Source organism: Streptomyces sp. PTY087I2, from assembly GCF_001687325.1.
GTDB lineage: Bacteria > Actinomycetota > Actinomycetes > Streptomycetales > Streptomycetaceae > Streptomyces.
On sequence record NZ_LZRD01000023.1, the window covers coordinates 57388 to 113794 of the forward strand.

52 protein-coding genes, 2 pseudogenes, 1 CRISPR repeat array and 1 riboswitch (2 of these 56 running past the window's edge) are annotated in these 56407 nt (G+C 70.5%); of the genes and pseudogenes, 23 read left to right on the plus strand and 31 right to left on the minus strand.

The genetic code is table 11. From position 1 onward, the window contains the following. The 3 genes from murQ to A3Q37_RS24855 all read left to right on the plus strand — a co-directional run. A protein-coding gene (gene murQ, locus A3Q37_RS24845; RefSeq protein ID WP_079137972.1) for an N-acetylmuramic acid 6-phosphate etherase crosses the window boundary here: on the plus strand, nt 1-376 show its 3' portion. Its footprint begins 623 nt before the window's first position; 376 of the gene's 999 nt are visible here — the last part of the coding sequence; its start codon lies beyond the left edge, outside the window; it ends in the stop codon at nt 374-376. 48 nt (nt 377-424) lie between these two features. After that, the gene (locus tag A3Q37_RS24850; protein WP_065487855.1) at nt 425-1978 is read left to right on the plus strand and encodes a PTS transporter subunit EIIC; all 1554 of its coding nucleotides are present in this window, start codon (nt 425-427) and stop codon (nt 1976-1978) included. A gap of 262 nt (nt 1979-2240) precedes the next feature. Beyond that, nucleotides 2241-2861, plus strand: coding sequence for an NADPH-dependent F420 reductase (locus A3Q37_RS24855; protein ID WP_065487856.1), 621 nt, complete (start codon nt 2241-2243; stop codon nt 2859-2861). A 12-nt stretch (nt 2862-2873) separates the two neighbouring features. Here A3Q37_RS24855 and A3Q37_RS24860 read toward each other — a convergent pair whose 3' ends face one another. Further along, on the minus strand, nt 2874-3485 hold the full coding sequence (locus A3Q37_RS24860; protein WP_065487857.1) for a Uma2 family endonuclease: 612 nt from the start codon (nt 3483-3485) through the stop codon (nt 2874-2876). A 214-nt stretch (nt 3486-3699) separates the two neighbouring features. Here A3Q37_RS24860 and A3Q37_RS24865 point away from each other — a divergent pair, with 214 nt between their 5' ends. Together A3Q37_RS24865 and A3Q37_RS24870 are read left to right on the plus strand one after the other, a co-directional pair. Beyond that, on the plus strand, nt 3700-3870 hold the full coding sequence (locus A3Q37_RS24865) for a DUF5670 family protein (protein ID WP_065487990.1): 171 nt from the start codon (nt 3700-3702) through the stop codon (nt 3868-3870). Nucleotides 3871-3971: 101 nt separating this feature from the next. Next, entirely contained in the window at nt 3972-4325 is a 354-nt protein-coding gene (locus A3Q37_RS24870; protein ID WP_065487858.1) for a PRC-barrel domain-containing protein, read from the plus strand. A gap of 80 nt (nt 4326-4405) precedes the next feature. Here the strand turns inward: A3Q37_RS24870 and A3Q37_RS24875 are convergent, their stop codons facing one another. Next, entirely contained in the window at nt 4406-5032 is a 627-nt protein-coding gene (locus A3Q37_RS24875) for a hypothetical protein (RefSeq protein ID WP_065487859.1), read from the minus strand. A 175-nt stretch (nt 5033-5207) separates the two neighbouring features. Between A3Q37_RS24875 and A3Q37_RS24880 the strand changes: the two genes are divergently transcribed. Continuing rightward, on the plus strand, nt 5208-6251 hold the full coding sequence (locus A3Q37_RS24880; protein WP_065487860.1) for a LacI family DNA-binding transcriptional regulator: 1044 nt from the start codon (nt 5208-5210) through the stop codon (nt 6249-6251). A 149-nt stretch (nt 6252-6400) separates the two neighbouring features. Here A3Q37_RS24880 and A3Q37_RS24885 read toward each other — a convergent pair whose 3' ends face one another. Next, nucleotides 6401-9235 carry a glycosyl hydrolase gene (locus A3Q37_RS24885; protein ID WP_065487861.1) on the minus strand — a complete coding sequence of 945 codons (2835 nt, stop codon included), beginning with the start codon at nt 9233-9235 and terminating at the stop codon, nt 6401-6403. 235 nt (nt 9236-9470) lie between these two features. Between A3Q37_RS24885 and A3Q37_RS24890 the strand changes: the two genes are divergently transcribed. The 5 genes from A3Q37_RS24890 to A3Q37_RS24910 all read left to right on the plus strand — a co-directional run bounded on the left by A3Q37_RS24890 (nt 9471) and on the right by A3Q37_RS24910 (nt 15478). Continuing rightward, nucleotides 9471-10775, plus strand: coding sequence for an ABC transporter substrate-binding protein (locus A3Q37_RS24890; RefSeq protein WP_065487862.1), 1305 nt, complete (start codon nt 9471-9473; stop codon nt 10773-10775). A 140-nt stretch (nt 10776-10915) separates the two neighbouring features. Next, nucleotides 10916-11896 (plus strand): carbohydrate ABC transporter permease, encoded by a 981-nt coding sequence (locus A3Q37_RS24895; protein ID WP_065487863.1) that lies wholly within the window; start codon nt 10916-10918, stop codon nt 11894-11896. Next, nucleotides 11893-12807, plus strand: a complete 915-nt coding sequence (locus A3Q37_RS24900; RefSeq protein ID WP_065487864.1) for a carbohydrate ABC transporter permease — start codon at nt 11893-11895, stop codon at nt 12805-12807. The genes A3Q37_RS24895 and A3Q37_RS24900 overlap by 4 nt, the downstream gene beginning before the upstream one ends. A gap of 57 nt (nt 12808-12864) precedes the next feature. Then, on the plus strand, nt 12865-14295 hold the full coding sequence (locus A3Q37_RS24905) for a GH1 family beta-glucosidase (protein ID WP_065487865.1): 1431 nt from the start codon (nt 12865-12867) through the stop codon (nt 14293-14295). A 604-nt stretch (nt 14296-14899) separates the two neighbouring features. After that, nucleotides 14900-15478 carry a DUF417 family protein gene (locus A3Q37_RS24910; protein WP_079137974.1) on the plus strand — a complete coding sequence of 193 codons (579 nt, stop codon included), beginning with the start codon at nt 14900-14902 and terminating at the stop codon, nt 15476-15478. A 40-nt stretch (nt 15479-15518) separates the two neighbouring features. Here the strand turns inward: A3Q37_RS24910 and A3Q37_RS24915 are convergent, their stop codons facing one another. Next, nucleotides 15519-16097 (minus strand): hypothetical protein, encoded by a 579-nt coding sequence (locus tag A3Q37_RS24915; protein ID WP_065487866.1) that lies wholly within the window; start codon nt 16095-16097, stop codon nt 15519-15521. Nucleotides 16098-16565: 468 nt separating this feature from the next. On the opposite strand from A3Q37_RS24915, the gene A3Q37_RS24920 reads away from it, so the two are divergent. Next, the gene (locus A3Q37_RS24920; RefSeq protein WP_255311934.1) at nt 16566-16913 is read left to right on the plus strand and encodes a hypothetical protein; all 348 of its coding nucleotides are present in this window, start codon (nt 16566-16568) and stop codon (nt 16911-16913) included. A gap of 5 nt (nt 16914-16918) precedes the next feature. Here the strand turns inward: A3Q37_RS24920 and A3Q37_RS24925 are convergent, their stop codons facing one another. Then, nucleotides 16919-17506 carry a class IV adenylate cyclase gene (locus A3Q37_RS24925; RefSeq protein WP_065487867.1) on the minus strand — a complete coding sequence of 196 codons (588 nt, stop codon included), beginning with the start codon at nt 17504-17506 and terminating at the stop codon, nt 16919-16921. Here A3Q37_RS24925 and A3Q37_RS38000 point away from each other — a divergent pair. Beyond that, nucleotides 17505-17639, plus strand: coding sequence for a hypothetical protein (locus A3Q37_RS38000; RefSeq protein ID WP_255311935.1), 135 nt, complete (start codon nt 17505-17507; stop codon nt 17637-17639). The genes A3Q37_RS24925 and A3Q37_RS38000 overlap by 2 nt on opposite strands. Nucleotides 17640-17693: 54 nt before the next feature. Here the strand turns inward: A3Q37_RS38000 and A3Q37_RS24930 are convergent, their stop codons facing one another. Then, entirely contained in the window at nt 17694-18821 is a 1128-nt protein-coding gene (locus A3Q37_RS24930; protein WP_065487868.1) for a methyltransferase domain-containing protein, read from the minus strand. A 700-nt stretch (nt 18822-19521) separates the two neighbouring features. Here A3Q37_RS24930 and A3Q37_RS24940 point away from each other — a divergent pair. The 3 genes from A3Q37_RS24940 to A3Q37_RS24950 are packed head-to-tail and all read left to right on the plus strand — an operon-like array spanning nt 19522 to nt 21131. Then, a complete protein-coding gene (locus A3Q37_RS24940) occupies nt 19522-19776 on the plus strand; it encodes a hypothetical protein (protein ID WP_065487870.1) in 255 nt (84 codons plus the stop codon). Then, nucleotides 19748-20263, plus strand: a complete 516-nt coding sequence (locus tag A3Q37_RS24945) for a DUF6879 family protein (RefSeq protein WP_065487871.1) — start codon at nt 19748-19750, stop codon at nt 20261-20263. The genes A3Q37_RS24940 and A3Q37_RS24945 overlap by 29 nt, the downstream gene beginning before the upstream one ends. 16 nt (nt 20264-20279) lie before the next feature. Next, nucleotides 20280-21131, plus strand: a complete 852-nt coding sequence (locus A3Q37_RS24950) for a helix-turn-helix transcriptional regulator (protein ID WP_065487992.1) — start codon at nt 20280-20282, stop codon at nt 21129-21131. A gap of 74 nt (nt 21132-21205) precedes the next feature. Here A3Q37_RS24950 and A3Q37_RS24955 read toward each other — a convergent pair. Continuing rightward, nucleotides 21206-21403: pseudogene (locus A3Q37_RS24955) on the minus strand (HAD family hydrolase); the annotation flags it as partial. 560 nt (nt 21404-21963) lie between these two features. Between A3Q37_RS24955 and A3Q37_RS24960 the strand changes: the two are divergent. Continuing rightward, nucleotides 21964-23037: pseudogene (locus A3Q37_RS24960) on the plus strand (MarR family transcriptional regulator). Nucleotides 23038-23301: 264 nt separating this feature from the next. After that, nucleotides 23302-23880: direct repeats of the CRISPR family, unit length 28 nt; unit sequence GTGGTCCCCGCACCCGCGGGGGTGTTCC. Nucleotides 23881-23899: 19 nt separating this feature from the next. Here the strand turns inward: A3Q37_RS24960 and A3Q37_RS24965 are convergent. Next, a complete protein-coding gene (locus tag A3Q37_RS24965) occupies nt 23900-24964 on the minus strand; it encodes a bifunctional NAD(P)H-dependent oxidoreductase/GNAT family N-acetyltransferase (RefSeq protein ID WP_065487873.1) in 1065 nt (354 codons plus the stop codon). A gap of 30 nt (nt 24965-24994) precedes the next feature. Here A3Q37_RS24965 and A3Q37_RS24970 point away from each other — a divergent pair, with 30 nt between their 5' ends. Continuing rightward, a complete protein-coding gene (locus A3Q37_RS24970) occupies nt 24995-25459 on the plus strand; it encodes a MarR family winged helix-turn-helix transcriptional regulator (RefSeq protein ID WP_065487874.1) in 465 nt (154 codons plus the stop codon). Between the two features lie 34 nt (nt 25460-25493). On the opposite strand, the gene A3Q37_RS24975 is transcribed toward A3Q37_RS24970, so the two are convergent. Further along, nucleotides 25494-25940, minus strand: coding sequence for a DUF1772 domain-containing protein (locus A3Q37_RS24975; protein ID WP_065487875.1), 447 nt, complete (start codon nt 25938-25940; stop codon nt 25494-25496). A gap of 92 nt (nt 25941-26032) precedes the next feature. On the opposite strand from A3Q37_RS24975, the gene A3Q37_RS24980 reads away from it, so the two are divergent. After that, complete coding sequence (locus A3Q37_RS24980) at nt 26033-26611, plus strand: TetR/AcrR family transcriptional regulator (protein WP_065487876.1); 579 nt, start codon at nt 26033-26035, stop codon at nt 26609-26611. Nucleotides 26612-26662: 51 nt separating this feature from the next. Here the strand turns inward: A3Q37_RS24980 and A3Q37_RS24985 are convergent, their stop codons facing one another. The 4 genes from A3Q37_RS24985 to A3Q37_RS25000 all read right to left on the minus strand — a co-directional run bounded on the left by A3Q37_RS24985 (nt 26663) and on the right by A3Q37_RS25000 (nt 29724). Then, on the minus strand, nt 26663-27898 hold the full coding sequence (locus A3Q37_RS24985; protein WP_176711506.1) for a mannosyltransferase family protein: 1236 nt from the start codon (nt 27896-27898) through the stop codon (nt 26663-26665). 119 nt (nt 27899-28017) lie between these two features. Further along, entirely contained in the window at nt 28018-28518 is a 501-nt protein-coding gene (locus A3Q37_RS24990) for a hypothetical protein (RefSeq protein ID WP_065487878.1), read from the minus strand. Further along, nucleotides 28511-29011, minus strand: a complete 501-nt coding sequence (locus tag A3Q37_RS24995) for a SigE family RNA polymerase sigma factor (RefSeq protein WP_065487879.1) — start codon at nt 29009-29011, stop codon at nt 28511-28513. The genes A3Q37_RS24990 and A3Q37_RS24995 overlap by 8 nt, the downstream gene beginning before the upstream one ends. A 158-nt stretch (nt 29012-29169) precedes the next feature. Continuing rightward, nucleotides 29170-29724 carry a GNAT family N-acetyltransferase gene (locus A3Q37_RS25000; protein ID WP_065487880.1) on the minus strand — a complete coding sequence of 185 codons (555 nt, stop codon included), beginning with the start codon at nt 29722-29724 and terminating at the stop codon, nt 29170-29172. A 212-nt stretch (nt 29725-29936) separates the two neighbouring features. Here A3Q37_RS25000 and A3Q37_RS25005 point away from each other — a divergent pair, with 212 nt between their 5' ends. Further along, nucleotides 29937-30524: a Uma2 family endonuclease gene (locus A3Q37_RS25005; RefSeq protein WP_065487881.1), complete on the plus strand. Its 588-nt coding sequence runs from the start codon at nt 29937-29939 to the stop codon at nt 30522-30524. Here A3Q37_RS25005 and A3Q37_RS38005 read toward each other — a convergent pair. The 11 genes from A3Q37_RS38005 to thrC form a co-directional block, all read right to left on the minus strand. After that, the gene (locus A3Q37_RS38005; RefSeq protein WP_255311936.1) at nt 30512-32335 is read right to left on the minus strand and encodes a hypothetical protein; all 1824 of its coding nucleotides are present in this window, start codon (nt 32333-32335) and stop codon (nt 30512-30514) included. The genes A3Q37_RS25005 and A3Q37_RS38005 overlap by 13 nt on opposite strands. Before the next feature lie 101 nt (nt 32336-32436). Continuing rightward, a complete protein-coding gene (locus tag A3Q37_RS25015) occupies nt 32437-34212 on the minus strand; it encodes an ABC transporter ATP-binding protein (RefSeq protein WP_255311937.1) in 1776 nt (591 codons plus the stop codon). Between the two features lie 13 nt (nt 34213-34225). Then, the gene (locus A3Q37_RS25020; protein WP_065487883.1) at nt 34226-34735 is read right to left on the minus strand and encodes a lasso peptide biosynthesis B2 protein; all 510 of its coding nucleotides are present in this window, start codon (nt 34733-34735) and stop codon (nt 34226-34228) included. Beyond that, nucleotides 34732-34983 (minus strand): lasso peptide biosynthesis PqqD family chaperone, encoded by a 252-nt coding sequence (locus A3Q37_RS25025; protein ID WP_065487884.1) that lies wholly within the window; start codon nt 34981-34983, stop codon nt 34732-34734. The genes A3Q37_RS25020 and A3Q37_RS25025 overlap by 4 nt, the downstream gene beginning before the upstream one ends. Before the next feature lie 45 nt (nt 34984-35028). Further along, the gene (locus A3Q37_RS25030; RefSeq protein WP_065487885.1) at nt 35029-37065 is read right to left on the minus strand and encodes an asparagine synthase-related protein; all 2037 of its coding nucleotides are present in this window, start codon (nt 37063-37065) and stop codon (nt 35029-35031) included. Between the two features lie 63 nt (nt 37066-37128). Continuing rightward, entirely contained in the window at nt 37129-37260 is a 132-nt protein-coding gene (locus tag A3Q37_RS36590) for a keywimysin-related RiPP (RefSeq protein WP_107471588.1), read from the minus strand. Between the two features lie 523 nt (nt 37261-37783). Beyond that, nucleotides 37784-38290 (minus strand): hypothetical protein, encoded by a 507-nt coding sequence (locus A3Q37_RS25035; protein ID WP_065487886.1) that lies wholly within the window; start codon nt 38288-38290, stop codon nt 37784-37786. Nucleotides 38291-38465: 175 nt separating this feature from the next. Further along, nucleotides 38466-40088 (minus strand): chaperonin GroEL, encoded by a 1623-nt coding sequence (groL, locus tag A3Q37_RS25040; RefSeq protein ID WP_003967345.1) that lies wholly within the window; start codon nt 40086-40088, stop codon nt 38466-38468. Between the two features lie 343 nt (nt 40089-40431). After that, entirely contained in the window at nt 40432-40638 is a 207-nt protein-coding gene (locus tag A3Q37_RS25045) for a cold-shock protein (RefSeq protein WP_003967346.1), read from the minus strand. Nucleotides 40639-41056: 418 nt separating this feature from the next. Continuing rightward, on the minus strand, nt 41057-41335 hold the full coding sequence (locus A3Q37_RS25050) for a MoaD/ThiS family protein (RefSeq protein ID WP_006126483.1): 279 nt from the start codon (nt 41333-41335) through the stop codon (nt 41057-41059). A gap of 35 nt (nt 41336-41370) precedes the next feature. Next, on the minus strand, nt 41371-42666 hold the full coding sequence (gene thrC / locus A3Q37_RS25055; RefSeq protein WP_079137977.1) for a threonine synthase: 1296 nt from the start codon (nt 42664-42666) through the stop codon (nt 41371-41373). 18 nt (nt 42667-42684) lie between these two features. Then, a riboswitch (SAM riboswitch) is annotated at nt 42685-42812 on the minus strand. Nucleotides 42813-42965: 153 nt separating this feature from the next. Between thrC and A3Q37_RS25060 the strand changes: the two genes are divergently transcribed. Further along, nucleotides 42966-43916, plus strand: coding sequence for a glucosyl-3-phosphoglycerate synthase (locus tag A3Q37_RS25060; RefSeq protein WP_065487993.1), 951 nt, complete (start codon nt 42966-42968; stop codon nt 43914-43916). Between the two features lie 92 nt (nt 43917-44008). Beyond that, on the plus strand, nt 44009-45400 hold the full coding sequence (locus A3Q37_RS25065; protein ID WP_065487888.1) for a trehalose-6-phosphate synthase: 1392 nt from the start codon (nt 44009-44011) through the stop codon (nt 45398-45400). Nucleotides 45401-45452: 52 nt separating this feature from the next. Here the strand turns inward: A3Q37_RS25065 and otsB are convergent, their stop codons facing one another. The 4 genes from otsB to A3Q37_RS25085 form a co-directional block, all read right to left on the minus strand. Then, the gene (gene otsB / locus A3Q37_RS25070; RefSeq protein ID WP_065487889.1) at nt 45453-46304 is read right to left on the minus strand and encodes a trehalose-phosphatase; all 852 of its coding nucleotides are present in this window, start codon (nt 46302-46304) and stop codon (nt 45453-45455) included. 95 nt (nt 46305-46399) lie between these two features. Continuing rightward, nucleotides 46400-47659, minus strand: coding sequence for an MFS transporter (locus A3Q37_RS25075; RefSeq protein ID WP_065487890.1), 1260 nt, complete (start codon nt 47657-47659; stop codon nt 46400-46402). Nucleotides 47660-47768: 109 nt separating this feature from the next. After that, nucleotides 47769-47975 (minus strand): hypothetical protein, encoded by a 207-nt coding sequence (locus A3Q37_RS25080; protein ID WP_065487891.1) that lies wholly within the window; start codon nt 47973-47975, stop codon nt 47769-47771. 147 nt (nt 47976-48122) lie between these two features. Continuing rightward, a complete protein-coding gene (locus A3Q37_RS25085; protein WP_065487892.1) occupies nt 48123-48449 on the minus strand; it encodes a hypothetical protein in 327 nt (108 codons plus the stop codon). A gap of 176 nt (nt 48450-48625) precedes the next feature. Between A3Q37_RS25085 and A3Q37_RS25090 the strand changes: the two genes are divergently transcribed. Beyond that, entirely contained in the window at nt 48626-49630 is a 1005-nt protein-coding gene (locus tag A3Q37_RS25090) for a LuxR family transcriptional regulator (protein ID WP_065487893.1), read from the plus strand. 55 nt (nt 49631-49685) lie between these two features. Here the strand turns inward: A3Q37_RS25090 and A3Q37_RS25095 are convergent, their stop codons facing one another. The 3 genes in view from A3Q37_RS25095 to A3Q37_RS25105 are tightly spaced (at most 55 nt apart) and all read right to left on the minus strand, a layout consistent with a single transcriptional unit that may run on beyond the window. Then, on the minus strand, nt 49686-50429 hold the full coding sequence (locus tag A3Q37_RS25095; protein ID WP_255311938.1) for a 4'-phosphopantetheinyl transferase superfamily protein: 744 nt from the start codon (nt 50427-50429) through the stop codon (nt 49686-49688). A gap of 55 nt (nt 50430-50484) precedes the next feature. Then, a complete protein-coding gene (locus tag A3Q37_RS25100) occupies nt 50485-51468 on the minus strand; it encodes a threonine/serine dehydratase (RefSeq protein WP_065487894.1) in 984 nt (327 codons plus the stop codon). Continuing rightward, a protein-coding gene (locus tag A3Q37_RS25105) for an amino acid adenylation domain-containing protein (RefSeq protein ID WP_369691471.1) crosses the window boundary here: on the minus strand, nt 51465-56407 show its 3' portion. It continues 1027 nt past the right edge of the window; 4943 of the gene's 5970 nt are visible here — the last part of the coding sequence; the start codon falls outside the window, past its right edge — the gene reads right to left on this strand; its stop codon occupies nt 51465-51467. The genes A3Q37_RS25100 and A3Q37_RS25105 overlap by 4 nt, the downstream gene beginning before the upstream one ends.

The following is a 56407-nucleotide window of genomic DNA, read 5'->3' on the forward strand; positions in this document are numbered from 1 at the left end:
ACACGGCCTGGAGATCGTCACCGGCCCCGAGCTGCTCACCGGCTCGACCCGGCTGAAGGCGGGCACGGCGCAGAAGCTGGTCCTCAACATGATCTCGACGCTCACGATGATCCGGCTCGGCAAGACGTACGGGAATCTCATGGTCGACGTCCGCGCTTCCAACGAGAAGCTGCGGGCCCGCTCCCGGCACATCGTCTCCCTGGCCACCGGCGCGTCCGACGCGACGATCGAGGCCGCGCTCGCCGCCACCGACGGCGAGGTCAAGAACGCGATCCTGGTCGTCCTCGGCCAGGTCGACGGCCCCACCGCCGCCCGGCTCCTCACCGAGTCCGACGGCCACCTCCGCGCCGCGCTCGCGGCCGTACGCACCACCTGACCCACCCCCTGGGCCCCCCACGCCCCGCACAGCAAGGCACCGAGCACCATGGCCACTGAACACAAGAACCGCGCCACCGCGGCCGCGATCCTGCCGCTCGTCGGCGGGGCCGCGAACGTCGCGTCCATCGCCCACTGCATGACCCGGCTCCGCCTCGGGCTGCACGACCGGTCCCTCGTCGACGACGAGGCGCTGAAGGCCCTGCCCGCCGTGATGGGCGTCGTCGAGGACGACACGTACCAGATCGTGCTGGGTCCGGGCACGGTCGCCCGGGTCACCCCGGAGTTCGAGCAGCTGGTCGAGGAGGAGCGCGAGACCGCACCCGCGCAGGCCGCCGTCTCCGCCGACGATCTGGCGGCGCAGGGCGCGGCGATCAAGGCCCAGCAGAAGGCGAAGAACGCGACCCCGTTCAAGCTGTTCCTGCGCAAGATCGCCAACATCTTCGTGCCGCTGATCCCGGCGCTGATCGGCTGCGGGATCATCGCGGGCCTCAACGGTCTGCTGGTGAACCTGGGGTGGCTGCCCGGCGTGACGCCCGCGCTGGCGGCGATGGCGTCGGGCTTCATGGCGCTGATCGCGGTGTTCGTGGGCTACAACACGGCGAAGGAGTTCGGCGGCACGCCGATCCTGGGCGGGGCGGTGGCGGCGATCATCGTCTTCCCGGGCGTCGCGAACATCGACGCCTTCGGCCAGACGCTGTCGCCGGGCCAGGGCGGTGTGCTCGGCGCGCTGGGCGCGGCGGTTCTCGCGGTGTACGTGGAGAAGTGGTGCCGCCGGTGGGTGCCGGAGGCGCTGGACGTCCTGGTCACCCCGACCCTGACGGTGCTGATCTCCGGCCTGGTGACGATCTTCGGCCTGATGTACGTGGCCGGGGAGATCTCCTCCGCGATCGGTACGTTCGCCGACTGGCTGCTCTCCAACGGCGGCGCGGGCGCGGGCTTCGTCCTCGGCGGCCTGTTCCTGCCGCTGGTCATGCTGGGCCTGCACCAGGCGCTGATCCCGATCCACACGACGCTCATCGAGCAGCAGGGCTACACGGTCCTGCTGCCGATCCTGGCGATGGCCGGGGCGGGCCAGGTCGGCGCGGCGATGGCGGTCTACTTCCGCCTCCCCCGCAACGAGTCGATCCGCCGCACCATCAAGTCGGCGCTCCCGGCGGGTCTGCTGGGCGTCGGCGAACCGCTGATCTACGGCGTCTCGCTCCCGCTGGGCCGCCCGTTCATCACGGCGTGCGTGGGCGGGGCGTTCGGCGGCGGCTTCGTCGGCCTGTTCAACCAGCTCGGCGACACGGTCGGCTCGACGGCCATCGGCCCGTCCGGCTGGGCCCTGTTCCCGCTCCTGGACGGCAACCACGGCCTGGGCTCGACGATCGCGATCTACGCGGGCGGCCTGCTGGTGGGGTACGTCGCCGGCTTCCTGGCCACGTATTTCTTCGGCTTCAGCAGGGACCTGCTGACCGAGTTCAACGTCTCCCAGGAACCGACCCCGTCGACGGTCGCGGCGACGGGCGGCCCGCATCCCGCTACGGCACCGAACGCGGACGGCCCGGACTCCGGCGGCACGGACCCGGACTCCCCGGCGAAGACCCCGGCGGGGGTCTGACCTCAGGACTTCAGGCCCGAGCCCGGTTTGCGCGCCCCCGGTCCGCCGCCCCACCCCGGTGGGCGGCGGCCCGGGGGCGTCCTGCGGACTACGCCTGTGGGCGGCGGACCGGGGGCGTCCTGCGGACTACGCCTGCGGGCGGCCCCACGAACCACGCCCTCCGTCCTACGAGCCACGTCCTGCGGACTACGCCTCAAGGGCCGCCCCACCCCGGTCTCCAGCCCGATCCGCCCCCGGTACCCCGCCACCTAGCGTCGTCCTCATGCGAATCGGACTGCTCGGCACCGGAAATGTCGCCCGCGCCCTGGCCACCGGCTGGCGCGCCGCAGGGCACGACGTCCTCCTCGGATCGCGTCATCCGAAGGAACGGACCGACCTCGGCCTGCCCGTCGCGGGCCTGGACGAGACGGCCGCCCACGCGGAGGTCCTGGTCAACGCGACGCCCGGCGGCGTCTCGGTGGACCTGCTCCGCTCGATCGGGGCCCCGGCGCTGGCCGGCACCCTGCTGATCGACGTAGGGGTCGGCCTCTCCGACGACTTCAGCGCCCTCACCCACCCCAACAGCAGCCTGGGCGAACTGATCCAGGAGGCCTTCCCCCTGACCCCCGTCGTCAAGACGCTCTGCACGATGGACTCGACGACCATGGTCGCCCCGGGCGAACTCACCGAGCCGGGCACGGTCTTCCTCTCCGGCGACGACCCCGAAGCCAAGGCCACCACCGGCCGGCTGCTCACCGACCTCGGCTGGCCGGCCTCCGCCCAGCTCGACATCGGCGGCATCACGACCGCGCGCGGCCAGGAGCACTTCGCGTTCCTGTTCATGGGGATCGCGGGCGGGGTGAACTCCCACACCTTCAACATCAAGGTGGTCACCCGGCCGTAGTCGCCCGACAGCTCACGAAGCGCCCGGGAACTCCTCCGTCGGCAGCTGTACGTCGAACGGGGACGGGACCGTCAGCGGCTTGCCGAACGGCACCGCGTCCGTGTGCTTGTAGGTGCCGTCCTCGTTCGGCTCGGTGAACAGCGTCACCATCGGCCCCCGGGTGTCGAACCGGTCGATCAGGAGATACATCGGGACGCCCGCCCGGGCATACGCGCGGTACTTCTTGGTGCGGTCCTCCCGCGCGTTGCCGCGCGAGGTGATCTCGACGACGAGCAGCGCCTCCGAGGCGTCCATCGGGTCGCTGGTATCCGGATCGGCGTCTGAGATCAATACCCTCGGCATGACCACCAGATCGGGGACGTACAGCTTGCCCAGCGGGGCAATGTGCACGCCGAGGGTCTGGTAGATCCCCAGCCCATCGGGCAGGCCCCTGTAGAGACGGCTCTGTACCGCTTCGGCGATCCCGTTGTGGTGTGCGTGCGGCGGCGGTACCAAAACGATCTGCCCCTCGTCGATCTCGGCGCGCCAGCCCTCGGGCACGTCCAGCTCACGCCACGTCCGCAGCAGGTAGTCCCACGCGCGCCCATCCGCTGCCTGGCCGTTCTCGACAAACGCTGCGGTCATCGCGGGTCCCTTCTTCCGTGGCCTTGCCGAGCAGGCTAGATCGGGGTTTCACGGCCGACGGCCGTTCCCTCACAGCGTCCCACGAACGAGTGGCCGCGCGCAGGCAGCACGCCATCCCGCCCGGCGCCGCCCCGCCCACGGACAAAATCCCCCGGGAATCCCCGTGCATACGAAAAGCATCAGCGGGAACCTGAATTTCCGGAGGTTGATAATCATGGTTCCCCTTCTTCTCGTTCTTCTGCTCGCCCTGGTTCTCTTCGGCGCCGGATTCGCGGTCAAGGCTCTCTGGTGGATAGCCGTGATCGTCCTGGTGCTCTGGCTCATAGGGTTCTTCGTCCGCCCCGCCGCCGGTGGCGGCCGACGCGGCCGGTGGTACCGCTGGTAGGCGCACCGGGTGTAGGCCACCTCTCCCCGGGCACACGAAGTCCGATCACCGGGAAAACACCGAAAACAACGGCCCGGGCGACCTTCGCGAAAGGAGCCACAATGAGCGACTCCCTGTGGGGCTACCAGCCGTCGAGCGGTCATATCGCGGGAATCGATCTGACCGGCTATTCGGTCGAGGCGACCGACGGCGGTATCGGAAAGGTCGACAAGCATTCCGACGAGGTGGGCTCCGCCTATCTGCTCGTCGACACCGGGGTCTGGATCTTCGGCAAGGACGTCCTGCTGCCCGCGGGCACGGTGAAGCGCATCGACACGGAGGACCGGAAGGTCTACGTCGACCTCACCAAGGAACAGGTCAAGGACTCCCCGGAGTTCGACCGCCACCAGCAGACCGAGGACCCGGCCTACCACGAGCAACTGTCCGCGTACTACCTGGCGTTCCGCATCATGTGACGGAGACCGGCGTACGCCTTCGAACGGCGGCGGGCCCGACCCCGGGGAGGGGCCGGCCCCGCCGTCTCGCGCGTGAGCCCTCAGACCGCCAGGTCCGACCAGAACGGCACCCGGGCCCCGGCGGCCGGCTCCGGCCACCCCTCCTCCGGGTCCAGGTCCCCGAACTCCCGCTCCACCCACTCCGCCAGGTCCCGGCCGTAGTGGATGACGTCCGCACCGACGACGGAGAGCACCGGCCGCCCATGAGCCGCCCCAGCCGCCAGGTACCGGTGCGAGTAGAGCGGGATCAGCGTCGGTACGGAACCGAGCGCGGCCCGGGCCGCCGCCACCGCCTCCGCCGGGTCCGCCGGGCGCGCCCCCCACCGCCCGCCGGGCAGCCACCAGCCGTGCTCCACCGAGAACAGCAGTTCCTCCACCGGCCGCCCCAGCCGCTCCCGGATCAGCTCCGGGTCGCCGTCCCGCCAGTCGGGCCACGGGTTACGCCGGGACTCGCCCTCCCCCGGGGGCGCCGCCCGGTCCACCGGCAGCCCGGCCGCCAGGAAGGCCCGGTGGTCGGGGGCGAACTCGATGCCGTACTCCGCCTCGATCCGGTCGAACTCCGCATCGTTCAGACCGGGTTCCAGCTCGCACACCCCCAGCTCCGCCAGACGGCGAGCCGCCCGTTCCCCTGCCCGTACTCCCTCGCGTACCGCCTCGTCACCGGTCATCGCAGCAGCGTAACCACCACCGCCTCTGGGAGCGCTCTCAACGCTGTCGGCGCCCGGCGCTAGGCTGTAGACGATCCGGCGGCGACACCGAGCACGCACCACGCGCACGTACGCGCAGACGCAGACGCACGCACCAGCCCGCGTATCGCCGCCCCGTCGACAAGGAGCGACCGCCTTGCCCGAGCAGTCCCCCGGGTCCCGCCCCACCCTGGAAGCCGTCGCGGCACGCGCGGGCGTGTCGCGGGCCACCGCCTCGCGGGTCGTCAACGGGGGCGACGGCGTCCGCAAGCCGCTCGTGGACAAGGTGCTCAAGGCCGTCGACGAGCTGGGCTACATCCCGAACCACGCGGCCCGGACCCTCGTCACCCGGCGCACCGGAGCGGTCGCCGTGGTCATCGCGGAGCCGGAGACCCGGTTCTTCTCGGACCCCTTCTTCTCCCAGCAGATCCGGGGCATAAGCAAGGAGCTCACCGCTCACGACACCCAGCTCGTCCTACTGCTGGTGGAGGGGCCCGGGGACTTCGACCGGATCGCCCGGTATCTGGCCGGCGGCCATGTCGACGGGGCGCTCGCGTTCTCGCTGCACACCGACGACCCGGTCCCCGCGATCACCCGCCGGGCCGGCATTCCGGCGGTGTACGGGGGCCGGCCCAGCTGGACCGCCGACCCGGGCGACCAGGCCGTCCCGTACGTCGACGCGGACAACCGGGGCGGCGCGCGGCTGGCCGTGCAGTATCTGCGGGACCTGGGGCGCCGGCGCATCGCGCACATCGCCGGGCCCGCCGACCAGACCTCGGCGATGGACCGGCTCGACGGCTACCGGGACGTGCTGCTCGACATCGACCCGACGCTCGTCGCCGACGGGGCGTTCACCGTGGAGAGCGGGGCCCGGGCGATGGCGGAGCTGCTGGAGAGGCGGCCCGATCTGGACGCGGTGTTCGTCGCCAACGACCTGATGGCGTCGGGTGCGTTGCGGGTCCTGCGCGAGCGGGGGATCTCCGTGCCGGAGCAGGTGGCGCTGGTCGGGTTCGACGACATGGACTCGGTGGCCTCGGAGACCGACCCGCCGCTGACCACCATCGGCCAGGAGATCGAGGAGCAGGGGCGGCTGATGGCCCGGCTGCTGCTGCGCGCGCTGGACCGGGACCGTACGGGCAGCGGCGGCGTCCCGGAGTCGGTGATCACCCCGGTCACGCTGGTACGGCGAGCCTCGGCCTGACCCCGACCGGGGCGCAGGGCGGGCCGCCCCCACCCTCACCGCGCCAAAACGTACGGCGGGCCTCCGCCCTGAGGAGCCGGAGACCCGCCGCACGGATCGTGCCCGTACGTCAGCGTTCTACGCGTACGGGGTGTCCTCCCGCACAGGACCTACACGTACGGGATCCGCAGCACCGCCGCGTCCGTGCCGGTCTGCACCTGGGACGTGCCGTTGCCGAGCGCGTTCCAGATCTCCAGCCGGACCGTGCCGTTCTTCAGCTCGCCCAGGCTGCCCGTGGCCGCCTGGACGCCCGCCGCCTGCGTGTACTCCTCCCACCCGGCGACCGGGTCGGTCGCGAAGTATCGGAAGGTCTCGGCCCGGTCGAACGTGCCGTCGCCGGTCAGGTCGTAGCTGACCCGGACCTGCGGGGCGAGCCCGACCTTGGTGCCCGCGTCCACCCGGAGGCGGAACGCGGTGGCGGCCCCGGCGGCGACCTTGCCGTTGACGTTCTTCACCTCGTAGACGGTCGGACGGTACGGGGTGCCGTCCCGGTTGACGCCGTCGGCCGAGGCGATGGTGTCCGCGCCCGCCGGGTCGGTGGTGGCGGTGGTGAGGACGCCGCCGGTCTTGAGGCGGAAGGTGTTCCCGGTGGACGGCTCCCCGGGCTCCTCCGGCTCCTCCGGGTCGGGGTTGCTGCCGCCGGGTCCTGTGCTCGTGGCCGTCGAACGGGCGGGCACGGACAGGGTCTTGCCGTCGGAGAAGGTCACCGTACGGGCACTGGAGCCGTGGTTGTGCGCGGTGTAGGTGCGCGTCCCGTTCTTGGAGAAGACGGCGGAGGTCGGGATGTCCCCGCTGACCGTCATGTCGGGGGCGCCGACCGCGTCGAGGGTGTTGATCCAGTGGTAGGTGTGCGCCCTGGACTCACCCTGCTCCGGCTCGTAATTCCCGTTCACGCCGTCCCACTTGGCCTTCGCGGCCGCCGGGTCGGCCAGCGACTCGAACTCCCAGAGCAGGTCGCGCCACTCCTGTGCGGGCCCGCCGTTCTCGCGCTCCATCTCGGCGATGTTCCGCTTGATGGCGGCCTTCTCGCGGGCGAGGTGGAGTGAACCGCCGGTCACCGGGAGGACGTTGATGCCGTGGATCTCCTCCGGGTTGGCGGTCCACCAGGTGGCGTACGCGCCGCCGCTGCCCCAGACCATGCCGACCGTGTCGTGGCCGAAGGAGGCGGGGAAGACCTGCTCGTCGGCGTCGAACCAGTACTGGGTGATCGCCTCGGACTCCGTCGTCAGCAGGTAACTGCCCAGGTCCCGCAGGGCGTTGTCACCGGTGGCCGAGCCCCAGAGGACGAGCCCCGCGCTGAGGTTGATGGACTCCGATGACGACTCCTGGTTGTTGCCCGCCGCGAAGCCCTGGTGGCCGGAGGCCCAGCTGTGGCCGGCGTATACGTCGAAGCCGCGCAGGAAGGGGTAGGCGGAGTCGGTGCGGCTGGGGTTGGCGGTGTCGCGGATCAGGTGCTTGACCATCGTGCCCCAGGCCGAGTCGGCCGCCCAGGCCTGGTCGTACTGGGCGATGATCGCCGCCGCGTAGACGTAGTAGCTGTAGTGGAAGTGGTGGTCGTTGAGCTCAGTGTCGCTGCCGTACGAGGCCGGGTAGCCGGTGAGGGTCTTCCAGTCCTTGTCGTAGCTGAACTCGCTGGCGCCGCCCGCCGTGAACCACTCCTGGAGCCGGCCCTTCATCAGGCCGAGGAGCTTGTCGCGGGTGGCACTCTCGCCGATCTGGTCGGCGACGGGCACCAGCTGGGCGAGCCGGCCGAGCGCCTTGCCGGTCCAATAGGTGTCGGTGGCCCCGGAGAACGGGTCGGAGGCGTTCGCGACCTCGTTGAGATAGCCGATGAGCCGGGCCTTGTCGACGCCGCTGGAGGCGGGCAGCGCGGGCACGACGCCGTTGTTCTTCTGGCTGGTGGTGAAGGTGGCGGACTCGCGCACCTTCATCGTGCCGCGCGGCGAGACGTACGTGTATGGGGTCAGCGCGTCGGTCGTGTGCAGCCACTGGTGGCGGTAGAGGGCCTGGAGCGTGCCGCGCTCGGTGCCCTCCTTGGCCTCGGTGGTCAGGGAGTAGGTCGCCCGGACGTTGCCGCCGGTGGTCTGCCAGGCCACCTGGGAGCCGGTGACGAAGCTGAAGGCGTACTTACGGTAGGTGGCGAGCGCGTCCGTGGAGGGCAGCACGGCGAGCGAGAAGTAGTCCTTGGAACCGAGGCCCGCGGTGATCGTGGAGCCGGAGACGTTCCAGTCGCTGCCGGTCGGCGCGAAGAGGGCGTAGTGGTGCCCGGCGACGGTGATGCCGAGGACGTTGCCGTCGTCGGCGAAGACGGTGGGCGCGGAGGCGGTGGCGATGCGGGCGTCGCCGCCGGAGCCCTTGGCGTACACGAAGGGCATGCCGTGGCCGATGGTGGCCCGGAAGGTGCGCGATCCGTCGGCCCAGTAGGGCGTGACCGTCCAGTCGGACCAGGCGTCGGCCTTGGTGTCGGGCGAGTTCAGCCCGGAGAGCCCGACGGTGAGGTCGGCCTTGTGCGCGTACTCGTACTGGCGGCCGTCGCCGACGATCGCGGGCGTGGTCGGATAGCCGACCTCCAGTCCGCCGGAGGTCGCCTGGTACGTGAGCGGGTGGCCGTACATGGGGGTGCTGTACGGGTTGTCGCCGTAGCGCTGGAAGGCCAGCGAGGACCACCAGTCGTTGGTCGGGACCGGGGTGTCCCGCGCGGCGGCGGTGAGCTTCGGGGTGACGGGCGCGCCGGTGTTGGTGGTCGGGCCCGAGGTACCGGCGGGACGGCTGTCGGTGTAGCTGCCGGCGCCGGCGGGGATGGTGGCGGCGGCAGCGGGGGAAGCGGCGGGGCCCAGGCCCACGGCGGCCACGGCGATCGCGAGGAGCGTCGCGGCCGCGAGTCTGGGAGTGACTCGGGAAACGAGTCCGGAGAGGGAGGTCAGCACGAGCAGCACCTCGATCATGGGGGGCGAAGAGCGCGTTCGAGAGCGCTCTCAAGTGCCAAGGAACGTAAAACTCCTGAAACGTGAGTGTCAAGAGAACGCACACAGGCGGCAGTTGGGAGGCGATCGGATGTAACCCCAAGCTGTTATGCGTTCGAGTCTTGACGGGGCGGAGGTGGTGGGGGACGCTCCAGACGCAGGTTTTGAGAGCGCTCTCAAGGCGCTCGGTTCATCCCGAAGCCAAGGGAGGCTTCCCATGCCCATCGCCCGAGCCGCCAAGAGAGCCACCGTCCGCCTCGGCGCGGTCGTCCTCGCCGGGGCCCTCCTCGCCGCCTGTGGATCCAGCGACTCGTCGGACTCCTCCGACAGCGCGGGCGGAAAGGTCACGCTCAACGTCGACCTCTTCGGGTCCTTCGGCTTCAAGGAGGCCGGCCTGTACGAGGAGTACCAGAAGCTCAACCCGAACATCACGATCAAGCAGAGCGACACCCAGGACGAGGCGGACTACTGGAAGTCGCTCCAGACCCGGCTGGCGGGCGGCGGCGGCCTGGCGGACGTGCAGGGCGTGGAGGTGGGCCGGATCGCGTCGGTCACCCAGCAGCAGTCCGACAAGTTCCAGGACCTGAAGGAATTCGGGGCCGACAAGCTCAAGGGCGAGTTCGCCGAGGCCAAGTGGTCGGCGGCGACCACCAAGGACGGCAAGATCCTCGGCCTCGGCACGGACGTCGGCCCCGAGGCGATGTGCTACCGCACGGACCTCTTCAAGAAGGCCGGCCTGCCCACGGGCCGCGAGGAGCTCGCGAAGAAGTGGGCCACGTGGGACGGCTACCTGGAGCTGGGCAAGGAGTACAAGAAGAAGGCCCCCGCCAAGAGCGCCTGGCTGGACAGTGTCGCCTCGCTCTACGGGATCATGATCGGCCAGGAGAAGGAGCGCTACTACGACGCCTCCGGCGAGCTGATCTACGACAAGAACCCGGCGGTCAAGGAGGCCTGGGACACCTCCGTGGAGGCGGCCGAGGCGGGCCTGAGCGCCAAGCTCGACCAGTGGTCCCCGCAGTGGAACCAGGCGTTCGCCGCCGGTTCCTTCGCCACCATCCCCTGCCCGGCGTGGATGCTCGGCTACATCAAGGGCCAGGCCGGCGACGGCGGCCAGGGCAAGTGGGACATCGCCAAGCTGCCCGGCGGCGCGGGCAACTGGGGCGGCTCGTACCTCTCCATCCCGCGTGCGGCCAAGCACAAGAAGGAGGCGTACGCCCTCATCGAGTGGCTGACCGCCCCCGAGCAGCAGGCGAAGGTCTTCCAGAAGCAGGGCAACTTCCCGTCGTCGACGGGCGCCATCGAGACGATCGCGGACGCCAAGGACGAGTACTTCTCGGGCGCGCCGATCGGCCAGATCTTCGGTGACGCGGCGAAGGAGGCCCCGGTCCAGGTGCTGGGTGTGCACGACCAGAACGTGATGCAGCAGATCACGAACGGGCTGAGCGAGGTCGAGCGCAAGGGCGTGTCGTCGGAGAAGGCGTGGGGGACGGCGAAGAAGGGCGTGGACAACGTGATCGGCTGACCCGCCGGTCCACGCGGTCCCGCTCCTCCCCCTTTCCTGCCTGGGGCCGGTCCACCGGTACGCACCACGGTGGCCCGGCCCCACCCCCGTACCCCTCCACGTAACTCGTATCTCCGCCCCCGATCCCGAAGGGCCGCACCGTGTCCCTCACCGCCACCGCGAAGGCCGGGCCCCGCAGCCCCGCCGGTACCGGGCCCGGCCCCGACGACGGCCGGGCCGCCGCGCTCCGGCGCACCTGGCGCAAGGCCTCCCCGTACGCCTACATCGCCCCCTTCTTCACGCTCTTCCTGGCCTTCGGCCTCTTCCCGCTCCTCTACACGGCGTTCGTCTCGCTCTACCGGGTCGAGCTCCAGACGAGCGGCGAGATGGAGTGGCGGGGCATCGCCAACTACACGGCGCTGTTCACCGACGAGTTCTTCTGGACCTCGCTGCGCAACACGTTCACGATCGGTGTGCTGTCCACGGTCCCGCAGCTCGCGATGGCGCTGGGCCTGGCGCACCTGCTCAACTACAAGCTGCGCGGCCGGACGTTCATCCGGACCGCGATCCTGCTGCCGTACGCGACCTCCGTGGCCGCGGCGACGCTCGTCTTCGCGCAGCTCTTCGGCAAGGACTTCGGGCTGATCAACTATGTGATCGGCCTGGTCGGCTTCGACCCGGTGGACTGGCAGACCGGCACGGTGGCCTCGCAGATCGCGGTGTCGTCGATCGTGGTCTGGCGGTGGACCGGCTACAACGCGCTGATCTATCTGGCGGGCATGCAGTCGATCCCGCACGAGCTGTACGAGGCGGCGGAGATGGACGGGGCGTCGCGCTGGCGCCAGTTCATCCACGTCACGCTGCCCGGCCTGCGCCCCACGATCATCTTCACCGTCATCATCTCGACGATCGGCGCGACGCAGCTCTTCGGTGAGCCGCTGCTGTTCGAGGGATCGATCTCGGGCGGTATCTCGCACCAGTACCAGACCCTCGGCCTGTACATGTACGAGCAGGGCTGGGGCTTCTTCCACCTGGGCCGGGCCGCGGCCATCGCCTGGGTGATGTTCGTCCTCATCGTGGTGCTCGTCGGGGCCAACGCCCTGATCGCGCGCCGCCGCGCACGCAAGGAGGCCGGCCGATGACCGCGCTCGCCGCACCGCCGACCGCGCCCGAGAAGGGCGATCCGCCGCAGAACCGCCCGCCGGGCAGGCGCATCGGCCGGGGAGGCGCGGGCCGCACGATGAAGGGCGGCTGGCTCTCCTACCTGATCCTCGGCTTCGCCCTCCTCATCTCGGCGTTCCCGTTCTACTGGACGATCGTCACGGCCAGCCGGTCCAACGCGGACATGGCGAAGGTCCCGCCGAGCCTGCTGCCGGGCCCGAACCTGATCAAGAACTTCGAGCAGGTCCTCGAAGAGGCGGACATCGGCAAGGCGCTGCTGAACTCGCTGATCGTGTCGGGTTCGATCACGATCGGCACGGTCCTGTGCTGCACGCTGGCCGGATTCGCCTTCGCCAAGCTGAAGTTCAAGGGCCGCAACGCGCTGCTGACGCTGACGATCGGGACGATGATGATCCCGCCGCAGCTCGGGGTGATCCCGCTGTTCATGCTGATCGCCGAGCTCCAGTGGGTGAACCAGCTCCAGGCGGTGATCCTGCCGGGCCTGGTCTCGGCCTTCGGCGTCTTCTTCATGCGCCAGTACCTGGTGCAGTCGCTGCCGGACGAGCTGATCGAGGCGGCCCGGGTGGACGGGGCCTCGACGGCCCGCATCTTCTGGTCGATCGTGATCCCGATCGCGCGGCCGGGGATGGCGGTGCTCGGGATGCTGACGTTCATGACGGCGTGGAACGACTTCTTCTGGCCGATCATCGCGCTCTCCTCGCAGGAGCCGACCGTGCAGGTCGCGCTGCGCCAGCTCGGCGGCGGTTACGTCAACGACCAGTCGGTGATCATGGCCGGCACGCTGCTCGGCACGCTGCCGGTGCTGCTGGTCTTCGGCCTGCTGGGCCGACAGATCGTCGGCGGCATCATGCAGGGCGCGGTGAAGGGCTGACCGGACCGCCCACCTCCCCCTCTTCTTCTGTCCCCCTCACCCTGGAGTGTCCGTCTCATGACCGCTGTCGATGAAGCCCGCCCGGCGACCGCCCCAGGCGCCCGCCCCGAGACCGGTACGGTGCTCCGCTTCCCGGCCGGTTTCCGGTGGGGTACGGCGACCGCCGCGTACCAGATCGAGGGCGGGGCCGCCGAGGACGGCCGTACGCCGTCCATCTGGGACACGTTCAGCCGGACGCCCGGCAAGGTGCGCAACGGCGACACCGGTGACATCGCCGCCGACCATCTGCACCGGATGCCGGACGACGTACGCCTGATGAAGGAACTGGGCGTCACGGACTACCGGTTCTCGGTCTCCTGGCCCCGGGTGCAGCCGACGGGCCGGGGCCCGGCGGTGGAGCGCGGCCTGGACTTCTACCGCCGGCTGGTGGACGAGCTGCTGGCGGCGGGGATCAGACCGGTGGCGACGCTCTACCACTGGGACCTGCCGCAGGAGCTGGAGGACGCGGGCGGCTGGCCGGAGCGGGACACCGCGCACCGGTTCGCGGAGTACGCGGGTCTGGTGGCAGGGGCGCTGGGCGACCGGGTGTCGACGTGGACGACGCTCAACGAACCCTGGTGCGCGGCGTTTCTGGGGTACGGAAACGGGGTGCACGCCCCGGGCCGCACCAGCGACCTGGCGGCCCTGCGCGCCGCGCACCACCTGAACCTGGCGCACGGGGCGGGCGCGAGGGTCCTGCGGGACCGCCTCCCGGACACGGCGGAGATCTCCCTCACCCTGAACCTGCACGCCCTGCGCCCGCTGACGGACACCGAGGCGGACCGGGACGCGGTGCGCCGGATCGACGCGGTGGCGAACCGGATCTTCCTGGACCCGGTGTTCCACGGGCGGCTGCCGGAGGACCTGGTGGCGGACACGGCGGCGGTGACGGACTGGTCGTTCGTGAGGGACGGCGACCTGGAGGTCACGTCGACGCCGATCGACTCGCTGGGCATCAACTACTACTCGCCGAGCGTGGTTTCGGCGGGTACGTCGGAGTACCCGTCCCCCTGGGCGGGCGCGGAGCAGCATGTGGCGTTCACTCCGGCGGCGGGCCCGCGCACGGCGATGGACTGGCCGGTGGACGCGGACGGCCTGTACGAACTGCTGACCCGCCTGCGCGACGAACTCCCGTCCGTGCCGGTGCTGGTGACGGAGAACGGGGCGGCGTACGACGACTACGCGGACCCGGAGGGCGATGTGCACGACCCGGAGAGGGTGGCGTACCTGGACGCGCACCTGGGGGCCGTACACCGGGCGATCGAGGACGGGGCGGACGTGCGCGGCTACTTCCTGTGGTCGCTGCTGGACAACTTCGAGTGGGCGTACGGCTACAGCAAGCGGTTCGGCATCGTGCACGTGGACTTCGCGTCGCAGCGGCGGACGGTGAAGGACAGCGCGCGGTGGTACGCGGAGGTCATCGGGCGGGGCGGTCTGGATCGGGCCTGATCCCCCTCCGCCTCACCGAAGGGCCCCGGGGTGCACGTACGCACTCCGGGGCCCTTCGGCGTACCCGGCGGCTGATTCCTCCCGGATTCGGCCGGGCGGCTTTCGGCCGGATGGAAGATCGGGGATGCGTGGGGCCGGGCGAGGAGCAACTGTGATGAGCAGCGGGGCGCCGGGGTGGCCGAAAAGCCCATCGGCCCCGGTAAGCCGAGGGTGAACCACGCCGGACCTCACGGAGGCCACGCCCCGCCCCCGTACGGCGACCGCGCGAGCAACCGCTTGCATCCGTGGAAGCAACATGGCGCGAATGCACTCCTTGCGACGGGTGCCGCGAGCCGCGCCCCTTGACGACCTCCCAACCCTCGTCCGTATGGTCTAGACCAAGCGGTGAGGGCGATCGGCCACGTCGATCACGTACCAGCCCAGCCTCACCAGCCCCACCGGCCTCACCGGCCCCACTTCAAGGCGCGCACCGATCTGCCCCGCCCCTGACGCCCAGCAACGGGCTCTTCTTCCCCCCTTCCCCCACTTCCCACGTGCCCGACGAGCCGAGCGGGTCCATCCATGCACGTTTTCCCACCCCCACAGACATCACGGGAGATCGCACATGAGCAGCCACACTGTTGAGCCGAGCCTGCCCCCGACCAGCAAGAACCTCGGATCCCCGCTGAGAGACGGGGAATTGGAGCGCACCCCCCACGCCCCCGGCCCCCAACTCCCCCTCCCCCGCCGACTCGCCGAGCTGGTCGACGAGCACGCCCTCACCCTGCTGAGGGCGACGGTCGGCATCGTCTTCGTCGGCTTCGGCGTCCTGAAGCTGTTCCCCTCTGCCAGCCCGGCGGAGCAGTTGGCCGTGGACGCGGCCACGAAGATGACGCTGGGCCTCGTCCCGGAGACCGTGCTGCTGCTCTCCCTCGCGGCCCTGGAAACAGCCATCGGCATCGGCCTGATAGTCGGCCGCAGCCTGCTGCGCCCCGCGCTCGTCGCGTTCTTCCTGCACATGGGCGGCGTGTTCTCGACCCTCTTCCTCCTCCCGGACGCGATGTGGCAACCTCACTCGCCCGCGCCGACCATGGAGGGGCAGTACGTCGTCAAGAACGTGGTCCTGGTAGCGGTGTGCATGGTCGTGGCGGCGAACGAGTGGAGCCGGGGATACCGGTCCGGGAGGCCGGACGGTGCGGGCTGAAGCCTCTGGGGCGTTCCCCGGCCGGAGGGCAACGAGTAAGTCAGGCGGCGCCGGACGACGACATCGGCGTACGACAGCGACGCCGGTAGTAGGCGTACGTGACCGCGCCCAGCAACGGCCCCCAGGCGAGCAGCGGCCCGTAGGAGAGGGCGAGCACCCACCCCGTGCTCATGACGCCCGACGGATCCTTGTCGCCGGTGCCGATCAACGGCTCGGGCTGGAAGTGAAAGACGAAGGTGTTCAGGAGAAAGTAGAGACAGACGGCGGTGACGGCGAGAGCCCCCAGCGCGGCGGGAACAACAGCTGCGGCCATGGGTACGCGCCGCCCGCCCACGCGCGGGAGCCGACGCGGCAGGATCTCGCCCCAGGGCCGGACGAGCCCGAGAGTGAGCAGCGCCAGCAGCTCGGAGACGACCGTCAGGGCGAGCATGTACACCTCTTCCGCGACACTCGTCCCGCCCTCCAACCAGCCGAAGGCCATGCCGATGATGACGGCGACCCGCCAGAGCCCGGAAGGCAGAACGCACCAGGGAACGGCCTTGGCCGCCGACTCGGCCCAGCGGGGGACGGGTGGTGACACGGCGTCGGCGGGGGCGTGTGCATCAGCGACAGAGGCCATGACGCTTCCTTCTGCGGTGGCGGGGAGGGACGGTCCTCACAACTGTCGCGCGGCAGCGACTCCCAGCAGTCCCGCTCAGGTACCGACCGCCTCCCCCACCCGGGCCAGATGACGCACACAGGAGGGCAGCCCATGGGATGCCCCGGATTCGCCGTCTCGTCCACCCCATGAGCCTGTGTGAAGGTTCTGCCTACGGGCCGTCCTGACGGATGAGAGAGACCTCGCACATGGCCAAGGAACCGGCGGCCGGAATCGCCGACGGCCCGGTGACCAGAGCAGTCAGCCGGACGGTCACCTGGACCGAGCGCATCCCCACCGGGAGGGACAAGTGAGTCGCGCCGGACGGAAACCCAGCCACCACCTGGCCGCAGCATCCGCGCTTGCAGCCCTCTCCCTCTCGCTCACGACCGGCTGCTCCGACGCCGCGCTCTGCGGACCGCCCCCCCCCGGCTGGACGAGGTCAGCCGGATGGACCTGTACGGAACGTACGCAGGCCCCAACGGATCACGACTCACGCTGACGAACATCGGCGGCACCACCGTCACCTTCACGGCCGGCAACTGGCCCGCCGAGAACGGCGTGGGCATCCTCGCGAAGGACGCCCCGTCCTTCGACGGAGAGGGAACCTGGTCGCTGGTGAACGACCCCGGCGAGACCGGCCTGATCCGCCTGAGCTTCGAGAACCGCGAGACCGGGTCGCCGGGTCCACCGCTCCGGGAGTTGGAGGTAGGCAAGGACGAAGGGAGCGCGAAGCCCATGCTGTTCGCCAATCTCGGCGACCCGGATGTGTGCCGGGTGTACGAACTGGCGCGGTAGCCGTATCAACGGTCCTGGGCCAAAGGAGAAGCGTCCTTCTGCTTCTCGGCTTCGGAGAACAGGAGCGTGGGCTCGGCGAGGATGTCGCGCCCGGCTTCGCTCTTGTAGATCTCGTCCACGCTGCCGAACCGGGCCTCGGAGTAGTCGAGGTCCAGCAGCGCGGCGGCCTGGCGCACCGATGCCTCGTCGGGTCCTTCGATCTCCAGGAGAGTGGGAAGGTCCGGCCAGGTGTCGAAGTCGAAGGCGACCTCGCCCAGGCGCCATCCCTCGCGGTAGTTCTCCTGGTACCGGACCTCGGTGAGGCCGACCCGGCGCAAAATGTCGGCCATGGCGTGCAGGTCCGTGACCTCGGTCTCGATCTCCTTGGTGCCGTCGATCGTCGTGGCGTCGGTGACCTGCTTGAGCGTGAGGGTCGAGCGGGTGCCCTCGTCCCGCAGTCGGATCCAGGCTCCGCCGTCGAGGGAGTCGTTCTCGAAGATCTTGCGGGTGAGGAGAGTGCGGGGGAACGCCTGGACCGCATTGAGGGCGTTCAGGCTGTTCTGGAGGGCGGCGACGTCCACGGCCAGAAACTTCGCCTCGTACTCGTGCTTCATGGGTCTTCTCTCAGAAGTGGTCGGTGAGGGGGGATGTCCGGGCCGCGAGCAGCAGGCCCATGCGGTGGGTGTGGTCGTGCAACTGGCCGACGTGGGGCCGCTCGGCGAACTCGGTGGTCCGCAGGGTGAGTAGGACCTCCCAGTCGCCGATGAAGTGGGGGTGAAGGCGCTCCCTGGAAATCGGTGCTCACCCGGTGGGAGCTACCGCCTTCGCGAAGTCCGCGGTGTGAATCACCTGGCGCGGCTCCCCGAGCCAGACGTGCTGGCCCCGGTCGGTAACGGTGAGCCCGAACTGGTCGGCGTCGGGCCGCCCGGCGGCCTCGTACTCCCACCAGATCTGCTCGATCTCCTCCCACAGGAACCCGGGCCCGTACTGCCACACCTCTTCGCCGGTGGCAGCGGTCGCCGCGCTCCCGTTCTCGCGGGTCACCCACACCTGGACACCTTCGCCGTTGTCCTGGTGGATGAGCCGCACACCGGGCAGCCGAGCCCCGGCGAACAGCGCGAACCCGAGATCGAGGAGCCGAGCGGGATCCAGACCCGCCGCCCGAGCCCGACCCCTTCCCCGTACGTCGTGAAGGTCGGGCGCACGGTGGGACCGCATCGGCATGTACGTCGCCCCACCACAGAACGGGCCCACCGCAGTACCGTCGTCCTGGACGCGGAGCCGGACCAACGCCCCCGACCAGAACTCCCGGGCCAGCGGGGCCACGACGACCCCGCCGGGCCGGACCTGCCGAAGCAGCGAGTACGGGACGTACCGCAACGCACACGTAGCGATCACCCGGTCCACCAACCCCAGCCCGGGCCAAGGCTGTTCACCGTCCCCGACCCGCAGATGCGGCCGATACCCGGCTTGCGCGAGAGCCTCGGCCGCCTGCCGCGCCACAACCGGATCCAGCTCGACGCTGTGCACCAGATCGTCACCGAGCCGTTCACACAGCAACGCGGCCATGTAACCGGTCCCGGTGCCGATCTCCAACACCCGCTGTCCGTCGTCGATTTCGAGCAGCCCGAGCATCCGGGCCACCATCGACGGCATCGAGTTCGACGACGTGGCGATACCGGGCCCGTCCTCGGCCCCGTCGTCGAGCTGGGTCACCACCGGCTCGTCGCTGTTCACCAACGCCAGCCAGGCATCCATACCCACCACCGGCTCGCACCGGTCGGGGAGTTGCCGCCAGACATCGGCCGGAACGAACCGGCTGCGCGGCACAGCCTCGAACACCTGCCGCCAACGACCAGTGAGCAAACCGCGATCAGCGAGATCCCGCACCAGATCCGGGTACGTCGGTGCCTGCGATGCGCCGCTCACGACTGCGGCACGAACTGGGGACGGCTGCCGTCCGGCGACGGCTTCGGCTCCTGCGGCGGCGTCCACGGCTTGTCCGACGGAGCCCCACCATGCTTCCCGGCCTCAACCGGAACACGGGTCATAGTCATCATCCATCTCCTCTGATCGATGCATTCGATGTCGGAATGGGAGTCAGGCGGAGTACGACGCCTTCGGGCAGCCCGAGTCCGGCCATGACCCCTCGGATGGACTCCGTTGCCTCGGCGGCGACCTTGTGGCCGTCCCGGTAGGTCTGCATCTCCATCGGCATCAGTGGCTCCCCGAAGCGTGGTCGCGGATCTTCGTGGCGTGGTCGGCGGCCTGCCAGATCTCCCCGGCCTCTTCGGCCGCCTTGAGGCTTCGCCACTCGGTCCGGCAGGTCGCACAATCCGCAGTCGGGGCGCAGTCCAGTAGCCACGCGTTGAACCCCACCGGCAGGTCTACCGGGCTTTCCTGAGTTGCCTTATGGCGCATCGTCATTTCTCCCCGGATGCGAACAGGTGTGGCAGGAGGACCATGGTCAGGCCCTGCCAATGACGCTAAGGACCGCCCGCGCCGGGACTCCACTTCCTTGCATGAGTTTGCACTCCAATTTCCTTCACTAGAAGTGATGTTGAAGCATCAACGCAGGTGGGTAGGGCTGATGCAAGTCCAAGCAAACCCTCTGAGCCGGGAGGCTGGCATGTCCGTAGAGTTCGTGGGGATCGACCCCGACACCGACCGCGACCACTGCCCGACCGTGTGGGCCGACGCGGAGAACCAGGAAGTCCTCTTCCAGGGCTGGAAGCCCGATGCGGAGACTCACGCCCGGTGCGAGGCGACCAGCCCGGCGAACGGGTCGGTGCCGGACACGGAAGCGATCATCCGGATTCCGGCCCGGATGATCCCGATGATCAGGGAGGCATGTGATGCCGTCGAGCGCGCCCGGCTTCGGTGACCTGCTGGGCAAGTGCCAGCGGTCCGCTGTCCATCTGGAAATGCGCGACTTCTACGCACCCACGGAGCGATTCGAGGCGTGGCAGCGGGGAGAGCGCATCAACTGGGCGGACAAGGACTCCTGGTGGCATCCGTACGATCAGCTCATCTCCGACACCGTGGCCCGTGGCGTCACCATCAGGCGGGCTCGGATCGTTTCGGAGCCCGTGAGCGAGTACATCCGCTGGGAGCACTACGTCACCCACGCCAACGTGACGGCAGGCGAACAAGTCCGTTGGCTACCCAGAAGGTTGGCGACCGGCATTGCGTTGCCGGGAAACGACTTCTGGCTGTTCGACGGCACCCTGTTGCGGGTTCACCACTTCTCGGGTGACGGTGTGGTGGTGGAGGACGAGATCACGGACGAGCCGGCGACTGCGGACCTGTGCCGTGCCGCTTTCGAAGCTGTCTGGCAGCTCGCCACACCACACGAACAGTTCAAGCTCTGACAGAACGGCCGGTTTGTTGCCCCCACACCCGTCGCCCAACGTCCAGAAGGCGCGCGAGAGCCTGGCTGCCCGCCTTCGGGAACTGCGTCTGGACGCCGGAATTTCGGGGCGCGAACTGGCCGTTCGCTGCGGATGGCACGAGTCGAAGTCCTCCCGGATCGAGAACGCCCGAACACCCCCGTCGGACGCCGACATTCGGGCCTGGTGCGCCGCTTGCGGGGCCTCCGAGCAGGCGGACGACCTGGCGGCGGACAACCGGCAGTCGGCGGAGGCGTACGTCCGGTGGAGGCGGCTTCAGGGCACCGGCCTGCGACGCTTGCAGGAGAGCGGGGCGTCCCTGTACGACCGCACCAAGCTGTTCCGCGTCTACTGCTCCGACGTGATCCCCGGGTTCCTCCAGACGCCTGAGTACGCCACGGCGCTGCTCTCGTCCATCGCGGCTTTCCGGGGGACCAAGAACGACGTGAGCGAGGCCGTGGCGGCCCGCATGGACCGCAACCGGGTCATCCGGGAGGGCCACCGCCGATTCTTGATCGTGCTGGAAGAGTCGGTCCTGCGGTACCGCGTCGCCGACGCCGAGACGATGGCCGTCCAGTACGGACACCTGCTGGCCGCCATGGCCTTGCCCAGGGTCGCCGTGGGCATCATCCCGTTCGCCGCCGAGCGGACCGTATGGCCGATGGCCACCTTCACCATGTTCGACAAGAAGAGAGTCCACGCCGACACACTGGACGCCGCTCAGACCCTCGTTCAACCGAGCCAAGTGCAGCTGTATGCACAGGCGTTCGATCGACTCTCCGAACACGCCGTACGGGGGCAGGCGGCCCGCGAAATCATCGCGAAAGCCATCACGGCTCTCGACTCCTGATCGGCGCCACTCCACTCGACAGCCCCAGCAACGCCTCGGCCCTCCGGAAGGCTCCCCTTCCATCGGCCACGCCCTTACTTCCCGGCGATATCGGTGAGTTCCACGAGCGACTGGATCACCCATTCGGCAGTCGCGCGTACGCGGTCGTCGTCGCCCCAGAGGTGTCCCCAGGGGCCCCGGCGGATGTGCGCGGTGCGGAGTCCGGCCTCGGCGGCGGGGAACGTGTCGTTCGCGGGGTGGTCGCCGACGGTGTCGCATGCGGGGGCACCGGACTCCTCCAGGCCTGAGGTTGAACCCCGCCGGTGCACGAAGCCACAGACCGCCGGGACAGCCGGCACGTGATCCGCCTCGCCGACGAACTCCTGGCGCAGGGAAGCGTCGACTGGCCGTGTGCCGCCCTGGGCGAAGGCAAGCCGTACCGCCCCCGAAGCTCGGGCCCGAGGCCCAAGACTCGGGCTTCGGGGACAGTCGGGTCACTCTTTCGGGGGTACGTGAACGGGGCTCCGGCCCGAAGCTCGGGACCCGGGACTCGGGCGTCGGGACACGAGACCCGGGACACGAGCGCCTTCTTTAACCGGGCAGGAAAGAAGGTGGGTTGGGAAAAACCTCCCCACCTCCCCACCCCGTCACGGCCAGCCAGTATGACTAATCGTGACAGCTTGCGGCGGAGCGTGACGGCCGCTTACGGTGCGAGAACTGAACGACCCCGACACGGTGTTGTCGCACCAGGCCGGGGTCTGACCACAAGATCACTACCCAGAAAGCCGATCCCGTGGCTACCCAGCACCATAGCTCCGCCCCGCACGCCCCCGCAGTCTCACCTGCGTACCCGATGGCCAAGCCCGGGTACGGCAAACGCTCCGCCCCCGGCCAACAACCCCGCACCCGCGACGACTTCGCCCCCCTGCCGACCCGCGAACGCTACGTTGCCGGATTCATCGACCACCTCCCCGACGGGGCCTCGATGACCATCAAGCAACTGGCCAAGCAACTCCCCCTCTACGGACAGCAGGCCGTCTCCACCTCCCTGAACGCCTTGTCCGTCGCCGGGCACCTGCGACGCGTGCAGTGCCCCGTCGGCGTGGGCGACGAAGTCCGCTGGGTCTTCCGGACCTTTTGGTCCCGCACGGCCCGCGACAACGAATGGTGGAACACCTACCTCGCCACCGAAACCGCCGCCCAGACCGCAGCGCCCGCTGCCGCACCCGAAGCGGCCGACTCCGACACGGCTCCGCCGCCACCCTGAGTCCCGGACGAGGAACCCCCGCCGCCCACAAAGCCCGAGGGCCCGCCGCCTGCCGGACAGGCCCCCGAACCCACCGGCGTACCGCTCCAACGCACCCCACTCCACGCACCAGACGGCGAACCCGCGCCGCCCACCCGGGAGGCGCCCCAGGACACGGCCCCCGCAAGGCACACCGGGGACACCTGGAGCACTCGGGACACCGCCCCTTCCCCCGCCTACCTCGCCCTCGCCCGTCTCGGGCGCGACGATCACCGCCTGGGCCTCTCCGCCGACGACTGCACCACCCTCGAACCACTCGCGGCCCAATGGCTCGATCGAGGCGTCACCGTCGACTACCTCGCCAGCACCCTGAAAGCCGGACTCCCCGCCCAGGTCGACTCACCCGTCGGCCTGATCCGCCGCCGCCTCACCGACAAATTGCCGCCCCGGCTGCCAGCCGCCGCAAGCACCCCGGCCGACACCCCCACCCCCACCCGCCGCCTCCTCGTCGAATGCACCGACTGCGGCCGCCCAGGCCAACCCGAAGCCCTCCCCGACGGCCTCTGCCACCCCTGCCGCGCCACCCACTCCAAGAACGAACAGGTCCCGCCAGACCCCACCCAAATCGCCGCCGTCAAAGCCCACATGGCCAACCTCCGCGACCTCCTCAAACCCGTCTGAGCCCCAACCACAGCCGACCAACCTGCCCCTGCCACCTACAGAAGCGCGGAGCGAAACGCGCCCAGCGACACCAACACACGTGCCCCGACGGGACGATGGCCACATTTCTCAGCCGAGGAAGCCGCGCCGTACAGCCAGCAGAGGGCAGAATCACCATGACCAAAATCCAACTGCGACCGCTGCAACGACAGGGGCGATATGTCCTTTTCTCAAGAAGTGAGCAAAAACCGCTCCCTGCCCACATAAAGCCGCAGGTCACGAAGCGTGGTCCCCGCACCCGCGGGGGTGTTCCCGGGGTTTCCCGGGACCCGGGGAAGAGGGGAGTGTGGTCCCCGCACCCGCGGGGGTGTTCCCAACCGGGCATCACGATTCAGGTGTATCCGGAGGTGGTCCCCGCACCCGCGGGGGTGTTCCCTCCTTTGTGACCTATCTCAGCAACGCGTCGACAGTGGTCCCCGCACCCGCGGGGGTGTTCCCCGCGCTCCACATCAGCGATAGCGAGTCCCCATGTGGTCCCCGCACCCGCGGGGGTGTTCCCACCACGGTCTTGAACTGGGCGATGCGGGCCTTGTGGTCCCCGCACCCGCGGGGGTGTTCCGTCGTACCTGGCCATCAGTCCACCACTCAGCTTGTGGTCCCCGCACCCTCGGGGGTGTTCCCGTCCAGGGAGACACGTCCGACCCAGGACGCCAGTGGTCCCCGCACCCGCGGGGGTGTTCCGGGTTCCGGGGTGCACCTCGCGACCCTCGCCGCGTGGTCCCCGCATCCGCGGGGGTGTTCCCTACTAGTTCCGTGTGTTGGGAGATCCTGAGGGGTGGTCCCCGCACCCGCGGGGCATCTCCCCAGCCCACCACCACCAGGCTCACACCCCCACCCCCTTCACCAGATCCACCGCACCCGCCTCCTCCGACTCCGGCAGCAGTGCGTACCCCTGCCGCTGGTACAGCGCGATGTTGCGGTGGCTCGACGCGCCGGTCGACAGGACTATGCGGGCGCATCCTTCCCCCGCCGACTCGGCCAGGTGCAGCAGCCAGCGGCCCACTCCCTGGCCCCGCAGGTCGGGGGCGACGGCCAGGCGGCCCACGTGGAGGTCGGTGTCGGTGCGGCGGGTGCGGACCATGCCGAGCAGGTGGGCGTCCCGCCACAGGCCCGTCGTGTGCCAGTCGGCCAGCCAGGCGCGGATGTCGGCCGGTGACTCGTGGAGCGCCGGGATCGCCAGGGTGTCGTTGACGATCGCCTCCTCCATCCAGCAGCACCGTTGCAGCACGGTCACCTCCGCCGCGTCGTCCGGGCCGAGCCGGCGCGCGTACGAACCGGGGAGCGGGCCCGCCACGGACGCCGGGTGCTCGCGCTCCCGCATCGGGGTCAAGGCCCTTGCCACCCGCACCAGTTCGGCCAGCATGCCCTCCGCCGCCTCCGCGTGGCGCGCCTCGGGAGCCACGCGGTTCTCGTGCATCACGTCCGCGATCCGCAGGGCCACGGTCGCCCCCAGTGGGACCAGTCGCAACGTGGTCACCACCTGCTTCGCGTGCTGCACCGCGCGCGTACCGGCCGACGTGTGGCCGTAACTGACGAAGCCCGCCGGCTTCCAGGCCCACTCGGGGCTCAGGTAGTCCAGCGCGTTCTTCAGCGTCGCCGGCATCCCGTAGTTGTACTCCGGCGTCACGAAGACGAAGCCGTCCGCCTCGTCGACGATCCGGCTCCAGCGCCGGGTGTGTTCGTGCTGGTGCACACCGGTCGACGGGTGCTCCTCCTCGTCCAGGAACGGCAGGCCCAGATCGCCGATCGACAAGGGCACGAGGTCCGCGTCGAGCAGTTCGGCGCTGGGGGCGAGCGTGTCGGTCAGCCACTGCCCGACGGCCGGGCCGAGCGCGTTGGGGCGGGTACTGCACACCAGGACGAGAACACGCAGACGCCTCGTTGTCATGGAAACGAAATTAGCCGGTAGGTTGATTACATGTCAACGAATGAGACGGGCACCCCGGTCAACTGGCTCACCCCCGACGAGGACCGCGCCTGGCGCGCGTACCTCCGCATGGTGACCGCCGTCCAGGTCGGCATCGCACAGGACCTGGCCGCACTCGGCCTCTCCGAGCCGGACTACGAAGTACTCAGCACCCTGTCCGAGCGCGAGGACGGCACCAGCACACTGCACGAACAGGCCACCAAAATGGGCTGGTCCCGCAGCCGCCTGTCCCGGCACGCCTCCCGCATGGAGGCCCGCGAACTCATCCGGCGCGCCCCCGACCCCACCGACGGCCGGGGCTGCCTCCTCGTCCTGACCTCGGCGGGCTGGGACGTACTGCGGGATGCCGCGCCCTCCCACGTCGACTCCGTACGGCAGCGCCTCGTCGACCGACTGACACCCGACGAACTCGCGGCGCTGAGCCACATCGCACAGAAGCTCAGCGCCGACCGGTAGACGGTAGAGGGGCGGGAAAGGGCACGGACCCACCTCAGGCGAGGGCCGTGACCAGTGACGCGAAGGCGGCGATGAGGACAGCCACGCGGGCGTAGTGGTAGCGGTCCCAGCGGTTCATCTGCTCCTTCCAGTCCTCGGGCCGGTTCTCCGGGGTCCACGTCTTGCCCCGGTTGTTGATCGGGACGAGCAGCAGGACCGACATGATCACGCTGACGAGCAGCAGCGCGCCCGCGGCGACGACCAGGCCGGCGCCTTCCTCGCGCCATCCGGCGATGGCCCACACCGCGCTCAGGGCGAGCGAGCCGATGTACCAGAACGGCATCAGGGCGCCGAGCATCCGACCCCCATGACTCCGCCCGAGCTGGGCACTGTCGTCGGGGAGCGCGTCGAGGATCCGGTTGATGACGAAGGCGACGGAGAACTCCACCCCCACCAGCAGTCCGACGATCACGGTGGTGACGATCCCAAGTGCATCGAGCATGATGACCCCCTCCTGAAATCTAGCGGCGCTAGATGTTGAGGCAACGCTAGACCTACTGCCGCTCGATTGTCTAGCAGTGCTAGGGTCGGAGCATGTCGGTACGGGAACGCAAGGAACGGGAACGGGCGAGCCGCGAGCGCCTCATCGTGGCGACGGCGCGCGAACTCGCCGAGCAGCAGGGCTGGGACGCGGTCACCACGCGCCGGCTCGCCGAGCGCATCGAATACAGCCAGCCCGTCCTCTACAGCCACTTCCGCGGCAAGCGCGAGATCATCGGCGCCGTCGCCCTCGAAGGCGCCGCCGAGATGGCCGCGGCGCTACGGGCCGCCACCGCCGAAGCGGACGGCCGCCGCGCCCGGGTCTCCGCCCTCGCCCGCACCTACCTGGAATTCGCCGAGCGGAACCCGGCGGTCTACGACGCGCTGTTCCAGCTCGACGGCGGCCTGGTCTTCGCGCACGAGGACACCCCGGAGCCGCTGAAGGACGCCTTCGCCGCACTGCTGGAGACGCTCGGCGAGGTCGCCGGGGAAGGCGTGCACCCGGCGCTGTTCACCGAGCTCTTCTGGTCCGCCCTGCACGGGCTGGCCACCCTGACCCGGGCGGGGCGGCTCCTGCCGGAGGGCGCCGAGCAGCGGCTCGATCTCCTGGTGGAACGGCTCGCCGCGCTCTGACACGTACTCCCGCCGCCCGACCGGCCTCGGACGGGACCGGCCCCCGTCCCCTCACCCCGCCCATCTCCCCGTCAGGAACGTCAGCGCGACGAGCGTCGTCACCGGGGCCGCCACGCACAGGTACGCCGTCCTGAACCACGGCCGCCGCAGGCTCAGCGCCGCCAGGCCGATCCACAGCGGCCACCACAGGAGCGTCGCGCGCGGGACGGACGTGTACCAGTACGACGTTCCCAACGCCCACAGGCTGAGGGCCACGTACACCGCTTCCGGCCAGCGACGTCGGCGTACCAGCAGCGCCACCAGGGCAAGACCCACCAGCATCGCCGCCAACTCCGCCTGGAACATGAACGCGTAGCCGGTCGACTGCGTACCGCCGAACGCCCCGGTCCAGGTGTTCGCCCACGCCTCCCAGGGCGGGTGGAACGTCCGGTACCAACCGCGTTCCTGCGCGTGCTTCCAGGCCATCCAGTCGCCGGTGTGCGCGTGCAGATACCAGCTGTACGCCGCCGGGGGCAGCGCCGGAAGCAGCGTCCAGCCAGCAGCCCGCCAGCTCCAACGGACCCGGCCCGCCCGCACGGACAGCAGGAACAGCAGCCCGATCGCCGCCGCGAGGAACAGACCGCTGACCCGAACCGCCGTCCCCAGCATGGTCAGTACGGCGGCGAGCGCCCACCGGTGCTGCATCGCCGCGAGCCAGGCGGGCAGGGCGAACGCGAGGAACAGCGCCTCCGTGTAGCCCGCCGCCAGGAACACCGCGCAGGGCGAGAGCAGGAAGAGGACGGCCGTACGGTGGCCCGCCGCGTCCTCCGGCAGATACGCCCGCGCGATACGGGCCAGGGCCAGTACGGCAACGGCCCCCGCGACGAACGAGATCAACAGCCCGGCCGCCGTCCAGTCCGGCACCACCGTGTGCACGGTGCGGAGCAGGAGGGGGTAGCCGGGGAAGAACGCCTCCCGGTTGTCCCAGCCGCTCGCCCACGGCCCCGCGCCCGCCGGGAAGTAGCCGTCGCGCGCTATGTGGAGGTAGTGGTTCGCGTCCCACTGCTGGAAGGGCGCCAGGACCGGGGCCGCCTCCCGTACGCCGGACTGCGCGGGAAACAGCCAGCGGGCGAAGTGGGCCGTGATCCAGAGGGATATGCGGGTGAGGAGGTAGAGCCACAGGACGCCGCGATCGGCGGGGGTCAAGCGGAATCGGGCCAACCGGGGGTCGACAGAGCGGAGTTCGGGAGCTGCGGCGGGCGCAGGACGGACTGGAGAAGGCTGCAGCCCGGAGGAGAGCGTGGACAACGCAGGCACCTTTCGGGCACGCCTCGCGGGTACGTCGGGGCGCGCCGGATCGCCCGGAAAGCCGCCGGGGCACGGAGGGAGGAGGAGGGAGGAGGAAGGGGAGAGGCGGATCGGCGACGTCAGGGCGTCGACGCGCCCCCATCAGTTGTCGCCGAGGCCGGCGGTGGCGTCGTGCTCGTACTCGTACGCGTGGGAGTGGGCGGTCCGCCCGGCTCGGTGGTCCGGCCCGACGGCCCCTCCGGCCCTTCCGTCCCCGTGCCGCCCGGCATCGTGGTGCTCGGCGACGGCGGCGGGGACGGCGGCTCCGTGGGCAGGCCCTCCGACGGTACGGGCGACGGGTAACTGGGCGACGGGCTCGTGGCCGGGGCCACCGGCTGCGGCCGCACCGGCAGCAGACCCACCGCGACCGCGCCGCCCCCGCCGACGACCAGGCAGACCCCCACCGCGACCACGGCCATCCGGCGCCGCTGCGCGCGCATGCCGCGCCGGGTGATGCTCGACGCGGTGTCCGGGGCGGTCAGGGCCTGCCCGAACTCACCGGCCTCCAGGAACAGGGACCGCAACGGATCCTGCGGCTCCTTCGGACCCTTCGGCCCCTTCGGATCCCGCGGTTCAGACATCAGGAGCCTCCTCGATGCGGGGGTCCCGGAGCCGGTGGGCGAGCGCCGCCCGGCCACGGACCAGATGCGTCTTGATCGTGCTGGTGGAAAGCCCGGTCTCCCCGGCGATCTGCTCGACCGTGAGGTCGCACAGGTAGTGCAGGGTCAGCGTCCGCCGCTGCTGGGCGGGCAGTTCCCGGAGCGCGTCGACGAGGACCACATGGTCCGGGTCCGGCGGAGCGACGTGCTCCGCCCCGCCGCTCCCCCGGCCCCACGCGTCCGCCGACCGCCGCCGGAAGCGCCAACGGCTCACCGCCAGCCGCCAGGCGACCGTACGGATCCACGCCTCGGGCTGCCCGTCCCGCTCCAGCCGCCCGCGCCGCACCCACGCCTTGACGAACGCCTCCTGCACGACGTCCTGCGCCTCCTGGAGGTCGCCGGTCATCACGTACAACTGGCCGGTGAGACGTGCGACCGCCTGGGCGTAGAACTCTTCGAACTCCTCGACGGTCAAAAGCTGCTCCCGGATCTTTCGCTTCACCGGGTATACGCCTGCCGCCGGGCATCCGGTCTACAGCGCCGACCGGGCATCGGGGTGACGGTCGTCACAGCAGCCGGCGCTCAGCCTGCCCAGCGGAGGTCAGCCGGTAGTCAGCCCGGTCCGGCGGAGGTTCAGCCCGCCCGCAGCCGCTTCTCCAACAACGTCACCCCGTACGTCCGGCCCCCGTCCCCGTTCTTCCCCGCCTGCTCCCCGACCACCGCGTACCCCGCCTCCTCGTAGTAGCGGCGCAGCCTGGTGTTCGACGTCAGGCAGTCGAGCCGGCACAGCGGGCGGCCCGACGCGGCGATCCGGCGCTCGGCCTCCGCCAGCAGGGCCCGCCCGGCTCCGGGCGGGGCGGTGCGCCGGTCGGTCATCAGGCGGTGGACATAGCCCGCGACCGGCGGCTGGACACCCCAGGCCGGCTCGTCGTCCCACCACAGCTCCCACGCCCCGGCGCTCGGCCCGCCGGGGCCGGCCGTGGCGATCCACACCTCACCCGCGCGCATCCGCGCCCCGAAGTGCTCCGGGCCCAGCTCCCCGGGCTTCCACTGCTCGATACCCCGCTCGATCTGCCAGCGCGCGGCGTCGTCCCGGAGGCGGACGAGCTCGGTCAGGTCGCGCTCCCCCGCCCGCCGGAACGACAACTCGGGGGACGGCTTCGGGAGGGAAGGGCTTGTGTGCGTCATCCCGTGATCTTCCCTCAACAGGTTTCGCGGTCCCACCCACCCTCCCCAGCTGCGAAGTTGACAATTTGTGATCGAGTTGCGACACACGGTCGCGGGACCTTAGCGTGCGGAGGACCTGGACCAAATGGGTGACGATCCGAAAGGGCATACCGATGGCTGTGCAGCTCGCTCACAGACCGGACAGGGCACGACGGAGGGGAGGAGCCGACGCCATGACCCCCAGCACCGCCGATCACGCACCGCAGGCCCAGATGTCCGTCGAGGAGTTCGAGCAGCTCGCCCGTACGTCCCCCGAGACCGTGACGCTTGAGCTCATCAACGGAAAGCTAGAGGTCAAGCCCGTGCCGGACGGGGATCACGGAACCATCTTCATGTGGCTGCTGCGTCAGTGCATGCAGCATCGCCCCGACCTCGACCTGCACCCCGAGCAGGGACTGATGGTGGAGGACCACCGGCAGGGCCGCGCTCGTCCCGACGGCGCTCTCGCCCCTCGTCGGCACTTCGCCGGACAAGGGGAATGGGCCCCCTCCGAGGGCGTCCTGATGACCGTGGAAGTGACCTCGTACGATCACGACACCGACCGGCGTGACCGCTACGAGGAGCCTCACGGATACGCGGCAGCGGGCATCCCGGTCCGCCTCTTGATCGACCGCGAGTCTGGGACTCTCCTCGTCCACAGCGAGCCGGACAAGGGCCGCTACCGGCAACAGCACTCGTACGACTACGGAGACGCGGTCACCATCCCCCACCCTGTCTCCATCACTTTGGACACCGAGGAGCTCAAGGACTACGTCCGCTGATCCGCCACGTCCACGACCAGCCTTACCGCCGCGAGCAACGCCTCGTCCCTGCGGACGGCGTCCCACAGGTCGTGGCTGACGGGGCGCTCGTCGGTGTCGAGCAGGTACCGCACCCGCGGGGCCGCCTCCGCCGCGCATGCCGGGTCGGCGGTGGCGACCTCGGCGAGGAATTCCGCAGCGTCGACGATCGTGGGCGGGCAGCCGCCCGGCGGGCAGATCCGCACCAGGTCGACCAGGGCCGGGGCGACCCGCCGCCCGTCGCGCGTCAGCCGCCACAGTGCCTGGAGGATCTTCATCGCCTCGGAGCCGCAGTCGCCCTCGATGCGCGCCCGGGCTGTCGCGTACAGCCGCTCCGCCACCCGGTCCGCCACCGGCGGGTACGTCGCGGCGATCTCGGCCAGTAGAAGCAGGGGTCCGACGCCTCCCGGAGTCGTGTATGCCTTCCGGGCGCTGTGCACGGTCAACTCCAGCAGCGCCGGTACGACTTCCTCCGCGTCCCCCGTCGCCCGCCACAGGGCCCGCGCCCTCATCACGGCATCTCTCGGGGGCGAGGACGGGTAGCTGGGCTTCTCGCGCAGCGCCTCCTGGAACGCCTCGCGCAGCCGGTCACGGTCGGCAGCCTCGACCGGGGCAGGCACGGGCGGGGCGGGCACCGCTGGGGCGGGCGCGGGCGGAGCGGCGGCCGGAGCGCCGGCCGTGTCTGCCTCGGCCGGGCCCGCGGCGGCCCGGTCCGGATCAGCCCCGTCCGCCCACCGGTCGGCGGCTGCCCCGCACATGGCGAGGATCCGCAGCGCGAACGCCCGGTTCTCCGGATCCGCGGCGTCGACGAACTCCGCCACCTCCGGCAGGAGTTCCGGTACCGCCGAACGCCATCGGGACATCAGCGTCGCCGCGACCCGCAGACCCGCCTCGTGGCGGTCCGGGGTGTCCTGGCGCAGCAGGGCCCGGGCGAGGGTGAGCCGTCCCGGGAGGTCCTCGTCGAGCTGGGCGTCGGCGGCGGTGGCGCGGGCGACATACCGGGAGCGCCACTCCAGATAGTGGGAGGTGCCGGGAAGCGCGGGAGTGAGCAGCGCGTCAGCAGTGGTACGGGCGTACGCCGGGTCCGGGCGGCCGGGCAGCGCGCGGCGCAGCGCGGCGATCGCGGGCAGCCGGACATCGTGCCCGTGCTGTTCCATCCAGGCGAGCCACGCTTCGGTTTCGTCGTCGATGTCGGGCTCCTCGCCCTTCCCGGCATCGCCCATCCGCTCCCGCAGCCAGGTGACGGCCTCCTCGCCCCGCTCCACCGCGTGGGCGGCCAACTCGCCGACACCCAGAACTATTTGCTCGGCCACCGATAGCTCGGGCTCTTCCTCGAACCTGGCCCGGAAGCGGTCGATGAGGTCGTCCGCCCGGCCGGGGGCCCGCGCGAGTACGGCCGCCACCCCGGCCCGGACCTCCTCGGCGTCGTCCGCGAGCCCCGGCAGCAGCGCCTCGACCGCCCGCTCCCAGGCAGCGGGCCAGGCGGCGGGGGCGGTGGGACGCCGTCCGCCGAGCCGCGAACCCGGCCTCGCCGTACGGGCCTTGTTCCCGGCGCGGGCGAGGTCGGCGATCACCTCCAGGACCTCCGGACGCACCTTCACGGCCGGATCCCGGACGGCCTCGACGAGGAACGGAAGCACCTCAAGTGCCGCGAGCCCCACCCAACTTCCGTCGCCGCAGCATGCGGCGTGCAGGCTGCCGCAGGCGTCGTCGGCGGTTTGCCAGTCGGGCGACCAGAGCCGTTCCAGCAGGTCCGGCCCGTGCGGTGGCCCCGGCACGTAGGGATTGACCACCTTTGACCAGTCGACCTCCTCGGCGAACCGGCCCCTCAGTTCCGGGCTCGCGCCAGACCCACCGTCCGCGTCCGCCTCCCCGCCCACACCCTCCGGGTCCCTCACCGCGTCTCCGCCGCCAGCTGCGTCGTCGCCAGCTCGCGGTACAGCTCGTCCCCGGCGATCAGCTCCTCGTGTGTGCCCGCCGTGCGGACCCGGCCCTCCTCCAGGACCACGATGCGGTCCGCGTGCCGGACGGTGGACAGGCGGTGTGCGATCACCAACACCGTTGTCTGCTCGGCCAGTTCCAGGATCACATCGCGCAGCGCCTGTTCGTTGACCGCGTCCAGCTGTGACGTCACCTCGTCCAGCAGAAGCAGGCGCGGGCGGCGCAGCAGCGCGCGGGCGATGGCGATGCGCTGGCGTTCGCCGCCGGAGAGGGTGACTCCCCGGTGGCCGACCGCCGTGTCCAGGCCGTCCGGCAGCCGCTCGACCAGGGCGTCCAGCCGGGTACGGGCGACCGCGGCCGCCAGTTCCTTCTCCCCGGCGTCCGGGGCGGCGAAGACGAGGTTCTCCCGCAGCGTCCCGGCCAGCACCGGCGCGTCCTGCTCGACGTACGCCAGCGAGGCCCGCAGCTCGGCCAGCGGCCAGTCGCGGATGTCCCGGCCGCCCACAGTGATCGCGCCTGCCTCGTGGTCGTAGAAGCGTTCCAGCAGGCTGAACACCGTCGACTTGCCCGCCCCCGACGGGCCCACCAGCGCCACCATCCCGCCCGTCGGCACGTCGAACGTCACTCCGTGGTGGGCAGGGGCGCGCTCGTCCCCGTACCCGAAGGTCACGTCCTTGAAGGTCACCCCGAGCGGGCCTCTGTCCTTCTCCTTCAACCCGCCGAATTCCTCGGCCGGTTCACCCGGAAGCGACTCCACCTCGTCGATCCGCCGCACCGCCGCCAGCCCGCTCTGCAAGCCGGTCCAGCCCTCGACCAGGCCGCCGATCGGGCCCATCAAGTAGAAGAGGTAGAGGAGGAACGCGATCAGCGACGAGATCTCCAGTGAGCCCGAGGCGACCCGTGCGCCGCCGACGCCCAGCACCGCCAGGAACGCCAGCTGGATCGACATCGTCATCGTGACGTCCGAGACCGAGGACCACTTCGCCACCGCCACGCCCCGGTCGTGCGCATGCCGGGCCGCCGCCGCGACCGCCGCCGTCTCCCGCTCCTCCGCGCCGCTCGCCTTGACCGTACGGAACGCCTGGAGCACCCGGTCCAGGGCCGCGCCCATCGCGCCCACGGACTCCTGCGCCTTGAGCTGCGCCCGCTGGATGCGCGGCATCAGCAGGGACGTCACGGCCCCGATGCCGACGACCACCACCAGCGTCACGCCGAGCAGCGTCAGGTCCATGTACGCCATGAGGGCGACCGTGCCCAGCAGCATCAGCACGCTGTTGAACGACTCGACGAGCCCGCTGGACAGCACCGTGCGGAGAAGGGTCGTGTCGCTCGTGACGCGTGACTGGAGGTCCCCGGGCGTGAGCCGGTCCACCGCCGGGACCTTCAACCGCATGATGCGACCCACCAGTTGGTCCCGTGCGCGCAGGACGACCCCTTCTCCCGTACGGGACATGAGGTAACTCCCGTACGCGGAGAGGCAGGCGCCCACCAGCACCAGCGCGGTCAGCACCACGAGCGGGGCCACGGGCGAGCGGCCGTCGGCGTACGTGTCCACCGCGTGCTTCGCCATGAGCGGCATCGCCAGACCCGCCCCGGACCCGGCCAGCGAGAGCAGGCCCGCCCGGATCAGGACGCCCCGGTGCGGACGGACCCGGGCGAGGAGCAGGCGGAGGGGGGAGGGGCCGGCGGTATTCGCCGGTGTGGGTGTGGGGGTGGGGGTGGGCCTCACTGGCTCCGTGCTCTCAGGCGGTCTGCCCAGGCCCGGGCCCGGATCCGGATCCGGATCCGGCTGTCCCGTTCCCGTCGTCGTCCCCGCCACCGCGCTCACCCTGGCTCCCCTCGCGTACCGTCACCACCATCAAAGGACGCAGATCGGCGGCCTCTGCCTGCTCCCCGACCGTACGTCCTTGCGCCAGCACCCAGGCGTGCGGAGAGAACGGCGGGGTCGCCCACACCCCCGCGCACCAGTCGGGCCAGACGCCGGACATCCGGCATGCCAGGGCGACGGCCACCGAGCGGGGCAGGCAGCCGTAACGGCTCGCGCAGCGGCGGCTGGTGGCGACGACCGCCTCCAGCACCTCCAGCGTCTCGGCGTACGAGGCCGGGCGCGCACCCCGGGAACACCGAGCCAGCACCCGGCGCAGCCGGCCGGGCTTGAGCCGGGCCAGGACGAACGCGGCGGCGATGGCGGCGCGCAGCCGCACCCCGCCCGCTCCCGCGCCCCGGCGGGGCATCGTCATCTCGGTGGTCATGGGCGCAGGATCTTCGCCTCGACGAGCCGGCGGGTCAGTTCCGCCACGTCCGACTCGGCCTCGGCCCGCTCGACGTCGAACTCGGCGACGATCCGGTCGACGGCCGCCTCGGGGGTCTGCCCGGCGGCGAAGGCCTCGACGACGATCACGCTGGTGTCGTTCAACTGCCAGTAGCTGCCGTCCTTTTCGTCGAGCAGGACTCCGCCGTACTCGGTTGTCGTGACGGCGATGCCTTTTCTGAGCTTCACAGGGTGCCTCGCTGCTGCTGGTGGTGATGGTGGTGGTCGTCGTCGTCAGGGGGTCAACTGGGGTGCGGGCCAGGCGTTCTCGGCCGTGCGGAGCCAGGTCTCCCCGGCGACCGTGGAGCTGATGGAGTGTTCGACCAGGACCGGCGAGAAGGGGTCGGCCGCCAGTCGGAGCAGGTGGCGGGCGTCCACCAGGCCGTGTTCGGCGAGACGGGATCCTGTCCACAACTCAGCCAGCTCCGAGGCGTGTTCGCGCAGCCCCTGGTGTTCGTCGGAGGCCATGTGGTCCTTGGTCGTCCGGGCCAGCAGCGCGTCCGGCACCACCCCGCGCATCGCCTCGACGAGCAGCGGCTTGTAGCGCCAGGGGCTGATGCGCTCCGGCAGACGTACGGCGAGGGTCGCCTCCAGGACCCGGTCGTCGTAGAAGGGCGCGGCGACCGGCAGCCCGATCGTCATGCCGATGTCCTCCATCGCCTGGAAGTGCCGGGCCCCCATCCGTACGCCGTCGATGTCGACGTGCCGTCCCCGCCACGGGTCGATCGGCTCGGCGTGCTCGGCGGCGGCCCGGAACTCCTCGGCGATCAGGGCCTTCGCGTGCTCGGTGAGCCAGGGGTGCGGGGACTGCCGTACGCCCCAGGAGAGCAGCGGGGTCCGGGCGACGGGCTGCGGGGCGGCGGTGACCGCCCCGGCGAGCCAGCGGGGGAACGTCGAGCGGTTCAGGAGCGCCTTCACCGTGGGCAGGAACGGCCAGCCGAGCTGGTGGCGCAGGCCGCCGAGGTGGCTCCAGGCGGTGAACGGGTTGCCGTGGAAGAGGTCCTGGTAGGCGTGGGGCAGGCCGAGGAAGATCTCGTCGCCGCCGTAGCCGGTGAGGTGGTAGCGGGAGCCGGTGGCGCGGGCGCGGCCGAGAAGCAGTTCCGCCCGGGCCCGGCCGGGGGCGACGGGGAGCGGTTCGTCGTTCAACTCGGCGACGGTGGAGGCGAGATCGGCGTAGAAGTAGGGGGCGTCGTCGGCGGGGATGACGTGGTGGTCCAGGGCGGGGGCGGCCGGGTCGGTGGGTCTGTTCCGGGCCGAGGCGGTCGCGGCGCGGTCGTCCCCGGCCGTCGCGGCGCCATGGTCCCCGGCCGCCCCTGCCGCATGGCCGCCGGCCGTCACCGTCGTACCGCCCGCCGCCTCCACCGCTCTGCGCGCCCACGTCTCGTCCTCGCTGTAGCGGTCCCGGGCAGCCACTGTCAGCAGGGACAGCGACGCCGGGCCGGTCTCCCGGGCGGCGAACGTGAGGGCGGTGGAGTCCAGGCCGCCGGAGAGTTCGCAGCTGATCCGGTCCAGGCCGCCCACATGGGCCCGTACGGAAGCCGCGATGGCGTCCCCGACTCTGCGGGCCCCCTCCGCCAGGGGCAGTTCGCCGGGCGGCGGCTCCCACCAGCGGTGCTCCGTGGGACCGGGGACGGCGGCCGTGCCCGGTGCTGCGACGGGCAGGGCCAGGCCGAACCCGGCACTGGTCTCGTGGACGCCCCGCCACACGGGGCGGCGGCTCAGGGGGTGCGGCAGGAAGTCCAGCAGCCGGAGCGCCAGCGCGCTGTCGTCCAGGGGCGCGTCGATCAGGCGGGCCAGGACGGCGGGGCGGTCGGAGGCGATGGTTCCGGCCGCCGGGTGCCGGGCGTGGTAGACGCGGCGGAGTCCGGTGGCGGTGCCCCGGATCCAGCTCTGCCCGGACAGCCGGGCGACCACGTGGTAGAGGCCGGGCAGCCGGGCGAGGCGGCGCTCCAGGCCCGTCCGGTCGCGGGCGCCCTCCAGGATCCGGGCGAGCACGGCGTCGGGCACGCGGTCCGGGCCGATGAGGACGAGAGCGTCCTCGCCCCGCGCGAGATGGCTGACCCTGCGGACCAGCGGGCGGGCGACGACCCAGGGCCGGCCCGAGGGGTGGGCGACGGTCAGGGTGTCGCCCGCCTCCCGGGCGGGCCCGGTGGCCTCCGGTCCGGCAGACCGTCCGGCGGCCGCTCCCGGGGCGGGAAGCTGCCCGGCCGCTGCCGCTCCCGCCGCGCTGTCCGGCAGGACGACGAAGTAGTCACGCAACTGGCCGGGCATCTTCACCTTTCGGAAGTTCTCACACAGTGCGCAGGCACGGTGCACAGGAAACGGATCGGCGGATCAGATGATGCGCCGGCTCCAGTACTCCTTGTACGAGCCGACGAAGTAGCCGGCGGTCTTCTTCGAGAAGTCGCCCTGCTTGAACATCGACGGCTTCATGTACGCCTTCTTCTGCTGCTTCTGCTGCTTCATGACACCTTCGCTTCTGTGTGGTTGGCGACCGCTATGTCCAACTATCGGTCGCATAACGGGAGTTGTTTGTGCGACTGGTGTTCGTCATGCGAACACCAGAGCCATCATGTCCGGCCATCGAACCGGTACGCATGATTCCGACTTACCGCATGAAGTTGGCTGGATAGCGCGAGCGGCGAGGTGCGTCGCGGGCCGGTCCGGACGCCTCCGCCCGGGACCGATCGACCTGACGGCTGCCGTGTGCAGTCGCACACCGCCCCCGCCGAGATGACCCGGTGGACTGGACCAATGGCTGCATGCGGTCGCCGGACCGGGCAGTGAGCTGGCAAGAGAGGGAAGGCGGTCCCAGGAACCGGGGAACCAGCCGTGAGCGGGCCCCTGAGCGGCTCCCCGACCGCCCTACCCCAGACACCGCGAGCGCGCCACCGCCCTCGGTAGAGGTGCGCCGAAACGTGCTGCCGTACGGGCGTGGCCACGACAAGTAGTCATTCGGCCACGCCGACAGCTCACAACCGGGGTTCCCCTACCCCGCGCGCAGCCGGTAGCCGCCCCAGGCCGCCGCTCCCGCGCCCAGAAGCAGCGGGATCATGCCGTAACCGACGAGCATCGAGGAGTGGGCGTACCAGCGTCCGCCGTCGAACACCTGGGTCGCGGTGATCGTTTCGGGGTCGGTCCGGCCGTCGTGGTCGGCGAAGAGGATCCTGCTGCGGCCGATCTCCGCGGACCGGGGCTCGCCGTCCACATGGACGCGCAGCGCCCCGCGGGCCACCCGCTCGCGTTCGGCCGCGTTGGCGCGCTGCTGGGCCGGGCTCTCGCCGAAGCAGTGCCAGACGGTCTGGCCCTTCTTGGTGCGGGTGTCGTTGCAGTCGATGCGGCCGAAGGTCTCCACCCGCATGCCGAGGGCGCCGGAGAGGCCCGTCCCGGTCACCACGACGAACAGCCCCAGCGCGAACAGCAGGGCGCCGCCCACGACGAACGAGACCCCCTTGAGCCGTCCCCTGCCCGTTCTCCCCGCAGCACTCACGCTCATGCCCGTCCGCCCCCGTATCCGTACGTCGTACGTCGTTACGACCGTGTCCTCGCCCCATTGTCCCCGGACACGCCACAGGGGCGGCACCTCCGTGAAGGAGATACCGCCCCTGTGGGACGTACCTGCGTACTCGACGTACGCGGAACCTCGATCGACCGGCGCGAGCCGGAACCGATCAGAAGTCCATGTCACCGCCCGGCATACCGCCCGGAGCGGCCGCGCCGGCCTTCTCGGGCTTGTCGGCGATGACGGCCTCGGTGGTGAGGAACAGCGCGGCGATGGACGCGGCGTTCTGGAGGGCGGAGCGCGTGACCTTCGCCGGGTCGAGGATGCCCTCGGCGATCATGTCGACGTACTCGCCGGTCGCGGCGTTGAGGCCGTGACCGATCGGCAGGTTGCGGACCTTCTCCACGACGACGCCACCCTCAAGACCACCGTTGACGGCGATCTGCTTGAGCGGGGCCTCCAGCGCGAGCTTCACGGCGTTGGCGCCGGTCGCCTCGTCGCCCGTGAGGTCGAGCTTCTCGAAGACGGCCGAGGCCTGGAGCAGAGCCACGCCACCACCGGCGACGATGCCCTCCTCGACGGCGGCCTTGGCGTTGCGCACCGCGTCCTCGATGCGGTGCTTGCGCTCCTTGAGCTCCACCTCGGTGGCGGCGCCAGCCTTGATGACGGCCACGCCGCCGGCCAGCTTCGCGAGGCGCTCCTGGAGCTTCTCGCGGTCGTAGTCCGAGTCGGAGTTCTCGATCTCGGCACGGATCTGGTTGACGCGGCCCTGAACCTGGTCGCTGTCACCGGCACCGTCGACGATCGTCGTCTCGTCCTTGGTGATGACGACCTTGCGGGCGCGGCCGAGCAGGTCCAGGCCGGCGTTCTCCAGCTTGAGACCGACCTCCTCGGAGATCACGGTGCCACCGGTGAGGATGGCGATGTCCGCGAGCATGGCCTTGCGGCGGTCGCCGAAGCCCGGGGCCTTGACGGCGACGGACTTGAACGTGCCCTTGATCTTGTTGACGACCAGGGTGGAGAGCGCCTCGCCCTCGACGTCCTCGGCGATGATCAGCAGGGGCTTGCCCGACTGCATGACCTTCTCCAGCAGCGGGATCAGGTCCTTGACGCTGCCGATCTTCGAGTTGACGATCAGGATGTACGGGTCGTCGAGCGACGCCTCCATACGCTCCATGTCGGTGGCGAAGTACGCCGAGATGTAGCCCTTGTCGAAGCGCATACCCTCGGTGAGCTCCAGCTCCAGACCGAAGGTCTGGGACTCCTCGACGGTGATGACGCCTTCCTTGCCGACCTTGTCCATCGCCTCGGCGATCTTCGCGCCGATCTCGGTGTCGGCGGCGGAGATGGAGGCGGTCGAAGCGATCTGCTCCTTGGTCTCCACGTCCTTGGCCTGCTCCAGCAGAGCGGCGGAGACGGCCTCGACGGCCTTCTCGATGCCGCGCTTGAGGGCCATCGGGTTGGCGCCGGCGGCGACGTTGCGCAGACCCTCGCGGACGAGCGCCTGGGCGAGAACGGTGGCGGTGGTCGTACCGTCGCCGGCGACGTCGTCCGTCTTCTTGGCGACCTCCTTGACCAGCTCCGCACCGATCTTCTCGTACGGGTCCTCGAGCTCGATCTCCTTGGCGATGGAAACACCATCGTTGGTGATCGTGGGCGCGCCCCACTTCTTCTCGAGGACGACGTTACGGCCCTTGGGGCCGAGGGTGACCTTGACGGCGTCGGCGAGCTGGTTCATCCCGCGCTCGAGACCGCGCCGTGCCTCCTCGTCGAACGCGATGATCTTGGCCATGTGAAGTGGTCCTCCCGGACAGGGGTGGATTTCTCCGGACCGGGAGGCGCCCGCGACGGACGGCCTGCGCGTGTGATGGTTCCTTGCCCCATCGCACCTGCGGGCCTCACCGGCCCGGTCCAAGTTCTGTCACTCTCACCTGGAGAGTGCTAACGCCAATGATTAGCACTCGACCCCCGAGAGTGCAAGCGCCTTCGGCGAGTGCCCGCCATGCGGCCGGGACGCCGTACGGCCGGGGACGCCACGCGGTCCGGGACGCGCGTAGGGCCCGATCCCGGGGATTCACCATCCCGGGGTCGGGCCCTACGTGCGTGAGTGATGTCGTCGGACGACCGCGCCGAGCTCAGCCGACGGCGAGCTTGACCATGTCGGCCTGGGGCCCCTTCTGGCCCTGCGAGATCTCGAACTCAACTCGCTGACCCTCTTCGAGGGTGCGGTACCCGTCCATCTGGATCGCGCTGTAGTGGACGAAAACATCCGCACCACCGTCGACCGCGATGAAGCCGTACCCCTTCTCCGCGTTGAACCACTTGACGGTGCCCTGAGCCATGCCTAACTCCCCTATTACTGGCCCTTGCACGGGACCGCACTTCGCGGGCCCGGGTCGTGACGCACCCTCCGACAGGAGAGGGTGTGCGGCGCCGCAGCGCGTCGACCGCGGCCGAATGTATCCGCCCAACTGCCCTCTGCAACAGGTCAATCGGACGAGAATTCTCGGCGCGGCGGAACACGCGAATATGCGGGTTTGCTGAGATTTACGGGCAAGTCGGGCCAGGCAAAGGGCACTTATGCCACAAGAGGTTCGGATACTTTGGCTGCTTCTTATCGGGGCCGGGCGCATTCTCATATGCGGGCGGCACGGGCAGCGGATGGGGCTTCCCCAACTGTACCGCGCTCAACCATGCAGAATTGCCCCCTCCGCTTCTCTCGCGGAGGGGGCAACGGTCGTTCGGTGGACGGCTGTCGGATCAGCAGCCGCCGGCCACCGCGGGGATGATCGAGACACCGGCACCGTCCGGGGTGGCCGCGTCCAGGCCGCCCTCGAAGCGCACGTCGTCGTCGTTGACGTACACGTTGACGAAGCGGCGCAGCTTGCCCTGGTCGTCCAGGACACGGGCGGCGATGCCCGGGTGGTCCTTCTCCAGGGACTCGATGACCTCGGAGAGCTTCGTACCCTCCGCCGGCACCTCGGCCTGGCCGCCCGTGTACGTACGGAGGATGGTGGGGATGCGGACCTTGACGCTCATGGTGGTGCCCTTCTTCCTTCGGTACGGGGTGGTCGTCAGGCGGTGCCGAGGCCCGCGGCGCGGAACGCGTCCAGGCTCGGCTTGATGGTGGCCGTGGCCTGCGAGGTGACGGAGACCGCGTCGAGCGTCTTCAGGCCGTCGCCGGTGTTGACGACGACGGTGGTGAGCGCCGGGTCGATGACACCGGCCTCGATGAGCTTCTTCGTCACGCCGAGCGTCACCCCGCCCGCCGTCTCGCCGAAGATGCCCTCGGTGCGGGCCAGCAGCTTGATCGCGTCGACGACCTGCTCGTCGGTGACGTCCTCCACCGCGCCGCCGGTGCGCCGGGCGATGTCCAGGACGTACGGGCCGTCGGCCGGGTTGCCGATGGCCAGCGACTTGGCGATGGTGTTCGGCTTCTGGGGGCGTACGACGTCGTGACCGGCCTTGAAGGCGGCGGAGACCGGGGAGCAGCCCTCGGCCTGGGCACCGAAGATCTTGTACGGCCTGTCCTCGACCAGGCCGAGCTTGATCAGCTCCTGGAGACCCTTGTCGATCTTCGTGAGCTGGGAGCCGGACGCGATCGGGATGACGATCTGGTCGGGCAGCCGCCAGCCGAGCTGCTCGCAGATCTCGTACGCCAGCGTCTTGGAGCCCTCGCCGTAGTACGGGCGGAGGTTGACGTTGACGAAGCCCCAGCCCTCGCCGAGCGGGTCGCCGATGAGCTCGGAGCAGAAGCGGTTGACGTCGTCGTAATTGCCCTCGATGCCGACCAGTTCACCGCCGTACACCGCGGCCATGACGACCTTGCCCTGCTCCAGGTCGTGCGGGATGAACACGCAGGAGCGCAGTCCGGCGCGGGCGGCGGCGGCGCCGACGGCTCCGGCCAGGTTGCCCGTGGAGGAGCAGGAGAGGGTGGTGAAACCGAAGGCGCGGGCGGCCTCGACGGCGATCGCGACGACGCGGTCCTTGAAGGAGTGCGTCGGGTTGCCGGAGTCGTCCTTCACGTACAGGCCGCCGGTGACGCCCAGCTCGCGGGCGAGGTTGTCGGCCTTGACCAGCTTGGTGAAGCCGGGGTTCAGATTGGGCTTGTCCGCGACATCGGCGGGGACGGGCAGCAGCGGGGCGTAGCGCCAGATGTTGTCCGGACCGGCCTCGATGCGCCCCCGCAGCTCTTCGGGGGAGCCGGTGGGCAGGTCGTAGGCCACTTCGAGGGGGCCGAAACAGGACGCACAGGCGAAAAGGGGGCCGAGCTCGAAACGCTCGCCGCACTCGCGGCAGGAAAGGGCCGCGGCGGGACCGAGGTCCAGGGGGGCGGTGGTTGCATTACCTGCAATGGTCTGAACAGCCATGATGGCGGAGGCCCTTTCTCCTCATCTTCCTCACGACGCATTTCGCCGCAAGACGGAATTGGCACCTTCCCCACCGTGACCTCGCGGTCGGCAGGAGGGTTGCCGGGACTTCAACGGGCCGTTCCCTCAGTCCCTCTGGATGAGCTCTATGGCGCTGGATCTTCGATCCAGGCGTTTATGTGCGGTCCGACCCCGACATGCGACGGTCATCCGCGTTGTTCAAGACTGTAACCGAAGCACCGGACCGTTGAGATAGTCGTCCGAACCGCGAGATGGATCACACACAGGGAGTGCCGACCGTGCTCGAAGAGGTGGAACGCTGGCTGACCAGGCGCTCCTGGTCGTCCGGCGACCGCCCGCTGGACCGGCTCACCGACGCCCGGGCCGCCGACCCGCGCCGTACGTCGGTGAGCGTGGTCCTGCCCGCGCTGAACGAGGAGGCCACGGTCGGCGCGATCGTCGCGACGATCCGCCGGGAGCTGATGGAGAAGGTCCGGCTGGTCGACGAGCTCGTGGTGATCGACTCCGGCTCCACCGACGCCACCGCGGCCGTGGCCCGGGCGGCGGGCGCGCGCGTGGTCCACCGGGACGCGATCCTGCCCCGGATCCCGGCCCTGCCCGGCAAGGGCGAGGTGCTGTGGCGGTCACTCCTGGTGACCAGCGGCGAGATCGTGTGCTTCATCGACGCCGACCTCAAGGACTTCTCGGCGGACTTCGTCTCGGGGACGGTCGGCCCGCTGCTCACCGATCCCGCCGTCCAGTTCGTCAAGGCGATGTACGACCGCCCGCTCGGCGACAGCGCAGGTCAGGGCGGCCGGGTCACTGAACTGGTGGCACGCCCGCTGCTCAATCTGCACTGGCCGCAGCTGGCCGGTTTCGTGCAGCCGCTGGGCGGCGAGTACGCGGTGCGGCGGTCCCTGCTGGAGCGGCTGCCGTTCCCGGTCGGTTACGGAGTGGAGCTGGGGCTGCTCGTGGACGCGCTGCACACGGTGGGTCTGGACGCGCTGGGCCAGGTGGATGTGGGGGTGCGGCGCCACCGCCACCAGGACGGGCAGGCGCTGGGCCGGATGGCGGCGGCGATCTACCGCACGGCCCAGCTGCGGCTGTCCCGGGGCCATCTGGTGCGGCCGGCGCTGACCCAGTTCGAGCGCGGCGAGGACGGCTTCGTACCGCGCACCCATGCGGTGGACACGGAGGAGCGGCCACCGATGCGGGAGATCGCGGAGTACGCGGAGCGGTGGGCGGCGTGAGGCGTACGCGGGCGCGGTGGGCGGCGTGATGCCGGTGACCGGTCCTCCGGACGCGCGTTTGGCGGCTTCCCGAACGGGCTAGGTTCCGCTACATGGTCACCGAGCACACGTCTTCCTCGAATGCCCAGGTCCTCGTCGCGTCCAACCGCGGCCCGATCACGTACACGCTCGGCGAGGACGGGACGCTGGACGCCAAGCGCGGCGGCGGCGGTCTCGTCTCCGGGCTGAGCGCCGTCGACGACAAGCTGTGGGTCTGCGCGGCCCTCGGCGACGGGGACCGCGAGGCGGTACGCCGGGGAGTGGGCGAGCCGGGGGTACGGATGCTCGACATCGACGCCGAGGTGCACGCCGACGCGTACAACGGCATCGCCAACTCCGTGCTGTGGTTCGTCCACCACCTGCTGTACCAGACCCCCGTGGAGCCGGTCTTCGACGCGGAGTTCCGGCGGCAGTGGGCGTCGTACGAGACGTACAACCGGGCCTTCGCCGAGGCACTGGCCCAGGAGGCGGGCCCGGGGGCGGCGGTCCTGGTGCAGGACTACCACCTGGCCCTGGTCCCCGGCATGCTCCGCGAGCTGCGCCCGGACCTGCGGATCGGCCACTTCTCGCACACCCCGTGGGCGCCCGTGGACTACTACCGGCTGCTGCCCGACGACATCGCCGAGCAGCTGCTGCGGGGCATTCTCGGCGCGGACCGGGCCGCTTTCCTGACCCGGCGGTGGGCGGACGCGTTCATCGGCTGCTGTACGGAGATCCTCGGCGGCACGGGCCGGACCAGGATCGGGGTGCACGGGCTCGGGGCCGACGCGGACTTCCTGCGCCGGCGCTCGCACGAGGCGGACGTGGACGAGCGGATGGCGGCGCTGCGCGAGCAGGTGGGCGGGGACAGGAAGACGATCGTGCGGGTGGACCGCACCGAGCTGTCCAAGAACATCGTGCGCGGCCTGCACGCGTACCGCACGCTGCTGGAGACCCGCCCCGAGTGGCGCGAGCGCGTCGTCCATATCGCGTTCGCCTACCCCTCCCGCCAGGACCTCGCGGTCTACCGGGACTACACGGCGGCGGTGCAGACGCTGGCCACGGAGATCAACGGGGCGTACGGCACGGAGAGTTGGACGCCGGTCGTCCTCCACGTCAAGGACGACTTCGCCCGCTCGCTGGCCGCGTACCGGCTGGCGGACGTGGCCCTGGTCAACCCGATCCGCGACGGCATGAACCTGGTCGCCAAGGAGGTCCCCGTCGTCTCGGACCACGGCTGCGCGCTGGTCCTGTCACGGGAGGCGGGGGCGTACGAGGAGCTGGGCGAGGACGCGATCGTGGTGAACCCGTACGACGTGACGGGCACGGCGGAGGCCCTGCACGAGGCGCTGACGATGAGCGGGGACGAGCGGTCGGGCCGTACGAAGCGACTGGCGGAGGCGGCGACCGCGCTGCCGCCGCAGCGGTGGTTCCTGGAGCAGTTGGAGGCGCTGCGGGAGGGGTGAGCCCCCTTGCGGCTTGACAGCCGCTCGGCCGGGGCCGCCGCCCGATCGGTGTCTACAGCCGCTCGGCCAGGGCCGCCAGGAAGTCCACCACCGCGGCCGGGCCCGGGACCAACAGGTCGGCGCGCTCGGCCAGTTCGGGCACCTCGGCGCTGCCGCTGCACACCAGAAGACCGGGGATGCCGTCCGGGCCCTCGCTGCGCAGCTTCTCCACCGCGGCGAACGCGGCGAGGTCCCCGAGGTCGTCGCCCGCGTAGATCACGGACTCGGCGTCCAGCTCCGCGACGAACCCGGCGAGCGCGACGCCCTTGTCCATGCCGGGCGGGCGCAACTCCAGGACCAGCCGCCCCGGTTCGACGATCAGGCCGTATTTCGCGGCCAGCTCGCCGAGGGGCCCGCGCAGCGACTCGAAGGCCGCCTGCGGGTCCTGGGCCCGCCGGGTGTGGACGGCGACGGCCTGCCCCTTCTCCTCGATCCAGGTGCCGTTCCAGGCCCCGAACTCGTGCAGTACGCCGGGGAGTTCGGCGCGCACGGCCGTAACGCCCGGATGCGGGGCGGGAGCGTGGACCACACCGGTCACGGCGTCCCAGCGCTCGGCGCCGTAATGTCCGAGCACGACCAGGTGCTCCAGACCGGGGACGCCCGCGAAGCCCCCGTAGCGCACGGCGACGCCCGCCGGGCGGCCGGTGATCACGGCGATGGCGGCGACCTTCGGCGCGAGCGCGGCGAGCGCATCGACGGTGCCGGGGTGGGCGCGGGCCTGCTCGGGGTCCGGGACGATGTCGGCGAGCGTGCCGTCGAAGTCGAGCGCGACGACCGCGCGGTCGGGCCGGGCGAGAACGGCGTCGAGCCCCTCGCGGCCGGCCGGGGTGGTCGGGTTCGGAAGACGTTCCGGGTGACTGCCCATGGGGCGAGCCTAAGCCCTGGACGGGTCGGCCACGAGCCCTGTGGGGGCGGAGAGGGCGTCCAGGCCGCCGGCGGTCCTCACCGGCCGGACAGGGCTCAGGCCAGTTCCGCCTTGCGCACCGCGGGGGACGCGAGGCACACGACCATGCCGATCGCGCTGAGCACACCGCCGGCGAGGAAGGCCGTGGAGACCCCGCCGTAGCTGACGAGAGCGCCGAAGGCCGGGAAGGTCAGCGGGGCGAGCCCGAGCGCCGTCAAGCTGGTCACCGCTGTGACCCGCCCCAGGTAGGCGTGGTCCGTGGCTGTCTGGATGAGGGCGTGCGCCAGGCCTCCGGCGATCCCGCCCATCAGTCCGGCGAGGGCGGCGAGGGCAACCGTCAGGCCCAGCTCCGGGACGGCGGGGAACAGGGCGATGCAGGTGGAGGTCACCAGGGTGGTGACGATGAGCGCGTAACCCGCCCTCGGCAGGCGCCCCAGAACGGTGAGGATGAGGGCGCTGACCGCCGCTCCCGCACCGAATCCGGCGACGATCCAGCCCATGCCCGCGGCTCCCCAGCCGCGTTCGGAGGTGAGGAAGACGAATCCGATGTTGAGGGGTCCGGCGAATCCCAGCTCGCTGAGGGCGGCCGCGAGCACCAGCGGGCCGATCAGCTTGTGTCGGCGGACGAAGACCAGGCCTTCGACGAGGTCACGGCGGGCCGAGGTCTCGCGGGGCTGCGTATCTGCGTCCGGGGCCTGCTCGACCGTCCGCATACGGACGGTGAGGAGGAGCAGGAGCGAGGCTCCGAACAGGACGCTCGCAAGCCCGAAGGCCGCGGCCGGCCCACTGACGCCCATGGCGAACCCGGCGAGCGGCGGTCCCATGGTGTTGCCGCCCCGGACGGCGAGTGCCCGCATGCCCTGGATACGCACCAGCTGGTCGGGCGTGGAGATCTTGGGCGGGAGCGCCCCGACAGCGGGCATGAACACGGCGTCGACGGCGCCGAAGAGCAGGGCGACGGTGATGAGCAGCCAGACGTGGCCGGGCGTGAAGGCGAGCGCCGCTGCCGCCGCCGCGATGACGACGAAGCGCACCGCGTCACTGCCGATGACGACCCTGCGTGGCCCGAAACGATCGGCGATCACGCCTCCACCGAGCATGAGCACGGCTCGGGGAACCGCCCCGGTCGCCACGATCAACCCGACTTCCGCGGGCCCGGCTATGCGGTTGGCCGCCCAGCCCAGGGCCATGAAGTAGATGCTGTCGCCGAGGATGGAGAGGGTGTAGGCGGCGAGCCAGCGCATGACGGTTCCGTCTTTGTACGCGGGCCTGGTCGCGGAACGCTCCGGCGTCAGGGTGCGGGTGTCATCCGCCATGGGGGTGTCCTCTTCTCCTGGGAAGGCGGGGTAACTCGGTTCAACAGGAACGGAATTGACGTCGGCGGACCTCACCCTGGCAGGCGCGGGTCACCGCGCGGGCGAGGAACTAGTCCCAGCCGGTGGTGTCCTTGGACGTGGCCGGGGTGGGGGTCGGCTCGGCGGCGGCGGGACCTGCTTCGTGGTTCGTGGTGGCGGCGGCCGCGACCGGGGCGCTCTCGTGGGTGGCGAGCTCGGCGATACCGAAAGCCGGGAGGGCGACGAGGGCGAGAATTGCGGCGGACTTCGCGGCGAGACGCAGGCTCTTTTCAGACATGGCAAACCTCTTCTACGAAAGGAAGGACCGGGATTTGTCAGCTTCGGCGTCCCTGTGTTGCTCGGGCCCGTCCTGCTGACATCAACGAGTCTTGCCTGCTCGAGAGCCGCCGACCAGGTTTACGGGTTGACCTCATCCGGCCTTCGCCTATTCCGTCCTTCGCTCCGGCTCCTGAAGCATCCGGTCGAACAGTGCCAGCACCAGTGCCGCCGAGTAGCTTGTGACGTAGGCCTGTTGCAACGCGGGCACGCTGTCGAGCGCCCGGAGCGTCACCGCGTACGCGACCGTTTCCGCCGCGGACAGGGTCGCGGCGCTGATGAAGAACCCGACGGTCAGCTCGCCCCCGTCGCCGAGGTGGACGCTGAGGTGACCGACCTTGTCCTCGGGGGTCGTATGAGAATGGAATGCGGCCTTGAGGGACTCCGAGGATCCAGGGGTGCCGGGAAGGCGAATGCGGACGTGGATCAGACGCATGCCTCCAGCCTCTCAGGAGCGCAGAAGCCGCCACAGCCGCCCATACCGGACTGTTTATGCTGTTGCCGGTTCCGGCCATCTCCCCGGCAGGTATTCCAGAGACCCATGGACACATGGTCATATGCCAGAGGCACATGCTTTGATTCGTCCTGATCATCAATTGGGGGAGGACGAATATGCTGGAAGCACTGGGGTTGGACGGCGTCTCCGAGAACGTGTATCGCGCCGTACTCGCCCATCCACAGGCCGAGTTCAACATGCTTCGCGAGAGACTCGGCCTGCCCGAGGCCGAGTTGCGTGCGGCCTTGGACAAGCTGAGTGAACTGGCGCTCGTAAGAACCGGGTTCGACCAACCGCACTGCTTCCGGGCCGTGGACCCGGAGGTCGGCATCCAGGCCGTCATCGCCCGCCAGCAGGAGCGCCTGGCTGCCGAGCAGCAGCGGATCGAGCAGATTCGCCTCGCCGCCGCACAACTGGCCGCGGACTTCACCGTTGCCCGACCCCACAAGCAGATCGACGGGATCGAACGCCTCGACGGGATCGAGGAGATCAGAGAACGGATCTCGCTCCTCGTCCGCGGCATCCGCACCGAGGTCATGACGCTGGCGCCCGGGGGAGCGCAGAGCGAGGCCAGTATGGAGGCGGCGAAGCCGCAGGACCAGGCGCTCCTGGAGCGCGGTGTCCGGATGCGGACGCTCTACCTCGAAAGCGTCCGCAACAGCCAGCCCACCGTGGCTTACGCGAACTGGCTCACCGAACTGAACGGCGAGGTGCGTACGACCGCGTCCCTGCCGATCCGGCTGATGGTCCTGGACCGGCGGATCGCCATTGTCCCAACCGACGAGGAGAACAGCCGCGCGGGCGCGCTGGTACTCACCGGAAGCGGCACCGTCACCGCCCTGTGCGCACTCTTCGACACCATCTGGGACAGCGCCGCTCCCCTGGGCAGCGCTTCCTCCCGTGATCGGGAGGACCACCGCGGCCTTTCTCCCCAGGAGTCGGAGGCGCTCCGCCTCCTCGGCCAGGGCCTCACCGACGACGCGGTCGCCAAACGCCTCGGTGTCTCGCCCCGCACGGCCCGCCGTATCGCCGCGGATCTGATGGAGAAGCTCGGTGCTCGCAGCCGTCTGCAGGCGGGCGCGCGGGCAGTGGCCAAGGGCTGGCTCACCGGCGAGGAGTGAGAGCCGCTCCGGCCGGGCCGCGCGCGGGAGACAGCCGCAGCCGGCCGCGCCGTTCTCAGGGTGCCTCCGTGTCCGTCCCCCTGACCGCGAGCGCGGCCGCGAGTCCGGCCGGGGCCGCGACGTCGTAGAAGCGCCAGTCCGGCACCACCGCGCCCTCCCCCACGTAGTCGTGCGCGGCGCCCATGGCCAGCCCGGTGCCGAGACCCTTGAGATAGGCCTCCTTCCGCGCCCAGATGCGGGCGAAGACGGCCGCCCTCCGGTCGGGTGGCGCGAGTTCCACGAGAGCCTGCTCGCGTGGGTGCAGGGTGGTGGCGATCTCGTCGGCGACCTCCACCGCCGGGTGGACCTCCAGGTCCGCGCCCACCGCCGTACGGGCCAGGGCGATCAGGCAGTACCCGGCACGCCGGGACAGCGAGAACTGCAGCGAGCTGCCCGCCACGACGGGTCTGCCATGGCCGGCGTCGCACACCGGGCAGTCCGCCCGGGCGAGCTGTACGTCCTCGGGAGCCCTGCCCAGATGCGCCCCGAGGATTCGGCGCAGGGCGATGTGCGAGGCCATGTAGTGGGCGCGGTCCAGGGGCGAGCGGAAGGCCGTGGCCCTGGACCGCTCCTCCGCGTCGAGCAGGGCCATGGGGTCGGGCTCTGCGGCCCCGGCGGCGAGGCGCACCAGCCATAGCCGGGGGCCCGCCGCGGGCCGGACGAGTTCGGCCAGGTGGCCGGAGCGGTAGAGGCGTGGGGTGAGCGTGCCGGTCGAGGCGAGCCGGGTGGGGATCTCGCGGGACAGCAGCGTCGTGGACATGGTGCTCCTTACGGCGAGGAAGAAGGATAGGGGCGCGGGCTGGGCGGGGGCGGGATCAGCCGACGGCCAGTGCGGGCAGCGGATCCCGCGTACGGGCCTCGTCCGCGAGCAGCTTGTCGAACCGCGCGCGGGAGATGTTGCCGCCCGTCAGGACGACCACGACGTCCCGGGTGTGTTCGGCCCTCAACGCAGCCGCGACCGCAGCGGCCGAGCTCGGTTCGGCCACGACGCCGCAACCGAGCAGCAGGGACATGGCTCGGAGGATCTCGTCGTCCTCCACCGCCATGAGGCGATCGGACCCGGCGGCCACGATCGGGAGGGCGACGCATCCCGGCGACTGGCCGCGCAGCCCGTCGGCCACGGAGGCGGACGGCGGGACGGTTACCGGTCTGCCGGTCGCAAGGGAGAGCGCGTACCGGGGGGCCGACACCGGCTCGACCCCGATCACGGCCGGAGCCGGGGCCATGCCGTCGCGGACCCGCCCGGCCCAGGCCTCCTTCGCAAGGCACATGCCGGCGAGCAGCCCGCCGCCGCCGACGGGCACGTACACCGCCTCGGTCTCCGGTGCCTGGGCGGCGATCTCCAGGCCCGTGGTGCCCTGGCCCGCGATGACGTCGGCATGGTCGGACGACGGGACCAGCGTCGCGCCCTGCTCGACGGCCAGGGCCTCCGCCAGGCGGTTCCGCTCCGCTACCCCGCCCTCCACGAAGCGGACGCGGGCGCCCAGCTCGCGGATCCGCTCGACCTTCTCCGGCGCCGACTGCGCGGTCATCACCACCGTCGCCGGGATCCTCCGGGCGCGGGCCAGCATCGCCAGCGCCTTGCCGTGGTTCCCGGAGGAGGCCGTCACCACCCGGGTGGGGGCGGCGGCCACGAAGGCATTGGTCACCCCGCGCAGTTTGAACGACCCCGACTTCTGCAGGTCCTCCCGCTTGAGCAACACATGGGTGCCGGGGATGCGCAGGACCGGCGTCCTGCGGACCACGGGGGCGATGCGCTGCCCGGCGGCCTGCACGTCCTGGAAGGTCGGAATCCTCATGCCTGCCGCCCCGCGTACTCGGTCGAGTTGCTGATGATGGTCCGGGCCAGGGTGGAGACTGCATCCTGAGCCGTCATCATGTCTTCGTGCGTGCCCGGTGTGTGGGCCTGCTCCATGCCGTCGGGATACAGACGGCGCCAGTAGTCCGTGTACTCCTCGGCGCTGCCGTCACTGGCGTTCGAACCCTGATCGCCGAGACGTACGTCGTCGCTGACGACAAGCGTGCAGGGCGCACCCGAAACCGGCGGATCGTAGGACGCCACCGACTCCAGGAGCCCGCCGAGGGTGGCGTACGGGAGCCACTCGTCGAGCGTCGCGGACTCGTCCGGCACCTCCAGCGTGGAGGCGAGCCGGCGCAGCTCTCTCCCGGTCCGCGCCCGCTCCGCGCCCTGCTCCGTACGGCCCTTCTCCCAGAGGGCGACGGCCCGGTGATAGTCGGCCACGTAGCCCATCAGCCGGTTCCTGACGCCCGGTTCGATGATCGGCGGCTCGACCAGGTAGACCTGCCCGGTGTCCGCCGGGGCCTGCCGGGCCATCTCGTGGGCGATGACGGCCCCCAGCGACCAGCCGAGCAGGTGGTACGGGCCCTCGGGCTGGATCGCACGGATCTCCTCCCAGTACCGGGCTGCCAGCGCTTCGACGCCCTGGACGGTCTCCTCGTCCGGTTCCATACCGGGCGCCTGGATGCCGTACGTCCGGTACTCGTCGGCCAGCCGGCCCGCGAGTGTGGTGAACCAGTGGGCGCTGCCGCCGCTGGGGTGGACGCAGAACAGGTTCCGCCGGTCCGGCTCCCCGTCCTCCGCCGGCCGTCCTCCGCCGAGTTCGAAGGCGAGGGAGCGGGAGACCGTGCCCGCTCGGGAGAGCAGGTCCGCTGCTTCCGCGACCGTCGGGTACTGCATGACCGCGCGTACCGACATCGCGTATCCCGCGTTCTGAAGCCGCGTCGCCAGCCGCACGGCGCGCAGCGAGTGGCCGCCGAGCTGGAAGAAATCGTCGTGGACGCCGACCTGTTCCAGCCCCAGGACCTCGCTCCAGATGTCGGCGACGATCCGCTCCGTCTCGGTGCGGGGTGCCACGAACTCGGTCTCCATCACGGGGCGGTCGCCCTCCGGCTGTGGCAGCGCCTTGCGGTCGACCTTGCCGTTCGGCGTGAACGGCAGCGCTTCCAGGAAGACGAACCAGCTCGGGATCATGTAGTCCGGCAGACTCTCGCGGAGACGGGCCCGCTGGCCCGCGACGGTCAGCTCACAGCCGGCGCCGGGTACGCAATAGGCCACGAGCCGCTTGTCGCCGGGGGTGTCCTCACGGACCAGCACCACGGACGCGGCGACGTCCTCGTGGGCGGCGAGCGCTGACTCGATCTCGCCGAGTTCGATGCGCAGTCCGCGGATCTTGACCTGCTGGTCGATCCGGCCGAGGAACTCCAGGTTCCCTTCGGGCAGCCAGCGCACCAGGTCGCCTGTGCGGTACACACGGTCCTCGGAACCGGCGGAGAACGGGTGCGGGACGAAACGCTCGGAGGTCAGCTCGGGCCGCTGCCAGTAGCCGCGGGCGACGCCCTCACCGCCGATCCACAGCTCACCGGGAACACCGACCGGCGCGAGGCCGCCGAAACGGTCCATCACGAACACCTCGGTGTTCGCGACCGGCGAGCCGATCAGCACCCGGTCCCTGACGTCGGCGTACTCGTACAGCGTGCTGCAGACGGTGTCCTCGCTCGGTCCGTACGCGTTGATGAACACCCGCCCCGGCGACCAGGTGGCCAGAACGTCCGGCGGGCAGGCCTCGCCGGCCACCACGATCGTCCGGACGCTGCGCATCGCCTCCGTGGACACCCCAGCGAGCAGTGACGGCGACATCGTGACGGCGGTGACGCCGTGCCGGGCCACTGTCGTCTCCAGCGGCCGGCCGGGGAACAGGTCCTCGCGCGGAGCGAGCACCAGCGTCGCGCCCGCGCCCCAGGTGGTGAACACCTCGTACATCGAGGCGTCGAAGCTGGGCGACGCGAACTGCAGTACCCGGCTGTCGGAGTCCAGCCGCAGCTGTCCGGGCAGGTGCTCCGCCATGCTGACGGCGCCTTGGTGCTGGATCATGACGCCCTTGGGGGTGCCGGTGGATCCGGAGGTGTAGATGATGTACGCCAGGTCGTCGGGGCCGCTCCGCGGCGCGGGGTTCGTCTCCGGCCGGGTGGCGATGATGCTCCGGTCGGCGTCGAGAAGAACCTGGGAGGCGGTCTCCGGAAGTCGGCCGGCCAGGTGGGACTGCGTGACGACCAGCGGTGCCCGGGTGTCCCTGAGCATGAACTCGATACGGGCAGCGGGGTAGTCGGGATCCACCGGAACATACGCGCCGCCGGCCTTCATCACACCGAGCAGCGCCACAATCATGTCCGGACCACGGTCCACACACACCGTCACCAGATCACCGGCCTTGATGCCCCGAGCGATGAGATGGTGCGCGAGCCGATTCGCGCGAGCGTTGAGCTCGCCGTAGGTCAGGCGGGTGTCCTCGAAGAGGAGCGCGGTCGCGTCGGGGCTCCGGGTGGCCTGCTGCTCGAAGAGTTCGTGGACGGTGATGTCGTTGCGGTAGGGGACGGTGGTGTCGTTGAAGGTGACAAGGAGTTGTTCGCGGTCTGCCGGTGTGAGGATGTCGAGTTCACCGACGGGTGCGCCCGGGTCCGCGACGACAGCGGCCAGCAGCCGGGTGTAGTTGCCGGCGAGCCTTTCGACGGTCGCCCTGTCGAACAGCTCCGGCGAGAAGAGAATGCGGCCCTCGACGGTTCCCGTCGCCTCGTCGGCGTCCAGCAGGCAGACCAGGTCGAAGTTCGGTGTCTCTCCCCGTACTTCGATGGTGTCGAGGGTGAGTCCGGGAAGGGTCCAGGTGCTGTCGGGAACGTTCTGGAGAGCGAACATGACCTGGAAAAGAGCGTTGCGGGAGAGATCCCGTTCGGGGGCCAGCTCCTCGACGATCCGCTCGAACGGCAGATCCTGGTGAGCGTAAGCACCCAGAGCGGTCTCCCGGACCTGGCCGAGAAGATCCACGAAGGTGGGATTGGCCGTCAGATCGGCCCGCATGACCAGGGTATTGACGAAGAACCCGACCAGATTCTCCACCTCGGCACGATTACGCCCCGCAATAGGCGTACCGACCGTGAACTCGTCCTGCCGCGACCAACGCGACAACAAGACCTGAAACGCCGCAAGACCCGCCATGAACAGCGAAGCACCCTGGCCGGAAGCCAGTCGCTGCAGACCGAGCGTGGTGCCGGCATCGATCGTGAAGGTGACAGCGTCACCCGCACGGGAACGGCGAAGCGGACGGGGCCGGTCGGTCGGCAGCTCCAGCGCCTCGACGCCCGCAAGGTTCTCGCGCCAGTACGACAGCTGACGCCCCTCCCGCTCCGGGGTCAGCCACTGATGCTGCCACAGCGCGAAATCCCCGTACTGAATGGAGAGTTCGTCAAGCTGCGGCGCACGGGACTCGACCGCTGCCGTGTACAGCTCGCGCAGTTCATCGGTGAGAACGGAAGCCGACCAGCCGTCGGCCACGATGTGATGGATCACCATCATCAGCAGATGCCGGTCATCCGCGAGCCGAACCACCACGACCCGCAACAACCGACCACTCGTGAGATCGAAGGGAACGCATGCCTTGCTGTCCAGGATGACGCGGGCCAGGGTTTCACGCTCGGCGCGGTCGCCGATGTGCCGCAGGTCGACAAGCTCGCTCCGTACCTCCCACGGCTCGCCCACGACCTGCACCGGCTCCTCCTCGGCACCTGCGACGAAGCGGGTGCGCAGCACCTCGTGCCGGGCGACCAGACCGGAGAAGGCGGTCTCCACAGCAGCCAGATCGAGGCTGCCTTCGAGCTCGAAACCGAAAGGGATCACGTACTCCGCGCTTCCCGGCTCCAGCTGGTCCAGGAACCACAGCCGCCGCTGGGCGAACGACAGCGGCACCACGGCCGTGCCGGCGGGGCGGCGCATGATCCCGATTTCCTGCTGCGTCGCTGCCTCGGGCTCGGCGGTCAGTGCGGCGACCGTACGCGCCTCGAAGAGCTGTCGGACGGTGACGTCTGTGCCGAGCGCCTTGTTGATCCGGGACACGAGGCGGGTCGCGAGGAGCGAGTGTCCTCCGAGCTGGAAGAAGTCGTCGTGCACGCCCACCTGGTCGAGGCCGAGGACCTCGCGCCAGATGTCCGCGACGATGCGTTCGGTCTCGGTGCGCGGGGCGGTGAAGCCGCCTTCGGCGATCTGGCGGGGCACGTCAGGGGCGGGCAGGGCCCTGCGGTCGACCTTTCCGTTCGGGGTGAGGGGCAGGGCGTCGAGGTGGACGAACCAGTTCGGGATCATGTAGTCCGGCAGGCTGTCGCGCAACCGGTCCCGCAGCCCCGCGACGGCCGGTTCGCGATGGGGGGCCGGCACGCAGTAGGCGACGAGACGCTTGTCCCCCGGGGTGTCCTCGCGGACGACCACGACGGTCGACGCGATGTCCTCCTGGGCGGCAAGAGCGGCTTCGATCTCCCCGAGCTCGATGCGCAGACCTCGCAGCTTGACCTGCTGGTCGATCCGGCCGAGGAACTCGATGTTGCCGTCAGGAAGCCAGCGCACCAGGTCGCCCGTGCGGTACACGCGGTCCTTGGGACCGGCGGAGAACGGGTGCGGGACGAAACGCTCGGAGGTCAGCTCGGGCCGATTCCAGTAGCCGCGGGCGACGCCGGGGCCGCCGATCCACAGCTCACCGGGGACGCCGACCGGCGCGAGGCCGCCGAAACGGTCCATGACCAGGGCCTGAGTGTTGGCGATCGGGCGGCCGATGGGCATCGTGGTGATCCGTGGGCCGTCCGGGGAAACGACGTAGCAGGCCGCGAAGACGGTGGTCTCCGTCGGGCCGTAACCGTTGACCAGGTTCTGCGGGGCGTACGGGCCTGCGACGAGGG

Coding starts and splice junctions, on each gene's coding strand:
- A3Q37_RS24850 (WP_065487855.1), top strand. CDS start 425: ATGGCCACTGAACACAAGAACCGCGCCACCGCGGCCGCGATCCTGCCG.
- A3Q37_RS24855 (WP_065487856.1), top strand. CDS start 2,241: ATGCGAATCGGACTGCTCGGCACCGGAAATGTCGCCCGCGCCCTGGCC.
- A3Q37_RS24860 (WP_065487857.1), bottom strand. CDS start 3,485: ATGACCGCAGCGTTTGTCGAGAACGGCCAGGCAGCGGATGGGCGCGCG.
- A3Q37_RS24865 (WP_065487990.1), top strand. CDS start 3,700: ATGGTTCCCCTTCTTCTCGTTCTTCTGCTCGCCCTGGTTCTCTTCGGC.
- A3Q37_RS24870 (WP_065487858.1), top strand. CDS start 3,972: ATGAGCGACTCCCTGTGGGGCTACCAGCCGTCGAGCGGTCATATCGCG.
- A3Q37_RS24875 (WP_065487859.1), bottom strand. CDS start 5,032: ATGACCGGTGACGAGGCGGTACGCGAGGGAGTACGGGCAGGGGAACGG.
- A3Q37_RS24885 (WP_065487861.1), bottom strand. CDS start 9,235: ATGATCGAGGTGCTGCTCGTGCTGACCTCCCTCTCCGGACTCGTTTCC.
- A3Q37_RS24890 (WP_065487862.1), top strand. CDS start 9,471: ATGCCCATCGCCCGAGCCGCCAAGAGAGCCACCGTCCGCCTCGGCGCG.
- A3Q37_RS24900 (WP_065487864.1), top strand. CDS start 11,893: ATGACCGCGCTCGCCGCACCGCCGACCGCGCCCGAGAAGGGCGATCCG.
- A3Q37_RS24905 (WP_065487865.1), top strand. CDS start 12,865: ATGACCGCTGTCGATGAAGCCCGCCCGGCGACCGCCCCAGGCGCCCGC.
- A3Q37_RS24910 (WP_079137974.1), top strand. CDS start 14,900: ATGAGCAGCCACACTGTTGAGCCGAGCCTGCCCCCGACCAGCAAGAAC.
- A3Q37_RS24915 (WP_065487866.1), bottom strand. CDS start 16,097: ATGGCCTCTGTCGCTGATGCACACGCCCCCGCCGACGCCGTGTCACCA.
- A3Q37_RS24920 (WP_255311934.1), top strand. CDS start 16,566: ATGGACCTGTACGGAACGTACGCAGGCCCCAACGGATCACGACTCACG.
- A3Q37_RS38000 (WP_255311935.1), top strand. CDS start 17,505: ATGGGTCTTCTCTCAGAAGTGGTCGGTGAGGGGGGATGTCCGGGCCGC.
- A3Q37_RS24925 (WP_065487867.1), bottom strand. CDS start 17,506: ATGAAGCACGAGTACGAGGCGAAGTTTCTGGCCGTGGACGTCGCCGCC.
- A3Q37_RS24940 (WP_065487870.1), top strand. CDS start 19,522: ATGTCCGTAGAGTTCGTGGGGATCGACCCCGACACCGACCGCGACCAC.
- A3Q37_RS24945 (WP_065487871.1), top strand. CDS start 19,748: ATGCCGTCGAGCGCGCCCGGCTTCGGTGACCTGCTGGGCAAGTGCCAG.
- A3Q37_RS24965 (WP_065487873.1), bottom strand. CDS start 24,964: ATGACAACGAGGCGTCTGCGTGTTCTCGTCCTGGTGTGCAGTACCCGC.
- A3Q37_RS24970 (WP_065487874.1), top strand. CDS start 24,995: ATGTCAACGAATGAGACGGGCACCCCGGTCAACTGGCTCACCCCCGAC.
- A3Q37_RS24975 (WP_065487875.1), bottom strand. CDS start 25,940: ATGCTCGATGCACTTGGGATCGTCACCACCGTGATCGTCGGACTGCTG.
- A3Q37_RS24980 (WP_065487876.1), top strand. CDS start 26,033: ATGTCGGTACGGGAACGCAAGGAACGGGAACGGGCGAGCCGCGAGCGC.
- A3Q37_RS24990 (WP_065487878.1), bottom strand. CDS start 28,518: ATGTCTGAACCGCGGGATCCGAAGGGGCCGAAGGGTCCGAAGGAGCCG.
- A3Q37_RS25000 (WP_065487880.1), bottom strand. CDS start 29,724: ATGACGCACACAAGCCCTTCCCTCCCGAAGCCGTCCCCCGAGTTGTCG.
- A3Q37_RS25005 (WP_065487881.1), top strand. CDS start 29,937: ATGACCCCCAGCACCGCCGATCACGCACCGCAGGCCCAGATGTCCGTC.
- A3Q37_RS25020 (WP_065487883.1), bottom strand. CDS start 34,735: ATGACCACCGAGATGACGATGCCCCGCCGGGGCGCGGGAGCGGGCGGG.
- A3Q37_RS25030 (WP_065487885.1), bottom strand. CDS start 37,065: ATGCCCGGCCAGTTGCGTGACTACTTCGTCGTCCTGCCGGACAGCGCG.
- A3Q37_RS36590 (WP_107471588.1), bottom strand. CDS start 37,260: ATGAAGCAGCAGAAGCAGCAGAAGAAGGCGTACATGAAGCCGTCGATG.
- A3Q37_RS25035 (WP_065487886.1), bottom strand. CDS start 38,290: ATGAGCGTGAGTGCTGCGGGGAGAACGGGCAGGGGACGGCTCAAGGGG.
- groL (WP_003967345.1), bottom strand. CDS start 40,088: ATGGCCAAGATCATCGCGTTCGACGAGGAGGCACGGCGCGGTCTCGAG.
- A3Q37_RS25045 (WP_003967346.1), bottom strand. CDS start 40,638: ATGGCTCAGGGCACCGTCAAGTGGTTCAACGCGGAGAAGGGGTACGGC.
- A3Q37_RS25050 (WP_006126483.1), bottom strand. CDS start 41,335: ATGAGCGTCAAGGTCCGCATCCCCACCATCCTCCGTACGTACACGGGC.
- thrC (WP_079137977.1), bottom strand. CDS start 42,666: ATGGCTGTTCAGACCATTGCAGGTAATGCAACCACCGCCCCCCTGGAC.
- A3Q37_RS25065 (WP_065487888.1), top strand. CDS start 44,009: ATGGTCACCGAGCACACGTCTTCCTCGAATGCCCAGGTCCTCGTCGCG.
- otsB (WP_065487889.1), bottom strand. CDS start 46,304: ATGGGCAGTCACCCGGAACGTCTTCCGAACCCGACCACCCCGGCCGGC.
- A3Q37_RS25075 (WP_065487890.1), bottom strand. CDS start 47,659: ATGGCGGATGACACCCGCACCCTGACGCCGGAGCGTTCCGCGACCAGG.
- A3Q37_RS25080 (WP_065487891.1), bottom strand. CDS start 47,975: ATGTCTGAAAAGAGCCTGCGTCTCGCCGCGAAGTCCGCCGCAATTCTC.
- A3Q37_RS25085 (WP_065487892.1), bottom strand. CDS start 48,449: ATGCGTCTGATCCACGTCCGCATTCGCCTTCCCGGCACCCCTGGATCC.
- A3Q37_RS25090 (WP_065487893.1), top strand. CDS start 48,626: ATGCTGGAAGCACTGGGGTTGGACGGCGTCTCCGAGAACGTGTATCGC.
- A3Q37_RS25095 (WP_255311938.1), bottom strand. CDS start 50,429: ATGTCCACGACGCTGCTGTCCCGCGAGATCCCCACCCGGCTCGCCTCG.
- A3Q37_RS25100 (WP_065487894.1), bottom strand. CDS start 51,468: ATGAGGATTCCGACCTTCCAGGACGTGCAGGCCGCCGGGCAGCGCATC.